The sequence below is a fragment of the Paraburkholderia sp. RL17-380-BIE-A genome, from assembly GCF_046028085.1.
GTDB lineage: Bacteria > Pseudomonadota > Gammaproteobacteria > Burkholderiales > Burkholderiaceae > Paraburkholderia.
Genome location: NZ_JARESQ010000016.1, coordinates 1 through 57,671, shown reverse-complemented (window position 1 = coordinate 57,671; position 57,671 = coordinate 1). Strand labels below are relative to the sequence as shown.

Genomic DNA, 57,671 nt, shown 5'->3' with positions numbered 1-57,671 from the left:
AGGCGGTGCGAATTCTCGAGAAGTGGTTCGCACAGCAATCGCCTTCCCATGCCGGACGCCCCGGAGAAATCGTCGCGCAGCGAATCGCTTTCCGCAATTCGCTGTCGATGTCGTTTCCGCCGAGCGAGATTCACGGCGCGCAGTCTTACGACGCTGCGGGCGCGGCGCTGAAACAGAAAACGCAACGTACCGCCGCGCTCGAAGACGGCTCGCTCGACAAAGTGGATATCACGCCGGCGTTTTTCGGTCTGCTCGGCGGGCAGGGCGCGTTGCCGCTGCATTACACCGAGCAGATCGTGGCGCGCGAGCAGATCAAGCGCGATCGTGCCGCGCGTGAGTTCTTCGACGTGTTTTCGAATCGCGCGACGGCGCTGTTCTACGCGGCGTGGAAAAAATACCGTCTGCCGTTTCATTACGAGCTGGACCGCGACGAACGTTATTTGCCGTTGCTGCTCGCGCTGGCCGGCGTCGCCGACGACGACACGCGCAACAGTCTGCAAAGTGGCGAGGGCGCACTGTTCGACGAAGCCATTGCCGGTTACGCGTTGGCCGCGCGGCATCGTCCGGTGTCGGCGGCTTATTTGCAACGCACGCTGTCGGAGTACTTCAAAGTGCAGGTGCGCGTCGAGCAGTTCGTCGGCAAATGGTACGACGTGCCGCACGATCAGTTGACGCTGCTCGGCAGCGTGAACGCGACGCTCGGCGCGACCGCGCTGGCGGGCGAGCGCGTCTGGCAGCGCGACATGCGTGCGCGGCTCGTGATCGGACCGCTCGGCAAAGCCGACTACGAAGCGTTTCTACCTGGCGCCGATCGCGCGGTGGCGCTCGAACGCATGCTGACGTTGCTGGCCGGCGTCACGCTCGAATACGAGGTGTCTTTGGTATTGCGCCGTGCGGCCGTCGGCCCGAGCGTGTTGAGCAAGGGCGCGCGCCTCGGCTGGGACGCGTTCCTGTGCACGAAAGAGGCCGACCGTGATCGCGCGGATGCCCGTTACGAATTGCACGTGATTCACTGACTATAACGACAGAACCTGGACCCGGATCGCACGACATGAGCACGTCCCTCAACACCCTGATCGCCAAACTGAATCCGACCTGCCGGCAGGCGGCGTTGCTGGCGGCGAACAATTGTCTCGCGCGTGGTCACTACGAGGTCGACCTCGAGCATCTGTTGCTGGCACTGCTGGACGAACCGGCCAGCGACGTCGCGCTGGTTCTGCGCGCAAGCAAAATCGACGCGCACGCGTTGCGTGCGGATCTGGATCGCGAATTGCAGCGGTTGAAAACCGGCAACACGCGCACGCCGGTGTTTTCCAGGCATCTGATCGAATGGCTCGAACAGGCTTGGCTGATTGCATCGCTCGATTCGCAGATCGGACGCATCCGTTCCGGGCATCTGCTGCTGGCGCTGCTGAGCGCGCCGGATCTCGCTCAATTCGCCGAGCGCATGTCGCCGCTGCTGCGCGACGTACGCGTGACCGATCTGAAGCACAAATTCGATGAGCTGACCGCCGGCTCGCGCGAAGTGGAGCGCAGCAACGGCACGCAAGGCGCGGAAGGGGACGCAGCCGCAGCCGCGACCGCGGCCAGCGATGCCGCACCGGGCGCGCCATCGAAAACACCCGCGCTCGATACGTACACCAGCAACCTCACGCAGCGAGCGCGCGAAGGCAAGATCGATCCGGTAATCGGCCGTGAAGGCGAAATTCGCCAGACTATCGACATATTGATGCGCCGCCGCCAGAACAACCCGATCATGACGGGCGAAGCAGGTGTCGGCAAAACGGCGGTGGTCGAGGGGCTGGCACTGCGCATTGCCGCCGACGACGTGCCCGCGCCGCTAAAAGGCGTGGCGCTGCATGTGCTCGACATGGGACTGCTGCAAGCCGGGGCGAGCGTGAAGGGCGAGTTCGAGAACCGCCTGAAGAACGTGATCGACGAGGTGAAGAAGAGCCCGCATCCGATCATTCTGTTTATCGACGAAGCGCACACCATCATTGGCGCGGGTGGTCAGGCCGGGCAGAACGACGCCGCTAATCTGCTGAAGCCGGCGTTGGCGCGAGGTGAATTGCGCACCATTGCGGCCACCACGTGGAGCGAGTACAAGAAATACTTCGAGAAAGACGCGGCGCTCGCGCGGCGCTTCCAGGTCGTGAAGATCGAGGAGCCGGGCGAGGCGCTCGCCGCGGCCATGTTGCGCGGCATGGCGGGGTTGATGGAAAAACACTTCAACGTGCGCGTGCTCGACGATGCGATCACCGAAGCGGTGCGTTTGTCGCATCGCTACATTAGCGGCCGGCAACTGCCGGACAAGGCGATCAGTGTGCTCGACACGGCTTGCGCAAAAGTGGCGCTCGCGCACAGCTCCACGCCGGCTGCAATCGACGACACGAAGAAGCGCCTCGAACGTATCGACGCTGAAATCGCCGCACTGGAACGCGAAGTAGCGAGCGGCGCATTGCACCACGAGCGTCTCGCTGAATTGCGCGCCCTCCGTGAGGAAGACCTCAAGGACCTCGCCGAAGACGAAGCGCGCTACGACAGGGAGCGCGCTCTGGTAACGGAAATCGTCGGGCTGCGCGCGGACCTCGACGCGGCGCGCGTCGCCAGCGCGGACCCCGAACAAGCCGGCAAGGTGCAGCAGGCGCGCGAAACGCTCGCCACGCGTGTGGCCGAATTGCACTCCTTGCAAGGCGGCCAGCCAATGGTGCCGTTGCAGGTCGACGCTCATGTGGTCGCCGAGATCGTCGCGTCATGGACGGGTATTCCGCTCGGCCGCATGGTCAAGGATGAAATCCAGACCGTGCTGAACCTGCAACCGTTGCTGGCCGCGCGCGTGATCGGCCAGGATCATGCGCTCGAAGCGATCGCGCAGCGCGTGCGTACCGCGAGTGCGAATCTCGAAGATCCGAACAAGCCGCGCGGCGTATTCATGTTCGTCGGGCCGTCGGGCGTCGGCAAGACCGAAACCGCACTCGCGCTGGCGGACGTGCTGTACGGCGGCGAACGCAAGATGATCACGATCAACATGAGCGAGTATCAGGAAGCGCATAGCGTGTCCGGCCTGAAAGGCTCGCCGCCGGGCTATGTCGGTTACGGCGAGGGCGGTGTATTGACCGAGGCGGTGCGCCGCAATCCGTACTCCGTGGTACTGCTCGACGAAGTCGAAAAGGCGCATCCGGACGTGCTCGAAATGTTCTTCCAGGTGTTCGACAAGGGCACCATGGACGACGCCGAAGGCCGCGAAATCGATTTCCGCAACACGCTGATCATTCTGACTTCGAATGTCGGTTCGCAGGCCGTGATGCAGGCCTGCCTGAACAAGAGCGAGGAAGAACTGCCCGACGCCGGCGAACTCGCCGAGACGTTGCGCCCGCAACTGTACAAGGCGTTCAAGCCGGCGTTTCTCGGCCGCATGAAGGTGGTGCCGTACTATCCGATTACCGATGACGTGCTCGCCGAAATCATCGACCTGAAGCTCGAACGGATTCGCCGCCGCATTGAATCGAATCACAAGGCCGTGTTCGAGTGGGACGAGTCGCTGGTCGATGCGGTGCTCGCGCGGTGCACCGAGGTGGATTCAGGCGCACGCAATGTCGACCACATTCTGAACGGTACGTTGCTGCCCGAAGTTGCGCAGCGCGTGTTGGAACGCGTGGCCAACGGCGCTTCGCTCGAACGCATCGCCGTGCGGGCGAGCGAAGCGGGCGAATTCGACTACACGGTGGTATGAGCGGGCGCGCCGAATCGCGCGTCAATCTGTTTAATGCCGTACCGGATACTTATTGCTTTCTTTCATGCCGATTAATCTGAACACGTTGCTGGCTCCGCTCAGCGAAATCTCGCCTTGTGGCGAAGATCTGCTTTTCTCAGCGGATTTCGATGCGATTCAGCACGCACGCCGTTTCGAAGACCCGTCGCTGGATCAGGGCGAGTGGGTCACGGAAATCAAAGAGGCGGATTGGTCGTTTGTCATCGAGCGCTCGAGTAGTCTGCTACAAACGCAGACCAAGGATCTTCGCCTGGCAGTCTGGCTGACCGAGGCGCTCGCAATCGACGAAGGCATGAACGGTCTCTCGCAAGGCTACGGGTTGTTGACGGGACTTTGCGAGCGCTACTGGGACCACGTCCATCCGCTGCCGGACGGCGACGACACCGAGTATCGCCTTGGCAACGTCGCGTGGCTCGTCGGCCGCACCGGCGATCTGCTACGCGCCATGCCGATTACGTCGTCGCAGGGCAATACGTACAGCACGATCGATTGGGATGTCGCCACGCATGTTGCGCAGGCCGTCAAGCGCGATCCGGATCATGCCGACGACATTGCGCGTGGCAAACCGTCGATCGAGCAGATCGAGGCGTCGAAGCGCGCCACATCAACGGCGTTCTACGCCGCGCTGCTCGTCGATCTGAAAGCGTTTGAAGCGGCTATGCTGGCGCTCGAACAGGAGCTGGACCGGCATGCCGGCGATTCCGCGCCGAGTTTCCGTCAGGCAAAAGACGCGTATGAAAGCGTCTACCGGTTGGTGGAACGCTTCGCCCGCGAAGTGGGCGTGAACGCCGAAGCGGCGCCACCCGCGAAAGGACCTGCGCCGAACGAGTACGAACGGGCCGAGCCCGCCTTCAAGACTTCACCGCAACGTGAGGAACCTGTGTTGACGACCATGCCGGCCAGCCCGATTGCAGGAATTCAAAGCCGTGCGCAGGCCGTCGCGCAACTGCGCGCGGTGGCCAGGTTCTTTCGCGCTACGGAGCCGCATAACCCTGCGGCGTATTTCGCCGACAAGGCAGCGGAGGCGGCGGATATGCCGTTGCATCAATGGCTTTCGAGCGTGGTGAAAGACGACGGATCGCTCGCGCATATTCGCGAGTTGCTCGGTGTGAAGCCGGAAGAGAACAGCTAGATTAGAATCTCGATGCGGCAAATGAAAAAGCCTGGCTTCGGTTCCCTATCGAAGCCAGGCTTTCTTTTATGCGCGCCGCGCAAACACCCAATCAAGACCCCGCACGAAACTCGATGCGGCGATTCCGTGCCCGTCCGTCAGTCGTGTCATTCGATGCAATCGGCTGATCCGGGCCGACGCCGGTCGTCGTCATCTGTTGCGGCGGGATGCCCTTCGCGACCAGATAGCCTTTGACCGCATCCGCGCGCGCCTGGCTCAGCGCGATATTCGACGTGCGATTACCCGAGTTGTCGGTGTGCCCGATGATCGCAACCGTTTTGGTCGTCATTTTCCCCATGGCGGCGGCCATCTGATCGAGAATCGCGCGGCCTTGGGGCGTGAGCGTGGCGCTGCCGGTTTCGAATTCGATCGTGCGGTTCGCGAGCGTCTGATCGAGCAGGCCTTGCTCGGATGCGCTCACGCGCAGGCCGTTCTTGATCGTATAGGTCGGGTTCAGCGCATTCGCCATGTCGCTCGCGAGTTGCTGGCGCTGCGATTCGTTGTGCACTTCGCCTTTCACGTCGATCTGCGTGCCGTCGATTTTCAACTGGCCTTTGCTGATCTGCTTCAATTGCGGACCGATCAGCTTTTGCACGTTGGCGGACCAGTTCGGCGGCGTCGCCACGTCGGCGACTTCGATCTGGTCGACCACGTTGGCCGCGCCGTATGTGTCGCGCAGGCGGGCGAGCACGGCCGCCTTGGTCGCTTCGTCCGGCACCTTGCCGCCAACCACCACCTGGCCCGGCGTCGCGTTGGCGGGCGGCGGCGCCGCGCTGATCGCGCCGGTGCCCGCGCCGGTCGTGCCGCTGGCGAGCCCGGCCGTGGTCACTGCGGGTCCCGCATTACCCACCGGCGCCGACGCAGCCGGCGGCAAAATCGTGGTGTGAATCGAAATACCGCTGTTGTCGACCGGCGTGACGCGAGCGGGGCCGTCGTTGTCGGCATGCGCGAGGGCGCTGAGCAGAAGGCCCGCAAGCAGCACGGACGTGCGCGTGGAGAGGGTCAGCATCGTGTCACGCTCCCGTGAATGCTTCGCGGAACGTGTCGATGCTGACGCGCAGCGACAGTTGCGGTTGGTCGAGGTAACTGACGAGCTTGCTGATGCCATGATCGTTCTGTGCGTGTTCGTCGATCCACTCGGGGTCGTCGATATCGATGTTATGTGCCGCATACGACTGCGGATCGACCACGCTGTGCAGCGTTTTGGCCGACGCGCCATTAAAGCCGATGATGAGCCGCTCGCGCTCGGCAATCGTGCCGATGAAAATCGCCAGTTCGAAATCCGCCTGCGCGACGAACGGCGCGATCAGTTCGAGCCAGAACGCGGCCACGAGACTGCGGTAGAACGGATCGTTCGGCAGCGGCAAGGTCAGCCCGCGTTCGAGATGCGACGAACCGCTTTGCATCACCGGACGCAGCAGCGAGCCGAGCGCGAGCATCGCGCCGCGCAAACGCACCGGATGGCCGCTCGCGAGCAGCATCTGTTCGAGGCCCGCGAGCGTTTGATGCTCGACGAAATCGTTGAAGGTGCCGTCGTGCGGATTGCCGGGGCCGCCGCCGATCTCGATCGGCACCTGCATGTCGCCGAGTGCCTGCAGCGCGCCCGGCGGTTCGCTCGCGCCAAGCAGCGGCTTCATCTGCGCCGCGACGCGCGACCACAGCCGCGCGAAGGCAAGCGGGCTGTGCGCGAGAAACGTCAGCGGCTTTTCGACTTCGAGCGCGGTCGCGGCAAGAAACGGAAAACGCCGCGAGGATTGATCGTGGCTGGCCATCATATGCCCGGCAATCGCCAGTTTGCTGCGGGAACCGAGGAACGCGAAGTGCATCGGCTTGGCGTTTTCGTAGACGATCTTCCAGCGTGGATCGTCGCTCAGCAGTTCCATGGCTTCCGCGATCCAGCGGTCGAGCGTGGCGAGCAGCTGCGGATTATGGGCGCTCTTCACAAAGTCGCCGCGCGACGGGATCTTGCCGAAGTAGGCGATTTGCGCCTGCACGGTTTGCGTCATTGCGCACCCCCTGTATTCGAAACCGCGGCGGCGGCCGTAGCCGGACGCGCCGCTTGCGAGGCCGGCGCGATCGCGGGCGCGGCGCCCGGTGCACCCGCGGCGGTCGCGTTGACCGAATTCGCCGCCGCGCTCACATCCGCCACCGAGGAGGGCAGCCGCAAGCCGCGCAGGCTCTGCTGTTGCGGCGCATCGCTCGTGCCGCTCGAAGCCTGCGACGTGCTGATGATGCGCATGCTGACCGCCACCGTCACGCTGCCTTGCGTCCACGACAGATCGAACGTGCCGTCCGGACGACGCTTGCGTTGCGCCGAATTGATCAGCTTTTCCAGGCCGTAGCGGCCCGGTTCGTTGACCAGTTGCAGCGTGCGGCCGTCGAAGGTCGTGGCGTTCAGCGTCGCGCCCGGCGAACCCGAAGGATTCGGCCACACGAAGTTGGTCCACTGCGGCGGCGTGTTCCGGTAGCGCATCTGCTGGCCGTCGATTGCAAGCGTGTATTCCGTCGTGCCGCTGCTCGGCTGCGGCAGGATCTGGAACACGGTCTGCGGTTCGGAGGAACTCTGGCCCGACGCACCGGCCGCGCCGCCGGCAAGCGGTGCCACCCAGCGCGCGAAGCCGTTGGTGAAGTCGGGCGTGAGCGCGAGGCCCATATCGCCCCACGTGCGCGCCGTCAGCGTGTCGCCACGGCGCACCGCGAGCGGCCCGAGCGTGGTGCCGACGAACTTGGCAATCGCGCCGTCCGGACCGAACACCTGGGCTATTTCGCCCGCGCCGGCTTCGACCTTCGCGTCGCTCGCAAACGGATACTTGTTGGCTAGCGAACCCTGGAAGCTCTGATAAACCTGCGCATTCCACACCTTGTTGACTTCGACGCTGGCCGGCTGGATCACCACCGCATACGCCGCCATCAACGGACGCACGAGCAGCGGGCGCAGCGCTTTGCGTTGCGAGTCGGTGAGACCGGTGAGCATCTGTTCGTCGACGTATTTCAGCGAATCGGCAAGCTCGGAGCCGCTGCCGTCGAGCGTCTGCTGCATCAGTTGACGCGCGCCCGGTCCCGGATCGCCCTGATTCTTGATCACGTTAAAGCGTGTGCGGACCTTCGACAGCGTGTCCATATAGCCCTTGAGCATCGAGCCGTTGTCGCCGCTTACCACGATGCGGCCCAGCGCCGAGAACTCCTGGCCGATCGGACCCATTGGCATCTCGACCGGATTGCCGTTGATATCGATATTCGCGTTGATCTGGCCGGTCGGCGCCCGCGAGAACCAGTTCTTGAACCAGCTCGTCACGCCGGTTTGCGCGCGCTTCAGGTTCGCGTTGAAGAGCGAGGGGTTGTCCCACGAAGTCTGGTCGTACGCGGTTTCGAGCACCTTGCGGATCGGCGAATCCTGTGGGTCGCCGAGACGGTTCATCGCATCCACGGCCTGACCGAAACTGCCGAAGCTCTGCACCGCAATGCCTTGCATGAACTTTTGCCAGTGCATGGCGTACTCGGTCTTGTACATCGTGACGAGCGCTTTCTGGATCTGCTCGGGACTGCCTTCCAGCGTCAGGTCGTCGTGGGCTGACGTGTTGAGCACCCAGTCCTTGGCCTGCAGTTCCTTGGTGGCCGCGTCGCGAATGGCGGGCTGCACGTACTGGAACCACGCTTCTCGCGTGAAGGTGCCGGGAATCGCGTAACTGCCCGCCACCAGCGCCGTATTGCTTTCGCCGACAATGCGCGCGATCGTCATCGGCGCGAAACGGGTCGATGCGCGTGCCTTGATTTCCTCATAAACCCGTTGACGGGCCGGCATGCCGCGCACCACGCGGCGCAGGTTCTCGCGCGTCTGGTCGACGAGACCGAGGTTCTGGTCGATCATCGGCCAGTCGTCGTCGGACACGCGCGAAAGGTAGAAGGTGATCATGCGTTCGGCGCTGCGGATCATCTCGTCACGCGGCATGTTGCCGCGATTCGTTTCGAGCCAGCCGCGCCAGAAGCGGGCAACCTGGTCGGTGAGGTGAGCCGTTTCCACATGACGCTTGTCGCTCAGCATCAGGTAGGTCTTGAGCGCGTTGTACGCATCTTCGACGTTGGTCGGCGAGGCGTCGCTATAAAGTCCACCCTGGCTGTTCGCGCTCATGGCCGAATGCGTGGAGACCGGAATCGCGGCGGCGTCCGGTGCGCGGTTCAACGGCGCGAGTTGGTCGGGGTGTGCGTTGACGTCCTTCAGGAAAGAAGCGAGATTCTGCGAGACCGGATCGAGCAGGATCTGGCGCACGCCGTTGTAGTACTCGGTGAGCAGACGCTGTTCGAGCCGGTCGCCCTGATAGAGGCCGAGCGATACCGCAAGCGGCTTGTCGCGGCGGAACTGCTCGAGCTGGTCGATGCGGTCCTCGAGCACGTCCATGGCCTGCAGCCGCGATTGCAGATCATTGCGGTTCTGCTGCAGGCGCACTACGTTGTCGAGGTCGGCCTGCACGTTCGCCGTGAGTTGCTGGTTGTTGACCGTCGACCAGGTCCAGCCGCCGAGCGCCAGTGCGAGCACCGCGACGAAGCCGAAGAAGGTCGCATAACGCATGCGCGTTTTCGCGGGGCTGGCGAATTGCCTGACCGTTTGCCGGTCGGCGAAGATCACCTTGGAGAACAGGTCGCGCAGAAAGAAGCCGTTCTTCGAAAACGCGCTATGCGGCTTGGGCAGGCTATCGGCGCTCAGGCCGAAACGGTTCGCGATGCGTGTGGCCGCGGCGCTATTGGTCTCGCCTTCCTGCAATGCACTGGTGAAGTAGAAGCCGCGGAAAATGGGCTTGTACTGGAACGGGTTGGTCTCGAACAGCGTGGCGAGAAACGCGCGCAACGCAGGTTTGATGGTGGAAAATTCGAGCGGAAAGCTCAGCTGACCCGGCGAGAGCTTATTGCCGCGATTGATCGACATCTGCGCGACGCTGATTTCTTTCAGGCCGTCGTACAGCTCCTCGAAGTGCTCGTCGAAGAGACCCACCACGTCGCGCTTTTCGTCCGGCTCGTAGGGCAGGGTGGCGCCCCACACGCGGTCGTATTCGTGGCGGTCGCTGCCGCTGAAGAATTCGGTGAAGCCGGTAATCAGGTCGGCCTTGGTGAACATGACATACACCGGCGCGAAGACTTCGAGCTTCTCGGTCAATTCCTGCACGCGTTGGCGCAGATTCTTGGCGAGATTGATCGCGAATTCAGGCTTGCTGTTGGTCAGCTCCGCAATGCTCGCCGTGACGATAATGCCGTTGATCGGCGCCTTCGGGCGGAAACGTTTGAGCAGGCCGAGGAAACCGAGCCATTCGGTGCGGTCTTCCTCGTGCACGGAATAGCGCCCCGCGGTGTCGAGCAGAATGCCCTCGGTCGTGAAGAACCAGTCGCAATTACGCGTGCCGCCAATGCCGTGAATTACCGCGTTGTTCTTGTCGGCAAACGGAAATTGCAAACCCGAATTCAACACCGCGCTGCTCTTGCCCGCGGCGGGGTTGCCGATCACGATGTACCACGGCAACTCGTACAGCGCCGAGCCGCCGGAGACCTGGCCGATCTTCGAGGTCTTGATGGTCTTCACCGCCTCGACGAGGCGCGTGCGCAGCACGTCGAGTTCGGCCTGGCGTGCGGGGGTGGGCGCGGGGCCGGCTTCAGTCTGCTTTTCCGCCTGCTGCTCGAGCATTTCGCCGAGCTTGCGGTTCGCGCGCCGCGCGCGCAGACGGCGTACCACCCACACCAGCAGCCACAGCGCGACCACGACGCCGAGCGCGATGGCTGGCCACATCAGGTCGATCTGCAAGGTATCCGCGCCGATGAATAGAACAGCAGCGAGCGCGAGCAAGCCGATGATCGAGAGCGTGCGTGTGTGGGTCAACACGTTGAGAATGCGTCGCATAAGCCGTTCAGGTCTGGGTGATGAATGTCGTGGCGCGTGCTGTGGCGCACGGCATGGTGCGCGTATGGCGTTTGAAATAAATCGAGTGCATGTTCAGGCGAAAGCGAATACGGCAAGATTGTTAAATCCGCGAAAAAAAGCCGCAGAGAATGTGATCGGCGCAATGCCATTATGCATGCGGCATTGCCGCTTTTCGCCAGAAAATCTGATTGAACGCCCCATTGTCAACCTCTTATTCCACGCTTTATCCTAATGACCGCGCCCGAGGACGAAGCCGGGTTTGTGATATTCGACGTGCCCGAGATCCATCATTTTCCAGCGCCCACCCCACGTCAGACCGACCTGTTCCGCTGTCTGTCCGTATAGCTGATAACCTCGCATGGCCCAGGGATCTTTTTCTGAAATGACGAGTTTGCCGTCGCGCAAAAATGCATTGTCCGCGGCAAGCCCGTATTGGTGGTAGCTTTGAAACGCTGCGGCATTAGTGACGTTGCCCCCCATTTGCGCCAGCCGGTTTTGCCGCTCCGGACTGCGATAACCTTCCAGTAAGGCCATTTCATACCCGTATTGCTCGTGCATGATTTTGTAAACGAGCAATAAACGTGTTCTGAAATCGGCATCGAGCAAATTCCAGTCGCGGCTCGCGTCTTTAAGCGCGGGCCGGATCTGCTCGACTTCCTGCGTGGCAAATACCTCCGGTGGCAGCGGCGGCGGGGGCACGAGCTGTTCGCCGTTCAATAACGCGGCAATTTTCTCGTCCGGTACCCGCGCAGTGTCATCGAATTGGAATAATTGCCGGCCGCGTAAAGCCAATGCCACCAATGGAGGCGTCGCAAGAATACCTGTGGTGGTAAAAATCAGCAAGCGCCGCTTTACCAGTAACTTTTGCATATCGATTGCGGTCGATTGCGAAATTTTTGCCGAGCGCACTAATTGGCCGCGTGCGCGAGATGCACTTCGCGATGCTCCGCGCATAAAGCGACCATGAATAGTGAGAGCCGCGTCCAATAAAGAGGCGCGTACTGCCGGCAATAGCAGCATTGCGGCGATCACGACGGCGAGCGCGAAATAGGCGAAAAGTACTACGGCAATCAAAGGCGACCCCGGAAATTGGAAAGAATTGTATTTTGTAATGCTTGCTCTTAGAATCAGGCCTGCTCTGAGAGGAGCCGGAGCGTATTATCACGGCGAAATAATCCAGGATTCAATGAGACAGTGAATGAGTGCGCCGGAAAGTTCGAATTCCAAAGCCCCGCCTAGCCTGTTATCCGATAAGGCTAAAGGCGCTGATGGCAATGGTTCGCGAATTCTTGCGAACCTCGAAGGCCGCGTTGCGCCGCCTACGGAAAAACCACGCCGGTCGAAAGCGGTGCTCGCGCTGGTCGCCTTGCTCGTGATCGCAGCCGGCGGCTGGGGAGCGTGGCATATGCAGCGGCGCGTGCAGAGCGAGTCGCTGGCGGAGGTCACGCCTGCCAGCGTCGAGAAGGCTGCCGCGCCCGCGGTTGCTGCAAGCAACGTGCCGCAGGTTGTCGCGAAAGCAGAGGTGCCGGCCGCGGCGTCGTCGCAAGCGGCGACCATCGTTGCCGACGACAGCGATAGCAAGGCCGCTGCGGCATCCGCCACGGCGCCCGCCAGTGGTGACGCCAGCCGCCTGTCGCGCGCGCTCGCCGACGGTGCGGAACCGAGCAGCGCACCTGCACCGGTTGCATCCGCAACGGCTGCTTCAGCGGTCACGGTGCCGGCGGCGAAGCACGGCAAAAACGCGACGGCTGTAGCCACCAAGGAGAAGCACGAGAGCGCGGCGCACGGCAAGAAGGAAAGCATGGCGGCGGTGAACCGTCACGCGAGCGCGCCGACTGCGGTCGCGCAGTCGAAGAAAGCGCGCGCGACCAGCAATGCTTCGAAGGATGATTCGGATGCCGATCTATTGGCGGCTCTCGTCGCCCGGACCAAACCGGCGGACACCAAGCCCGCGGCACAGGACACGGCGACCAAGGTCAGTGCAAGCGCTGCCGGCAACGCCAAACTGGCTGAACGCGTGAAAGAGTGCGGCAAGCGTGGCTTCTTCGAAGACCAGTTGTGCCGCTGGCGCGTATGCGACGGTCACTGGGGTAAGGATCCGGCCTGTCCGGCTTCGGCGCAGCAGGCACGCCAGCCTTGACGCATTCTTTATTTGCCGCGAAAACCGTGGTGGATGGGGGAAGTAAGGGAGCTTTGGCGGCGAGGATGGCAACGCTGCCGGCTATACGCTTTGCGCGCCTGTGCGATTGCAGAAGACGAGCCTTAATCGCTTTTATGGTCGGGATTTTTTGGTTTCATGTCGATCTGCTGGCGCGAACGACGCCAATCACACTACAGAACCAACGGAATTGTCGCGCGGACTGCGCGCCCGCATTGAACCCGCTTCAGGCGGGATGCAGGCCGCGCAGTAACTGACGGACACGCGACAGATCCTGATCGACGTGCTCTGCTTTCTCGAACAACTCCGCCAGCCAGTCGACGAACGCGCGCACGCGTGGCGAGACGCGGCGATTCTTCACATACGCGACCGAGACCGGCATCGGCACCGGCTTCCATTGCGGCAGGACTTCGCGCAAAAGTCCAGAATCCAGATAGGGTTGCGCGGCGATGCGGGCGGGCTGAATCAAGCCGAGGCCTTGCAAGCCGCAGGTGAGATAGGCCTGTTCGTCGCTGACTTTGACGAAGCCTTTTACCTTGACATTTTGCGCTTCGCCGTCCACTTCAAAATCGAAATCCACTTCGCGTCCGTTGTGCGGCGACATGCAATTGACGGCCGTATGTCCGTGCAAATCGTCGAGGTCCGTGGGTGTGCCATGACGGGTCAGGTAGGCCGGACTCGCACAGGTCACGTGTTCGAGCGTGCCGAGTTGGCGCGCGACCAGATTCGAATCCGGCAATTCGCCTAGCTGGATGCTGCAGTCGATTGCTTCGGAGATCAGATCGACGGTGCGGTTGCTGATGCCGATAGCGAGATCGAGGTTCGGGTAGCGCGTGTGGAAGTCGTCCAGGGCCGGCAGGACGATCGTGCTGGCCACCGCGCCGGGCATTTCGATACGCAGGCGCCCGGTCAGGTTATCCGTGGCGTGCCGGATGCTGGCTTCCATTTCGTCGATGTCGGCGAGGATTTGCGCGCAGCGCTCGTAGTAGGCCGCGCCTTCGGGTGTAATGCTCAGGCGCCGCGTGGTGCGGGCGAGGAGAACTGTGCCTAGCAGCGCTTCCAGATTCTGGACGATGGTGGTCGCCGTGGCGCGGGGAATGTTGAGGGATTCCGCTGCGCGGGTGAAGCTGTTGGTGTCCACGATTCGGATGAATGTGCGCATTGCGGTTATTCGGTCGATCACGGGTTGTGCTCCAGTCTGGGGTTGGGGGTTGGCTGCGGGGCGGTTTTTGTTTGTGATCTTTGGGCTTTGGCCTTTCCTTGAATTCTTCGTGGTCTATTGGCGTTGCCCCTGTGCGGGGCGGCACTTACTTTCTTTGCCGCCGCAAAGAAAGTAAGCAAAGAAAGCGGCTTTACACCGCTAGCTCATAAGCGGGTCCCCTGGCTTGGAGGGGGGAGTGGCGCATCTGGAATCCGCGTTCTCGCACATTCCGCCCCGGTGACAAGGCAGTCATGCTTCCGGCGGCGCTGCGCGCGCCGCAGCGGTCTTCATTGAACAGTGGCCTTTTTAGGGTGTCGCCGAGGCGAAGCAGACGGCCCCCACGGCGTTAGTCCTACTGACGGGTTCCCGCGCATACCCGTCCGCGACGCACGCAGTGCGGAGTGGGAGCGGATGATGGCTTTGTCACTGGAGTGGAATGTGCGAGGGCACGGATTCCAGATGAACCACTGCCGTGGCTGTGCGGGGGACCCGCTTAAAAATTAGCGGTGTGAAGCCGCTTTCTTTGCTTACTTTCTTTGCGGCGGCAAAGAAAGTAAGTGCCGCCCCGCACAGGGGCAACGCCAATAGACCACCACGAATTCAAGGAAAGGCCAAAGCCAAAAAAAACAACCCAACCCCGACCGCGCCGCAGGCAAAAAAAACAACACCCCCGCAGCGCGGCCCACCCAAAATTTACTTCCGCAAGGAATCCAGATCAATCACAAACCGATACTTGACATCGCTCTTCAGCATCCGTTCATAAGCCTCATTAATCCCCTGCATAGGAATCACCTCGATATCCGAAGTAATCCCATGCTCACCGCAGAAATCCAGCATTTCCTGCGTCTCGGCAATGCCGCCAATCAACGACCCAGCCAACCGGCGACGCTTGAAAATCAGATTGAACACCTGCGGCGACGGATGATCGTGCTCCGGCGCGCCGACCAGCGTCATGGTTCCATCACGCTTGAGCAGATTCAAAAACGGATTCAGATCATGTTGCGCAGCCACGGTGTTCAGAATGAAATCGAAGCTGTTCAAATGCGCTTCCATCTCTTCGGCATTCTTCGAAATCACCACCTCATGCGCACCCAGCCGCTTCGCGTCTTCGATCTTCGAGGGCGACGTGGTGAACAACACGACATGCGCACCCATCGCGCGCGCCAGCTTCACGCCCATATGACCCAGGCCGCCAAGGCCGACAATGCCGACCTTCTTGCCGGGACCGGCGCCCCACGTGCGCAGCGGCGAATAGGTGGTGATGCCCGCGCACAGCAACGGCGCCACGCCGGCAGGGTCGAGATTGTCCGGCACGCTCAAGGTGAACGCTTCGTCCACGACCAGTTGCGTGGAATAGCCGCCGTAAGTGATCTGACCGTCGACCCGGTCGACTCCGTTATACGTGCCGACAAAACCGTTCTCGCAATACTGCTCGAGACCTTCCTCGCAACTCGCACACGTGCGGCACGAATCGACCAGACAGCCGACGCCGACCAGATCGCCCACCTTGTGCTTCGTCACGTCCGCACCGACCGCGGTCACGCGGCCGACGATTTCATGGCCCGGCACCACCGGAAATACGGTGTTCTTCCATTCATTGCGCGCCTGATGCAAATCGGAATGGCACACGCCGCAAAACAGCACATCCATTTGCACATCAAGGGGGCGAAGTTCGCGGCGCTGGATTTCGAACGGGGCGAGCGGCGCGGTAGCGTCGGTCGCTGCATAGGCATAAGTCGTGCTCATGGGTAGCTCCAGCAAAGAGGGTGAAGTCGCAAGGCGCCGGCGATGGGCGACGCATGTCGCCGATGAGGCCAACCTCGTCATGAACCGGGATCACGGCGCGGGCGGTGGCTGGCAAATTCGTCAAACAGGCAATGGCCAATCGAGCCCGGCGCAGCGCGGAAATAGATGATCCGGCAGGGTTCCCATGATAGGAGCGGGCGAGGAGCCCGGGAATACCTGAATGTCTTGAAGGTTTGCCTAAAACTCCTGGCGAGCAGCGCGATAGGTCGTTTGGTGCTAAATTTCAAGCATTATTCTCTTGCACGTCACTATACCGTCATGTCAACCCGTTCCGCTGAACCCGTCCCGCTCGATCCCGCCCAGCAGCGTGTGGTCGAATTATTCGACGTGCTCGCGCCCAACCCGGGCTTCACGCGCACGAGTCTCGAAGGCGTCAATCTGATGCGCGCGAATAGTCCCATGCCGCGCATGCCTGTCATGTACGAGCCGAGCATCGTGATCGTCTGCCAGGGACGCAAGCGCGGCTTTCTCGGCGATCAGGTGTTTCAGTACGACGCGCAGCAGTATCTGGTGCTCTCGGTGCCGTTGCCATTCGAATGCGAGACCGAGGCGAGCCCGGATGAGCCTTTTCTCGCCATCTCGGTGCGCGTCGATCTCACCATGGTGGCGGAATTGCTGATGGCGTTGAACGAGACGCAAGGCGCCGCGCAGCACGAACCCGTCGGCATCTATTCGACGCCACTCGACCCGGCGCTGTGCAACGCGGTGCAGCGTCTGATGGACGCGCTGGCTTCGCCGCTCGACGCACGCATTCTCGCGCCCGGCGTGGTGCGGGAGATCTGTTATCGCGTGCTGACCGGCGAGCAGGGCGACGCGATTCGCGCGGCACTCACGCATCAGAATCATTTCGGCCGCATTGCCAAAGCATTGCGGCGGATTCATGCCGATTACCACGGCGTTCTCGATGTCGATACGCTCGCGTCCGAAGCCGGCATGAGCCTCGCCGTGTTTCACGCGCAGTTCAAAGCCGTCACCGCCACTTCGCCGATGCAATACGTGAAGACCACACGTTTGCATCATGCGCGTTTGCTGATGGTGCAGGATGGTTTGAATGCGGGCGCGGCCGCGGCGCGCGTCGGTTATGAAAGCGCGTCGCAATTCAGCCGTGAGTTCAAGCGCCTTTTCGGCCTCAGTCCAGTGGACGAAGTGAAGCGCATGCGCACCTTGTACGATTCGCCGGCACCACGCGTGGTCAAACCGGTGGCGCGCTACGTCACCGCCGTGTGAGCGGGCAAACGGGCCGCGTTACAAACCGCTGAACCAGTTGTAGCCCTGATCTTCCCAATAGCCGCCAGGGTTCGTGTTCGTCACGAAGATCGCCGCGATGTGCTTGGGATTCTTGAAGCCAAGTTTGGTCGGCACGCGCAGCTTCAGTGGATAACCGTATTTGGCCGGCAGCGGCTCATTGCGGAAATCGAGCGTGAGTTGCGTCTGCGGATGCAGGGCCGTCGCCATGTCGAGACTGGAGTAATAGCGGTCCGCGCATTTGAAGCCGACATAGCGTGCGCTCAGATCCGCGCCGATGCGCTCCAGAAACGTGCGAAACGGCACGCCGCGCCATTGTCCGATCGCGCTCCATCCTTCAATGCAGATGTGGCGTGTGATCTGCGAGACCTGCGGCAAGGCGCGCAACTGATCGAGATTCCAACTGCGCTTGTCCGACACGAGCCCTGAGACTTCGAGCTGATAGGTCGAACCGTCGATGTCCGGCGCGTCGAACTCCGGATAGAACGCGTTGAACGGAAACGGATCGGTGATTTCGCGCGCGGAGTAGGTAGGTGCCAGCTTGTTGCGGTCGAACAGCCAGCCCTGCACGCGATCGTTCCAGCGCGACATGGCCCAGAGCACCTTGTCGACCGAATCGCCATCCTGCATGTTGCAGCCGGAAAGCATCGCCAGCGCGCCGATGGAGAGCGACGAGCGCAGAAACAGGCGCCGCTGCAGCCGCTCGATTTGCGGCTGATGATCGGCAAGGACGATGCGGGCTCGGCGTTCGTCGCCGTTGCGTTCAGATGCGCTCATGCCTGGGTTCCTCCATGCGCTGCGTGCCGTGCGCGACCGGTCAGCATTGGCAGCAGCGTGCGCGGCACGAGCAGCACCAGCGCCAGATGCACCACCACGAAACCGACCACACCCGCCTTTGCGATGAAATGCACGCGCCGTGCGAAATCGAAGCCGCCGAATAAGGCTGTGAGCCACGAAAATTGCACCGGCTTCCAGATGGACAGCCCCGACGCGACCAGCAACACGCCAAGCGCCAGTACGATGAGATAAAGCGCGCGCTGCACCGCGTTATATCTGCCGGTATCGTGTGGTAACTTGAATTGCAGCGCGAGGCTTGCGTCATGTATTACGTCGCGGGGATGAACCGGCAACAGCTTGCGCCGGAAATGCCCACCGCCGAGGCCATACGCGAAATACACCAGGCCGTTCGCGCAGAGCAGCCACATCGCCGCGAAGTGCCAGGCGATCGAGCCGCCCAGCCATCCGCCGACAGTCGCCCACGCCGGAAACCTGAACGGGAAGAAGGGCGACGCGTTATAGATCGCCCAGCCGCTCATCACCATGCAGACCATCGCGAACGCGTTGATCCAGTGTGTGATACGGACGACGAGCGGGTGGACGAGCAGGCGCATTTGCGGTTCGGGCATGGAAAGGATCACGAGGCGAACGGGAGCTGGAAAGCCGCGCCATTGAAAAAGCGCGGCTGCTCGAACAAACCGGAAAACGGCAATGCCGTGTTACATCGGCGGCGTTACGCCGTGCTCGCCCGCGGAGATGAAGTTGGCCGCCATCGAGCCGTCGGCTTCCTTGTGCGCGAACAGCACGACCTTCGCGCCCGGCACGAGCAGCGAGCGGTCACCCGGTTCCAGCGCGACGATAGGCACGTCTTGCGGAATCACGATCTTCTTTTCGCCGTCCTTGTACTTCACGGTGATCGTGCGGCCGTTGCTGACCACGAGCGAACCGACCGTACCGTTGGTCATCGAGCTGTTGCCGCCGAGATCCCACGGACGGTGCCCTTCGCCGGCACCGCGCATGCTCGCGGGGAACACGTGGACTTCGAGTGCTTTCAGCGTGCCGTCCGCTTGCGGGATCGCGGCGGTGCCCACGTAGCTGTCCGGCTTGATGTCGTTCACGTCGGCGAGCACGACGCCGCGAATCGGCGTGTCCTTGGCGAGCTTCACGTCGACGTCCTTGCCGTCGCGCGTGTGGACCTTGAGCAGGTCGCCCGACAACGATGTTACCGTGCCGCGCACGCCGGTCGGCGCGGCGTTCTGGGCGTATGCGGCCGGACCGGCGGTGAGGAACGCAGCGGCGGCGAGCGCCGGGGCGACGAAGGTGCGCAACGCACGCGCGGAAACCATCTTCATGAATCTGCTCCAGGTGGTGAACGATGGGGGCAGATTAGACTCGGGACCGGCTCCGGCGAGTGACAGATGGATGACAAAAACGTCATGAATGGCGTGCAAGGGCCACGTAAAATGACCGGCATATCCATGTCCCGCATGTCAGCGAGCCTTCGAGCGAGCCTCCGGGCCGAAGCCCGAATTGGAGCACCGAGCACCATGAGCATTCTCGTCATAGAAGACGATCCGAAAACCGGCGACTACCTGAAGAAGGGTTTGCGCGAGAGCGGCTATGCGGTCGATCTAGCCCGCACCGGCACGGACGGCCTGCACATGGCGCTCGAAAATCCTTACGACCTCGTGGTGCTCGACGTGATGCTGCCTGGTATCGACGGCTGGGAAATCATGCGCGCGCTGCGGGCACGGCGCGATCTGCCGGTGATTTTCCTCACCGCGCGCGACCATGTCAGCGACCGTATTCGCGGTCTCGAACTCGGCGCGGACGATTACCTCGTCAAGCCGTTTTCGTTTACCGAACTGGTGCTGCGAATCCGCACGCTGCTGCGCCGTGGCGTGATCCGCGAGAGCGACGTGTTCGAGATCGCCGACCTGAAGCTCGACGTGCTGCGTCGCAAGGTGACGCGCGAAGGCGTCGAGATTCCGCTCACCAACAAGGAATTCATGCTGTTGCATCTGCTGGTGCGCCGTCAGGGCGAAGCGCTGTCGCGCACGCAGATCGCGTCCGAAGTGTGGGACATGAACTTCGACAGCGACACCAACGTAGTCGACGTGGCCATCAAACGGCTGCGCGCCAAGGTCGATCATCCGTTCGAAAAGAAGCTGATTCATACGGTGCGCAGCATCGGCTACACCTTCGGCGACGGCTCATGAAATTCTGGACCGGGCGCTCGCTCACGGCTCGCACCACCGTGCTGTTCGCGTCGATTGCCTGCGTGGTGATCGGCACGTTGGGCGCGTATTTCTACCGCTCCGCGGAGCTGTCGTTGCAGCGCCGCGCCGACGTGGTGCTGACCGGGCGCGTCGAGCATTTCAGCCGGATTGTGCGCGATCTCTACTCGGTCGGCGAACTGAAGGACCGGCCGTTGCTGTTCGAGACCATGCTCGGCGCGGAACAGGACGTGCTGCTGTTTCGCCGTCCGGGCGAGGCGCCGTTTATCGACGTGAACCCGGGCGGCGTGGCGGTGCCCGCATTGCAGGCCGGCGAGGAGGGCCGTCTGCCGACCTTTGCCGACATTCGCCAGACCCGGCTCGCCGACGGCGTGCCGGTGCATTGGGCGATCGCCACCGCCCGAGCGCGCGAAGACGGCACCGAGGTCGAAGTGATCGCCGGTCACCCAATGACGCAGGAAGTGCGCATGCTGGCCGCTTATCGCAACCGCATCCTGCTGGCCACGCTGATCGGTATGCTGGCCGCGACGCTGCTCGCCTATTGCGTGCTGCGCCGAGCGTTGCGCCCGGTGCGCGAGATTGCCACGCGGGCCGCGCAGATCAGCCCCGCGAGCCTGTCCGTGCGGCTCGACAGCGAGGCGGCGCCGCTCGAATTGCGCCAGCTCACGCACGCGTTCAACGCCATGCTCGACCGTCTCGCCGACGGTTATCAACATCTGTCGCAGTTTTCCGCCGACCTGGCGCACGAAATCCGCACCCCGGTTGGCGCGTTGATCGGGCAGACCCAGGTTACGCTCGCGAGGACACGCGAGCCCGAAGAGTATCAGCAGGTGCTTGAATCGAATCTGGAGGAGCTGAGTCGCCTCAGTCACATCGCGGAAAACATTCTGTTTCTTGCGCATGCGGACCATGCGGCGCTCTCAGTCGAACGTGAGCCGATCGACCTGCGCGAGGAACTCGTCAGGATCGCAGACTATTTCGAAGGTCCCGCCGACGAACGCGGCATGCGCTTCGTGGTCGAGGCAGACGGTGTGGCATGGGTGAATCCCATGCTGTGCCGGCGTGCGATCAATAACCTGGTCGTCAATGCGGTGCGTTACGGCGCGAGCGATACGGTGGTGCGTTTGCGCGGCTCGCAGGACCAAGAGGGCGCCACGGTGGTGGTCGAAAACGACGGCGCGCCCATTCCCGAAGAGCAACTGGGGCGTTTGTTCGACCGCTTTTATCGCGCGGATGCGGCGCGCAGCGCGTTCACCGAATCGAGTGGTCTGGGCCTCGCGATCGTCAAGGCGATCATGCATCTGCACAGCGGCACCGCGTGCGTGGTGTGTCCGGCGCCGGGCGTGGTGCGTTTCGAATTGCGCTTTCCGGGCGTTTGAGCGCCGGCGTTCGCGGCCGGCGCTGTTCGCTCAGACCTTCTTCAGATAAGCGGCCTTCAGCATGAAGTTGCCGGCGTCCATCTTGCAGTCCACTTCATGATCGCCGCCCACGAGGCGAATGCTCTTCACCTTGGTGCCCATTTTCAGCGTGATCGACGAGCCTTTTACTTTCAGGTCCTTGATCAGCACGACCGCATCGCCATCGGCGAGTGGATTGCCGTTGGCATCCTTGACGACGCGTTGGTCGGCGTCGTCGGCGGATGCGGCGGCGTGGATCGGCCATTCATGCGCGCAATCCGGGCAGACGTAATTGTCGCCGTCGGGGTAAGTGTTTTCCATTGCGCATTGCGGGCAGGCGGGAATCGTCGACATGATTGTGTTTCCGGACCGCGGCGGGCCGCGGATAACTTCAGGGTCCGCGAGTATAACGGACGCGTGCCGGGGCGCCGGTGTGCGGCACGCGCAATGCTGCGCTAGCGCAAACCGGCACGTTTAAATACCCGCCTGAAGGGCGCGTGGCGGCGCCAAAGGAGCGGCGGACTATACTTTTCCGATAGCGTGGCGATCCCGCGTGTGCCGCCACGCTAGCAATGCATTTGTAATGCACGCCTATTGCCCGAATCTCACAGCAGGAGTTCTGTCATGGTCAAACTCGCCCTGTACGTTCGTCTTGAAGCCAGGCCAGGCAAGGAAAAAGAGGTCGAAGCGTTCCTGCTCGGCGGCCTGCCGCTCGTCGAGGAGGAGCCGGGCACCATCGCGTGGTTCGCCTTGAAGCTGGGGCCGTCCACATTCGGTATTTTCGATGCCTTCGCGGATGAAGGCGGCCGTGACGCGCACCTGCACGGCAAGGTGGCCGCCGCGTTGATGGCGAAGGCGGGCGAACTGTTCGCCTCGCCACCCAGTATCGAGAAGGTCGACGTGCTGGCGGCCAAACTGCCGGGCTAAACGAGCGGCGGGCCGCGCGTCTGTTTGTCAGCGGCCCGCCGCGTCGCCGGCGCCGGCGGCCGGCTGGTTCGCATAGGTTGCGCGCTTGTCCTCATACATCAGCAGATCGGCGCGCTGCACGCCCGCTTCGAGCCGGTCGCCACGTTGGCAGGTGGCCGCGCCCATCGAGAAGCTCAGCGGCGAGCCGGGATAGAACTGATTGTTCATCTCAACCAGTTGCCTGATTGCATCGACCATTGCGACGCCGCCGCGCTCGTCGGTGTCGGGCATGAGGATCGCGAACTCGTCTCCGCCAATGCGCGCCGCATGAAACGGCGTCTCGGTCGCTTTGGCGAGCACCTCGCCGGCGCGCCGCAGCAACGCGTCGCCTGCCGCGTGGCCGAGTTGATCGTTCACGCGTTTCAAACCGTTCAGGTCGGCCATGATGATCGTGACGGGCCACGGACCCTTGCGTTCGAGCCGGTTCAGTTCGTCCACGTAGAAGGAGCGGTTGCGCAGCTTGGTCAGCACGTCATGCTTGCCGAGGAACTCGAGATAGGCTTCGGCTTTCTTGCGCGCCGTGATGTCCGTGAGCGCCACCAGCACCAGGTCCCAGTTCTTTTCATGGCCGGGCAGCACGGAGAATTGCAGGTGCACGTGCACCTCGCTGCCATCGAGCGAATAGTTGAGCACCTCGCGCTGCTGGAACAGCTTGCCGTCCCACAGATCGATCAACTGCTCACGGAAATGCGGGCGCATGTCGTCGCGGAACACATCAGGCAGATGCGCCAGCAGCGTTTTCTTGTCTTTGGCCGCGAACATGTCGAGCGTGTGCTGGTTCACGTCGAGCACGTGGATTTCCTGCATGCAGCGCTCGACGAACTCGGGATGCACGTCGGTAAACACGCGGAAATCGTTGATGCCGGCCGCGCGCGCTTCGTCGAGCAGACGTTTGACCGCGCTGAAATCCTCCACCCAGAGCGATACCGGCGAATACTCGAACAGGCCGCGCACATACTGCTCGGCGAGCGTCACGCGATGCCGCGCGCCTTCCAGTTCGGTGATGTCCTCGACCGACACCAGCACCCGATCCCAGCGCGCCTCGTGGCCGGGCAGCACGGCGCCCTTGAGCAGCACGTCGAGGCGCCGTCCGCCGAGCGTGTAGTTGACCGTCTGGCTGGTGAACTGCGATTGCCCGGCCCACAGCTGGCATAGCTCTTCCAGATGGGTCTTGAGCATGTCGTCGCGGAACACCGAGGCGAGATTGCCGTTGAGCGCGTCGAAATCGGCAGCCTCGAATTGGGTCAACGTTTTCTGATTGACCTTGATGACGCGGATGCTATGCGCGCACTGCGCGACGCAGCCCGGATTGGCGGCGAAATGCGCGCGCAGATCGGTCACACCGTCGGCCCGCCATGCGTCGAACAATGCGCGCACGCCGCTGAAGTCTTCGAGCCAGAGCGAGACGGGCGCGAGTTCGAACATCTCGGAATCGTCGTTGGCGGGCGCGGGGCCACGCGGCAGGATGTCCAGCATGGAGTTCTCGGAATCGGAAGTGCCGCTATTTTAAAGCCGGTTGGGCGGTTGCTGAAAAGAAAGACCGGTTACGCATCATTTTCGCCTCCGCGATTCAACAAGATAACGGCCGTATTCCAATTGACTTGAGGCGCGCCGGGGCGGCCCGGTCGCTCGCCTGCATGCCTTGACGAGCCTTGCTACACTGGCTCGAGATCTATTCCGTCCATCCACGTTGCCGACGAAAGCGCCGACATGAAGCCATCCCTTCTGGTTCTGATCCATTTGAACGATGCAAGCCGCGCGAGTATCGAAGCGGCGTTCCACGTCATCTACGCACCCGACGCCGCCCAGCGAGCCGCCGCCATCGACGCGCACGGCGAGACGATTCGCGCCGTGCTGACCAACGGCACGACCGGACTCACCGCCGCGGAAATCGACCGCATGCCGCTGTTGCAACTCGTCAGCGCGCTGGGTGCGGGCTATGAAAACCTTGCCGTTGAACACGCCCGCTCACGCGGGATCGTTCTCGTCAACGGCGCGGGGACCAACGATCATTGCGTGGCCGATCATGCGTTCGCCTTGCTGCTCGCGGTCGTGCGCGACGTGCCGCAGCTCGATCAGGCCACGCGCAAGGGCGTCTGGCGCGACAACCTGCCGATGCGCCCGAACGTCTCCGGCAAGCGCCTCGGCATTGTCGGGCTCGGCAACATCGGCGAGAAGGTCGCGCGGCGCGGCGCGGGCTTCGAGATGGAGGTCGGGTATCACAACCGTAAGCCGCGTGAAGGCTCGCCGCATCGGTACTTCGACAGTGTGGAAGACCTCGCGCGCTGGAGCGACTTTTTGATCGTCGCAACGCCGGGCGGTGCGGGCACGCGTCATCTGATCGGCGCGGCGGTGTTCGAGGCGCTCGGGCCGCACGGCTTCGTGGTCAACGTCGCGCGCGGCAGCGTGCTCGACACGGCGGCGCTCGCTCACGCGCTCACGGCGCGGACGATTGCCGGTGCGGCGCTCGACGTCTACGAGGGCGAGCCGGATCCGCCGCAAGCTTTGCTGATGCTGCAGAACGTCGTGTTGACGCCGCACGTGGGCGGCCGCTCGCCGGAAGCAATCACGGCCTCGGTCGACAACTTTCTGAGCAACGCCACGCGGCATTTCGCGGGCGAGGCGGTGTTGACGCCGATCTGACGACCCGCGCTCGCGCATTCATCGCGGGGTCGCCATGTAGTGCCAGTCCGCTGACGAGCGGCAACGCGCCCGCCCGGTTTGCACGCCGGCGCGGCCGCCTTTTCTCGCTCGGTGCGAGCCGGCGCATCACTGAAAGGCAAACCAAAACTATCGGCGTGGCGGATACTTTCCGTCGAAAATGGCGATTTCCCTTGTGAGGTCGCCGCGCATAGGATGGGCGGTATCGCATCACCACTGCTTCGGCCCGCCCGAAGCCGCGACGGAGATCCCGCATGGAACACCACGCCCGCACGCAGAACGAACGTCTCGACGTCAAGACAACCACCTGCTACATGTGCGCCTGCCGCTGCGGCATTCGAGTGCATCTGCGTGAAGGCGAGGTGCGCTACATCGACGGCAATCCGGAGCATCCGCTCAACCAGGGCGTGATCTGCGCGAAGGGCGCCTCGGGCATCATGAAGCAATACTCGCCCGCGCGCCTCACGCGGCCGTTGATGCGCAAGCCCGGCGCGGAGCGGGGCAGCGCGCAGTTCGAGCCGGTGTCGTGGGAGCAGGCTTTCGAGGTGCTCGAAAAGCGCCTGGGCACGATTCGCGCCACGGACCCGAAGAAATTCGCGCTCTTCACCGGGCGAGACCAGATGCAGGCGCTGACCGGACTGTTCGCCAAACAGTTCGGTACGCCTAATTATGCGGCGCACGGCGGCTTCTGCTCGGCCAACATGGCGGCCGGCATGATCTATACGATCGGCGGCTCGTTCTGGGAATTCGGCGGCCCGGATCTCGACAGCGCCAAACTCTTCTTCATGATCGGCACGGCGGAAGATCATCATTCGAATCCGCTGAAGATCGCGATTTCGAAGTTCAAGCGCGCGGGCGGCCGCTTCATTGCGATCAATCCGATCCGCACTGGCTACGCGGCGATCGCCGACGAATGGGTGCCGATCAAACCCGGCACAGACGGAGCGCTGTTCATGGCGTTTCTACACGAACTGATTGCCGCCGACGCATGGGATCACGAGTTCGTGCGCCGCTATACCAACGCAGCGGAACTCGTCGATCTCGACGAAGCCAGCGAAAACTTCGGCCTGTTCGTGCGCGATCCTGAGCGGCCGGTCGGCAATCCACTGTTTCCGCAGAATCATTTGTGGTGGGATGCGGATGCCGCGCGCGCCGTGCCGCATCACACGGCGGGTGTCACGCCCGCGCTCGACGGCCGCTATACGCTCGACGACGGCACGCCGGTCACGCCGTCGTTCGCGTTGCTGCGCGAACGGGTGGCCGATTGCACGCCCGAGTGGGCCGCCGCCATTACCGGCATTTCGGCGGAGACGATTCGACGCCTTGCCGGTGAAATGATCCAGACTTGCCGCGATCACCGCATTACGTTGCCGATCCGCTGGACCGACGCATGGGGCGAGACGCACGAAACGGTCAGCGGCAACCCGGTGGCCTTTCACGCGATGCGCGGCCTCGCGGCGCACTCCAACGGCTTCCAGTCGATCCGCGCGCTGGCCGTGCTGATGTCGCTGCTCGGCACGATCGACCGGCCCGGCGGTTTTCGTCACAAGTCACCGTTTCCGCGTGCCGTGCCGCCGTCGGCGAAACCGCCGAACAGCCCCGACGCCGTCAAGCCGAATACGCCGCTCGCCACCGGTCCGCTCGGCTGGCCCGCCGCGCCCGAGGACCTGTTCATCGACGACCAGGGCGGCCCGGTGCGCATCGACAAGGCCTTCTCGTGGGAATATCCGCTGGCCGTGCATGGCTTGATGCACAGCGTGATTACCAATGCATGGCGCGGCGACCCGTACCCGATCGATACGCTGATGATTTTCATGGCCAACATGGCGTGGAATTCGTCGATGAACACGATGAAGGTGCGTGAGATGCTCGTCGACAAGCACGACGACGGCGAGTACAAGATTCCTTTTCTGGTGGTGTGCGACGCGTTCCAGTCGGAGATGACGGCCTTCGCCGATCTTATCCTGCCCGACACGACCTATCTGGAACGGCACGACGCGATGTCGATGCTCGACCGGCCGATCTCCGAGTTCGACGGTCCGGTGGATTCGGTGCGCGTGCCGGTCGTGCCGCCCACCGGCGAATGCAAGCCATTCCAGGAAGTGCTGATCGAACTCGCGTCGCGCCTGAAGTTTCCGGCTTTCACGACCGCCGAAGGCGCGCGGCGCTTTCGGGACTATCCCGACTTCGTCATCAACTTCACGACTTCACCGAATTCCGGCGTGGGCTTTTTGAGCGGCTGGCGCGGCAAGGACGGCGACAAGGCGTTGGTCGGCGAGCCCAATCCGCGGCAATGGGAGGAGTACGCGAAGAACAACTGTGTGTTCCATTACCCGCTGCCCGAGACGCTGCAATACATGCGCAACTGCAACGGACCGTATCTCGAGTGGGCGGTCAAAAACGGTTTTCGCAAGTTCAGCGAGCCGATCCTGATCCAGCTTTACTCCGACGTAATGCAAAAGTTCAGGCTCGCCGCGCAGGGCCGCACGAGCGGCAGGCAGCCGCCAGACCACTTACGCGCGCGCGTTGAAAAGTACTTCGATCCGCTGCCGTTCTGGTACGCGCCGCTCGAAAGCGCGGCCACCGACCTCGCGCGTTTTCCGCTCGCCGCCGTGACCCAGCGGCCAATGGCGATGTACCACTCATGGGACTCTCAGAACGCGTGGCTGCGGCAGATTCATGGCGAAAACTATCTCTACATGAATCCGTTGATGGCGGCCGAAAACGGCATCGCCGACGGCAGCTGGATCTACGCCGAATCGCAATGGGGCCGCGTGCGCTGCATGGCGCGCTTCAGCGAGACTGTGGAGCCCGGCACGGTATGGACGTGGAACGCAATCGGCAAGGCAGCGGGCGCATGGAACCTCGGTTCGGGCGCGAACGAATCACAGCGCGGTTTCCTGCTCAATCACCTGATCACCGACGAGTTGCCGGGCCGAGACGACGACGTGGCGCGACGCATGTCGAACTCCGATCCCGTGACGGGCCAGGCCGCATGGTACGACGTGCGCGTGCGCATCTATCCGGCAGAAGCCGACGCGCGTCACACACTGCCGCAGTTCGCGGCGATGCCCGCGGTGCCGGGTGAGAACGGCGTGATCTCACGCATCGTGCAAACCTATTTCGCGGGACGCGGGGAGTTCGCTGCGCGGCTGCGTGGCGCGTCGGGGCGCAAATAGCATAGTCAGCCGCAAGGAGCCTTTGATGACACAGATGGCATTGGTGATCGACCTGAACGTGTGCGTGGGGTGCCATGCTTGCGTGACGAGTTGCAAGGAGTGGAATACCTCGGGTGAGTCGGGCAGCCTCGCCGACCTCAATCCGTACGACGCCGATCCCTCCGGCACTTTCTTCAACCGGGTGCAGAGCTTCGAAGCCGGCAGCTTTCCCAACGCCGAGACGATCCACTTTCCGAAGTCCTGTCTGCACTGCGAGGACCCGCCGTGCGTGCCGGTCTGTCCGACCGGCGCGAGCTATAAGCGCAAGGAAGACGGGCTCGTGCTGGTGGATTTCGACCGCTGTATCGGCTGCAAATATTGCGCGTGGGCGTGCCCGTACGGCGCGCGTGAACTCGACGAAAGCCGCAAGGAGATGACGAAGTGCACGCTGTGCGTCGATCGGATCCACGATGAGAATCTGTCCGAACGTGACCGCCAGCCGGCGTGCGTGCTCGCATGCCCGACCTCCGCGCGGCTGTTCGGCGATATTCACGACCCGGACTCGGTGGTGTCGAAAGCCATCGAGGAGCGCGGCGGCTATCAGTTGATGCCTGAGTGGAACACGCGGCCGGCAAACCATTATTTGCCGCGCGTGCCGACGCAGGCCGCGGGTTGTGGCAGCGATTCGTGCTCGTGCAAATCGTCCGGCTCGATGTCGGAGCCGGTCCAATCGCCGGAATCGCTCGACGCGCAAATCGAGCGCGGTGAGTTGCATCTTGCGTCGATGGCGACGCGCATCTGAAACACCGATAGGACCTCACGATGAACCCCGCATTCTCCGTGGTTTTCCTCACCACCTTGAGCGGCGCGGCGCAGGGCTTGCTGATTGCGCTCGTCGGCGTGGAAACGGCCGCGCATCTCGGCCTGCTCGCGTCGCCCACCGATCCGTTCTATATCACCGGCGCGGCCGTGTCGGTAATATTGGGCGCACTCGGCCTGCTCGCATCGTTCTTCCATCTTGGCCATCCGGAACGTGCATGGCGCGCGATCGCCATGTGGCGAACCTCGTGGCTGTCGCGCGAATGTCTGTGCCTACCGGCGTTTCTCGCTTGCGCCTTTTTCTACGGCGTCGCCCATGCGTTTGCATCACCATGGGCGCTGGCGATAGGCTGGCTCGGTGTGCTGGCGAGCGCGGTGCTGTTCGTCTGTACGGCGATGATCTACGCGTGTTTGCGCTTTCTGCAGGAATGGGCCACGCCGCTCACGCTGGTCAACTTCGCGCTGCTCGGTTGCGCTTCGGGCTTCACGCTGGCGACAGCGTTGAGCGCGTGGCTCGCGCCCGCGCTGACCGCGGGGCTCGCCGTGTGCGCGTGCGGGTTGACGCTCGCCGGTTGCGCGAGCCGCTCGGCATCGCTCATGCGCAATGCGCGCTTGCGGCCGAAGTCGACGGTACAGAGCGCCACCGGTATTCACAATCCGAAGCTGGTGCAGGTGTCGCGTGGCTTTACCGCCGGTGCGTTCAATCTGCGCGAGTTCTTTCACGGCAAATCGGCGCGCACCCTGCGCGGTGTCAAATGGGGTTTTCTGGCGACGGCGTTCGTCGCGCCGGTCGTGTTGATGGCGCTCGGCGCGAGCCTGCATTCGATCGGCGCTTCGCTCGGCTTGCTGGCCGCCGCGTGTTTCGTGCAATACGCGGGGCTGGTCGCGGAACGCTGGTTTTTCTTTGCCGAGGCGAAGCATCCGCAGAATCTGTATTACGCGAGGGTTGGTTGAGGTGCGAGTCGGCGCGCTCTTGTGCGCTTACAAAAAATCTAATAAGACCAACCTTCATCTTTCCAGGTGCTAATGTGCTCTGTTCCAAAGATGACTGAGTAATTGGGAATCTTAAGCGATTGTATGGGAGAGACTGAAAATGATAGTCAATGAGCCCATCCTGTCGTACTCAAAGAGCCGCGACTTCACCTTTAGAACACCATCGAACCCTGGTTCGTCGACCACCATGGTTACGTTGTCTCCCACAAGAGGAAGCAGATGTGCCATCTGCGACCCAGTGGTACGGTAAGTACCAAAGCCGCCCGTGTATTCGTACACATACGTTACCTTCTCGTCCATACCTGTTCCGTTTACGTGTATCGAGTCCGATGCTCGTGACTTCCATATAGGAGGCACGAATTGAGCACTTGGATGCACGCGCGCGCAGTGCTGGCTGATGCATCGTCGACCCAATCGAGCGAACTCAAAAGAAGGGTCCAAGAAAAAAAGCCTGCCGCCCGAAGCGCGGCAGGCGAAATCGAGGGGCGGGGTTGCCTTGGAAAAGCGCCCCCTCGAAAGACCAAAGCACAGTCTAGTCGGTCGATGCGGGCAGCGGATGTGCATGGCGGATTGAGTCAAAATGTTGACTGAGGGGGACATGAGAAAGTGTCTTCCGGGCAGGAACGACCTCGCCGTTCGAGTGTGATAGCGGTCACAGAGCCGCGGACGACTCGCCGTTCCCGGTGACGCATTTATGTCGACACGTATGCTTGTCGACCATTCTTCGCTACCGTTCGCTGCAGCGCGTACCCGTCTCGTTCATGAGAGTGTTCCCATGGTAAGGAGCGTGGTCATTTCGTCGAGTGGCTGGCAGGGAAACTGCATCCGTGGCTCGGTAGTTTTGTTATAGGGAGTCCTGCCAATTCAGCGTGATCCGCATTTGCGAGCCACTATGCGCGATTAGCGACGATTGGCACGACAGGATCGTGGGGTGCGCATGCCACGCTGGTTGCGAGCGGCCGCCACGCATGCGGACTTCAAGTGTTCATCCAATGCTTTGTGAAATTGAAAGCGTCCAATATAAATATTGGTGTTCTCAATAACCTGATTTATTTTTTGCGTTTTTCTGATTATTTTCATAAGACTATTAAATTAATTGCCTTGGCGTGATCGCCTTATGTGTTGTCTAAAGGATTGATCATATCCGCCAACATCTTGGTCGATTCAGCCAGAAAAATACGTCGCAGACCATCCTTATGTAGGATCAATCCGCATAATTAGTCAGACTCAAAGCAAATCGGAGCGGACAACAATTTCCGGGGAAAATCTGATGGGGTGTTTTTCAGTCGCTGACCGCAACAGCCCAATGGTACGTCACGTTTTGCCAGAGAGCGGCACCGCGAAACGTATCGGTATCGTTTTGTTTGGCGGCTTCGCCCTTCCCGAGGCAGCAGCGATCGCGGAGGTATTCCAGTCGGCGAATGCGCTCACCGAAGGGGAACAGTATGGCAAGACGCGTTACGACGTGAGTTTGTTGTCGGCAACGGGAGGCAGGGTCGCGAGTTCTTCATCGGTGTTCGTTTGGACCGAAAGCATAGGAGCTCAGCGCGAGTCAGAGCGCTTTCACGCCTTGTTTATTGCTGGTGGCGAAGGCGTGATCGATGCGCTGCGCGATGAACAGCTGGTTGCGTGGCTTCGGCGGACGCATGGGCGCGGGGAACTGGTATTCCCGATCGGTGAAGGACGAGCGTTGCTCGACGCCGCTGCTTTCGGACACGCAGCCGGTGTCAGGCGTGACGGCGAACGCGAGGGCGAAATCGCGCAGACTGGCGCTGGTAAAGGCTCTTCGAGCGCTTCCGTCAGCCCGTTTCGAACAGCTATTGCGGTGATCGAGGAAGATTTCGGCGCCGAGATTGCGCATCAGATAGCTGACTGGGTCGCGCCATCCGCGGATACCAGGTTTACGGCGATTGTGCGCAAGAGTGCTTCGATTGGCGTGAGCGAGAAGATCAAGGCATCGGCAAAATGGCTGGAAACGAACGGGCAACGCCATATTTCGATCGACGAGGCAGCGCAGATCGCGGGCATGAGCGAGCGTAATTTTCTCAGGCGCTTCAAGATTGAAATGGGTGTGACACCGTCCGATTACTTGCTGTACGTGCGGCTTGATATGAGTTGTCGCCTGCTTGTCGAAACTGATTTGCCAGTCGACAAGGTGGCGCGCCATTGCGGCATTGGATGCGGCGGGCGGCTAGCGAAACTCTTTCGCAAGCATCTAACGACAACGCCCACGGAGTATCGTATGCGCAAGCGGGTTTGATCGCGGAATCGAGTTCCTGTTCACGCCGTCTTCATTGATTGACCATGGTGGAAGTAATTCAAATTGTTTGTTTTTGGAAATTCCCGTGGTTTTCATTATGCCTCGACTTTTCTGGTTAAAGTGACGGGAATCAGATTGCTGACAAAAAGCTCAGTGTTCGTTTGTGAATAATTTGCGCCATGATAGTTCGGCGATATTCATTGCCCACGCACAGCCAGACTCAGCAAATTGGCTTATATTAAAGCGATGTGTGAGGGCCTACTAATTGCCAAAGAAAATCCCTGAATTCAAGCTGTATTAACGGTCGGGAGCCAAAGGAAAGACCGGGGCCACGGCGAACTGATCGAGAGAAAATACATTGAGCAGGGCCGGTTCGGCCAAAATTCGAATCGCTTGCGCCATGCGCGGCTAAGTGACCCACTTCAGCCTTATGCTCCCGCTTCTTTGTTTCGACCCGCGTGAGCGGCAACATCCGCCGAACCACCGGTCCCGGCTTCACGCGTTGACCTTAGCGCATTTTGCCTCGGCGTATTCCGTTGAACGCGCCTCGCCTTGCGTGCCTATCCGTGGGGCCGGGATCAAGCACGCGCGATTTGGCCATATTAATGACACTCGGAGTCCCTCATGCTAAAAGTTACGAAGGCAGTATTTCCGGTAGCGGGTCTTGGCACACGATTTCTCCCTGCCACGAAGGCGAGCCCAAAGGAGATGCTGCCGATTGTCGATAAACCTCTCATTCAATATGCCGTCGAGGAGGCCATGGCCGCCGGCATCACTGAAATGATTTTCGTGACGGGTCGCAGCAAGCGCGCGATCGAAGATCATTTCGACAAGTCGTATGAGGTAGAGGCGGAACTGGAAGCGCGCGGCAAGGACAAACTGCTGCAGTTGGTACGCAGCATCAAGCCCAGCCATGTCGATTGTTTTTACGTACGCCAACCGGAGGCGCTCGGCCTCGGGCACGCGGTGCTGTGCGCGGAGAAGCTGGTTGGCGATAGCCCGTTCGCGGTGATTCTCGCGGACGACCTGCTATACGGCAGTCCCCCTGTGTTGACGCAGATGATCGAGGTGTTCGATCACTACCATAGCTCGGTGATTGGCGTTGAGGAAATCCCGGCGCAGGATACCAAGTCCTACGGAATCGTCGACGGCAAGGAATGGGAAAAGTCGATCATCAAGATGTCGGGCATTGTTGAAAAGCCGGAGCCGAGCGTGGCTCCTTCAAACCTCGGGGTTGTGGGTCGATATGTACTGAAGCCGCGCATTTTCAAACATCTGCGCGCAATCAAGCCGGGAGCCGGTGGCGAACTCCAGTTGACAGATGCAATCGAGTCGCTGCTCGCCGATGAGCAGGTGCTGGCATACAAGTATCGCGGCACACGCTTTGACTGCGGCAGCAAAATCGGCTATCTGAAGGCCACAGTGGAATTCGCGATGCGCCATCCTGAGGTCGGTGCCGAGTTTCGTGAGTACCTCGATGAGTATCTGTCTCTGTCGCCGTTGTGAAATCGTCAGCGTGTCCGGACTCGGTGCTCGCTTGCACGGTAAGAATCCGCACGTGGGCGACCGAATCCGACCCGCCAATTGGATCAGCAGAAGCACGGTCATCCGGACAGCCAGCCATCAGTTTTATGCAGAGCGCCTGTGTACGATTTCCCAAACGGCCCATACGTAGCCGTGGGCGGCCAATTATCTTCAGGGGATGGCTGGATGGCAGGTTTCTTTTCCCGTGCTAGTCGCCATGCGGCTCAGCCTCAGGTGTTACATGGCGTTCGCTCGGTGAAACGCATCGGGATAACTCTTTTCAATGGATTCGCGCTGCCGGAGGCCGCCACGGTAGCGGAAATCTTTCAGTCGGCTAATGCATTCTGTACCTCCATGCGCATTGGTGGCCCGCTCTACGATGTTCATTTGCTCTCGGTAGGCGGTGGAAGAATAGCGAGTTCATCGTCGGTGTTCGTCTGGACCGACAGTATCGAATCACGCGGTCGCGCTGACGATTTTCACGCACTCTTCATTGCCGGCGGCGCCGGCGTTCAAAACATGTTAAGCGAGGAGCGTCTCATTGCATGGCTGCGCTGGCTCGACTTGCGAAGCGAAAGGATTTTTCCAATTGCCGAAGGACAGTTGCTTCTGGATGCCGCCGAATTCCCGAGCAAGTCCCGCAAATTCGGCCTTGGCGAAGACGCTCATACGATTGACCAGCGCGGATTGAAAGTGTCGATTCCACACCGATCCAATACTCCGCTGCGTGGAGCACTTACGATAATTGAAGAAGACCTTGGAGCAGAAGTCGCGCGCGAGATCACAGGAGTGGTCAGATTGCGCTTTGAGGCGCAGTTTACTGCCGCGCCAAACAAAAACGTGCTCGGCGTGGTGAGCGAAAAAATTCAGTCTTCGGTGCAGTGGCTGGAGATGAATTGCGGCAGGGCGATCACGATTGAAGAAGCGGCGCAGTTCGTCGCGATGAGCGAGCGCAATTTCCTGCGTCGCTTCAAGATGGAAATGGGCGTGACGCCGTCAGACTATCTTCTCTACGTTCGTATCGATAGGTGTCGCCACCTTCTGTCGGAAACGGATCTGCCTGTCGACAAGATCGCGCGACGTTGCGGTATGGGCAGCGGCGGCCAACTCTCGAAAGTATTTCGCCGGTATCTTGGCGTGACGCCGACCGAGTACCGTGCGAGCATGCGCGCTTTCAACCCGGCTTGAGGAGGTCGCGCCCAGGTTCGTGAGACCGGCAGTGGGAGAACCAGTAATCGCTCAACGGGAAGGGCGTTCAAGGCGAGAATGGCGGCTCTTGTCAGTACACTTCAGCCATGCTGAAGCGAGTACCCACGGAATCGCGCTCCGACGTGATCGGCGCCGTTTCCAGATCCCACTCAATAGCGATATCCGGGTCGTCCCACTGCAGCGTGCGTTCGTGCTCCGCTAAACCGCGTTCGGTAGTCTTGCCAAGAACCTCCGCCACGTCCGACAGCACCAGAAAACCGTGCGCGAAGCCGGGCGGAATCCATAGCTGATGACAGTTGGCAGCCGAAAGTCGCGCGCTGATATGACGGCCGAAGCTGGGCGACCAACGGCGCAGATCGACGGCGACGTTCACGACTTCTCCATTGACGACGCGCACCAGCTTTCCCTGTGGCCGTTGAATCTGATAGTGCAGACCACACAATACGTTGTGGGGGTAAACGGTATGACGTTCCTGCACAAAACGATAGCCACGCGCTACGTGTTCCTCGAATTCGTCCTGATCGAAGCTGTCGAACGAAATGCCGTTTGCATCGTGAACAATGCGTGGCTCGATCAGTTTGACGTCGCGAATTGCCGTGTGCTTGACCTGGATTGCCATTGTGACGAATAGGATGAAGAATTGCGGACACCCTGCATGGCGTTCTGCGGGAGGTGCTGTTCGTTCTGTGCGATAGCGCCGCGTGTGTACTGTCGATCTCGGCAGCGGGCAGCCACTGGACGGCGCCTTCGGTGCGCCGTTATCCATATCGATTGCCTGCGAAACGGATTGGAGGCCAGTTCTGATGAGCCCCCGGAAACCACATCGCGGGAGTACCTATCTGTTAAGCCGTTAATCTTACAAGTGGCCGTTTATCCTTGATCGCCAAAAGTTTGGTGTGATACGCCATTTGCGTATTTCGGCAAGGGGAGCCGATCGGCATCGTGCGATGCCAGGTTGTGTGATCGGCGAAGTCCCGACCCCTCACCCGCGAATTTCGAAGCTCGGCGGAATCCCTCAATGTTTTGGCGGACCCGATCAGATTGTCCATAGGACTATCCGTCGCGTGATAACAAATCCGGCTGGCGTTAGGCATTTACCCGTAGGCGGTGGAGTGGGTCGGCTTCATCCACTGCATACCCGGGGCGCCATGCTCATTTCCAAAAGCACGCGACCAACTGGGCGCGTCCACTTAAGTCACCAATAATGAACCGTCTGCTCGAATTAGATCTTCAGGCGCGTACGGAACTGCTCGCCTATCTGGTTGCGTTACAACTGGTCGCACGCCAGAAAACCGGCCAGTGGTTGAAGCCTGGCCAACTGATCGAATCCACTCGACTGTGGCTGCGCCTGAATGGCCGTCGCGCCGATTGGCTGCAGCGTGTGACGCTGGCATGCCGTACGCAACGGCTGGCCGAGCAACTCGAGCGAACCTCGCCGGAGCGGTTCGACGCACGCAGTCTGGCGCGCATGTTCTTTTGCGGCGTGAGGCTGGACTGGCGCTCCCAGGTGGTGATCGAAATCTTCGTCGCGTGTGTGGCGAATCTGCCCGGAGAGATCGTCTTTCACAGGCAGGGCGGTTGAAAGGAATGCGAACCCTCGCAACAGAGTAACTCGCTGCACGCCGCATGTGCGACCTAGCTAATTCCACTGACTCGACATGTCCTGGTCAAATTACGCCGACACTCGTTCTTGTACTGAACTTCTAACCTATCTCGTCGTGTCTCAATTGTTGAGGCATCATCTAACCGGAAAATGGCTGACCGCCGAGCACGCAGCCGAATTCACACATTTGTGGATGTATGTGAATGGCCCGCTTGATCTGCTGGCGCGCGTATCGTTGGCCGGCCGTTCGGAAGCACTCGCAGCGAAAATGTTGCGTGAATCGAAGCAGTTGTTCGACGCCAAGGCCCTTGCGGAGGCATTCGTCGATTCAGGGCATCTCGACTATCGGTCTCCCGTGGTAGTCGCCGTTCACCAAGCCTGCAGGCTGCAGGTCACGTCAGCATACAAATGCACCGAACACCAGTTTTGGTGCGACGCGGATTAGGGCATCGGCTATTGCAAGGAATGCGCTAGATCAACGCGAGAAGCGCTGCAGCGGTTCTATCAAATGCATTGACCGTCGCGTCGCTATTGGCAAGCCCGGTCATGTTTTTCCGATTTGCTTCCAGAGACGAAATGAAAGCGCCGGTGAGAATCGCGCGTTGCTCGGCGGGCAAAACATCGAGAAGCGAGCTCTGGAAGCTGAGCAGAGCGAGGATCTGGCCGTGCAGGGAGTCGATAGTCGGTTCTAACATGTGAATCTCTATGCGGTGAAAAGGCGGCGAGCTGGCCGCTGTTGAGATGATGACGCGGTCATGAGCGCGTAGCCAAATCCTTGTGCCACGGTGGGGCAGGACAAGGCGTCCTCTCATACGGGCCTGCTGGCTACCGTACTGTACACACCACTGCGGAGAGCTATGTTCCCTTTGGCGGATTGAGCCACATCTTTGACGGATGCGTTTAGGAAACGGATGTCGGCTCGGCGTTCGTGCGACGAAGGATGATCGTGTTATGCGCAGTGAGCGCGAAGCATATCTGGACTATGAATGAATAAGACGGATACGGCCAAATGTTTGTCATGAAACGGGACGCGCCGGCCGCTAGTCTTCAAGAACCTCAATCGCTGGTTCTAAGTTGGTGAAATATATGGTAATTGTCCTTTCGATTCTCGCAAATCTCTGCTTCGGTGGGGCGATCGCCTACCTGCTTTTCAGCGTGTTTTCCGCGTTGAAGGTTGGGCGCCGGCACTTCCAGACATTGATATTTCTTGAGTTTCAGCCGCATCGGGCGCGTGGGAACTGGGAAGCATCGCGGGCGAGGCTCATGATCCGCTTGCGGCTATGGGCAATTCTCGGCGTGTTGATTGGAATTGGGTCTCTGACCGCGGCTCTATCGTTCCCTTAAAGGCCGTCGCTGAGAGGTCTTTCTGCGGCCTTCTCTTGTCTGCAGTCGCCAATAGAATTGGCGCCGGACGGCCAGAATGTGGGCCATGACCTGCATGGATAACTCGCTAAAACGCACCGGCCACCGAGGAATCTTGCGATCCATAAGATGGCGCCAGAGGAAATTTTGAAGTGCGGAAAAAGCGATTGCTTCCGGGATTTGCAGCTTCCTCTTGCCAATACATGGATGCATTCGTGAGATCGGGATGGTGCCTGATTCAGGGCATGGCAAGCGAATGGGCTAAAACGCCAACATGTTGGCGTTTTCCGTCAGTCGCTCAAAGTCAGAAGATGGCCTATGTATGATGCACTGCAACTGAGGTCGGGGTACTTGTAGAAAGTGAGCGGTTGGGGCGACACCCGAAATGCGAAAGGGAAATCTCGATTTTCTTGCTGATAACACGACCACTAACAGCGTTATCAGTGAAAGAGAAATGAGCATTGACCGATTGGATTGGGGCAGGTCGTTAGCCGGACGATCGCGAACGGATGCAAAAGCAGGTTCTGCCTTCAAGTTGAACTCGCTCGCGCGATAGGCGGGCGGAAGCCGGAAGTGGCTGGAGACGCCACGAACACCACATCGGTAAGCCCACCGCCGACGCTGTCGTGACGATGGGCAAGTCCCTTTTTTTGGAACCACGAACTACCCCCGTTGCTGGATCACGATGACCAGTACACGAAGGGTATGGCATCGCATTGTTTGATCTGCTGTCTAAATGCTCGCGTAACCGAGTGCTTGAGTGTTGACTGGAATCAGCGGTTGAGTGACAAGAAGTGACTGATGCAAAGAAAAAAATGCTCTGTGAATCTGTTCAAGCCGGAACTACGAATAGGACTGCATATGCTGAACACCTCAACGGATGAACCTGTTGTGCGCGCTGGTGACAGCAGGTCGGTTCCGACGGAACAGGAGTTCTCCGCGGCGTCCGTCCGGCTTGTTCCGGTGGTGCTCGCAGGTGGCGCCGGTTCACGGCTGTGGCCCATTTCGCGTGAGCAGTATCCGAAGCAGCTAATTGACGTACTCGGTTCGGAATCGCTGCTGCAAGCTACCGTGCAGCGGATGAAAGGTTTCGGCGCGCACGGGCGATTGGTGGGTGCTCCGATTGTTATCTGTGGAGAGGAGCACCGTTTCGTGACGGCGGAACAGTTGCGTGAACGGGGTGTCGAGGCGCGCATCGTGGTGGAACCGGCTCGTCGCGATACTGCACCTGCACTGACGTTGGCGACCACGACTGCGTGCGCGGATGGGGATGATGCGATTGTGCTGGTCATGCCGGCGGACCACGCGATCGTCGACGTCGCTGCTTTCCAGGTGGCAGTCGCTCAAGCCGCAGAGCACGCCGAGCGCGGTGCGATCGTGGCACTGGGCGTGCCGCCCACGCGTGCCGAGACGGGCTTCGGCTATATCAAGCTTGGCGACGAGATTAGTGGCGAGGCGCATCGCATCGAGCGTTTCGTCGAAAAACCCGCAGCGGAGATCGCTGCCCAATACGTGGCGTCGGGTCAGTACTGGTGGAACAGCGGCATCTTTGTTTTGCGCGCGAGTGTATGGCTTGCGACGCTCAAACGCCTCCAACCGGCAATGTATGACGCGTGTCTTCAAGCGCAGGCGCAGGGTTCCAGCGACGCTTCGTTCTTCAGGCCGGGCGCTGAAGCATTCAAGTCGTGCCCGGCCGACTCGATCGACTACGCGGTGATGGAACACCTCGGGGCGCAACAAGGCATGGCGGAAGGTGTCGTAGTGCCGCTCAGCGCGGGCTGGTCCGACCTCGGTTCGTGGGATGCGGTCTGGGATGCACTAGAGAAAGACGGTGACGGAAATGCTTCCCATGGTCGGGTCGTTTTCGAGGGGGCCACGTCCAGCTTCGCTCGTTCGGAGAAGCGTCTGATCGCATGCGTTGGCGTGAGCAACGTGGTGGTGGTTGAAACGGACGACGCCGTGCTGGTGGTCGACCGTTCCCGTGTTCAGGAAGTGAAGAGCGTGGTCAGCCGGATGCGGGCATTGCAGGCCCCTGAAGCCGAGGTTCATCGCAAGGTTCGACGCCCGTGGGGTTATTACGATTCGGTCGATCATGGCGAGCGCTTCCAGGTCAAGCGGATCCTGGTCAATCCCGGCGGTCGCCTGTCGCTGCAACTGCATCACCACCGCGCCGAGCATTGGATCGTGGTGAGTGGCACTGCTTTGGTCACGCGTGGGGACGAAGAATTTCTGTTGAGCGAGAACCAGTCGACTTTCATTCCATTGGGCGTGACGCATCGACTCGAGAACCCGGGGAAGCTGCCGCTCGAATTGATCGAAGTTCAGTCCGGGCCGTATCTCGGTGAAGACGACATTGTTCGTTTTGATGATACATACGGGCGGGCGTGACGCTTCGGTTACGCACGCTGTCCACCTTCTGGCGGGGAGATCACAACATGCTCGGATTACAGGGGTTATTGGCGCGGCTTGTCGACGTGATTCTGATCGTGGCGGGCGCACTTCTGGCGTCGCACATTCGCTTTGAAGATCTCGTTCAGACTCGGGTGGATGGCGCATTCATTACGTTCTCGGTCGCGCTTGCTCTGGTGTCGTTCCCTGCATTCGGCCTTTATGAATCGTGGCGCGGTCGCTCTTTGTGGCGGCTGACCGGGCAGGTCTCGTTGGCCTGGCTGCTGGTCCAGGCAGGTGGGCTCGTTCTGATGTTCTCCGTTCATCGCACGGATATGATCTCGCGGCTCTGGTTCATCTATTGGACCGCGACGAGCGCGGCTGGCTTGATTGGGTCGCGGTTGGTGCTGCATTCGGTGCTGCGTAGCATGCGCCACGCTGGTATGAACTTGCGCAACGTCGCTGTGGTAGGTGGCGGGTCTCATTGCAAGGATGTTGTGAGTAAGGTGCAGGCGATTCCTGCAAGTGGATTTCGCATGTCGGCCCTATTCGAGGTCGGCGCAAGCGAAGTCTTCGCACCCAAGAGCATTCCGGTATTCAAGAACTTCGACGAGTTCTCCGAACACGTTAGAAAAAACGCGATTAAGGAGATCTGGCTGGCTTTGCCGTTGTCGGAAGCCCAGACCATGCTCCGTTTCGTCAACGAATTTCGTGGTGATCTGGTGAACATCCGTTTCATTCCGGATGTGCGCAGCATGGCATTGTTCGACGCCGGCGTGGTGGATCTGATCGGCTCGCCGGCGATCAGCCTGGTTGCGTCGCCGCTGCCCGCTCGGGCAATGGTACAGAAAGAGATCTTCGACCGGTTGTTCGCGGCGCTGGCGCTACTCGCGCTGACACCCTTGTTGCTGATCATCGCGATCGCGGTGAAGTGCTCGTCGCGCGGTCCGGTCTTCTTTACGCAATACCGGAAGGGGGCTGATGGACAGGTGTTTCGCATCTATAAGTTCCGGTCCATGCGTGCTCATGCTGAGAAAGCGGGCGTCGTCACTCAGGCCACCAAGGGCGATCCGCGCATCACGCGAGTAGGTGCGCTTCTGCGCCGGACTAGTCTCGATGAGCTGCCGCAATTCTTCAACGTGCTGCGCGGCGAAATGTCGGTGGTCGGGCCAAGGCCGCATGCGATCGAACATGACGAGATGTATAAAAAGGTTGTTGACGGCTATATCCATCGCTATCGGATTAAACCTGGTATCACTGGTTGGGCGCAGGTAAATGGGTTCAGGGGGGAGACCGACCGACTCGAGAAAATGCAGAAACGAGTCGAGCATGATCTCTACTACCTGCAGAACTGGTCGTTTGGTTTGGACATGCGGATCGTGATTGCGACGATGGTAAAGGGGCTGGCGAGCAGTAACGCCTATTAACACGTCAGCCACTCGAACGAATTTTATCTACTTCAGTGCGTGGTCTTCGCAGCGGCATGGAAACACAAGCCTGCCGGCGTGTACGGCAGTCCTGGCGAGGTTTCGGTGACGATTCCACGGAAATCCGCTGGTCAATCAGACCGCAACCCGAAAGACGGCAACACCAATTTTCATACACGATTCGCAGGGAGATCGTGCGAATTTTTTTGCAGTTGACGCTGCCGCCGAATTCGAAATCAATGAAAAAGAATTTGAAGGATTATCTGATGGCATTATTTTGGAAGTGGGTCAGTCGCTGTAAAGAAACTGATTGCCGTCGCGGTTATCAATTGCTGTCCGGACTGGCTGCAAGCGTCATTCTGTCGGCGTGCTCGGTCGCCCCCGGAATGCGAATGACAACACCTCCAACGTTGCCGCTGACAAGTGGCGACGCACAGACTCCGCCGGTCGACCTCCAGGTTCCGATAGTCGACATCAATACCGCATTGATCAGGAAGATGCGTGACGAAGTGGGGCAACCCACCGCGGTCGAAAGCAATAAGCTGTTTTCGAACACGTCCGGCTATACGCTCGGAGTCGGTGACGTACTGCAGATTACGGTTTGGGATCATCCTGAACTCGCAGTCGCGCAAGGCATGCAGCAGACCCAGACAAACGTGCAGCGCAGTACCGATCCCGCAGCTGGCTTCATTATTGAAAGAGACGGTACTGTCCGCTTTCCGTACGCAGGGAAGATCGCTGTCCGTGGTCTTCAGGTAGGCGAAGCTCAGGATCGAATTGCCGCGGCGTTGAAGCGCGTTTTCGAGAATCCGCAGGTCACTGTCAGGGTGGCGTCCTACCGTGCAAAAGAGGTCTACGTAGACGGTCAGGTCAGAAGTCCCGGTGTCGTGTCCATAACCGACATCCCGATGACGCTCTACGAGGCGATTACTCGAGCAGGCGGGCTCGCTGATAGCGCTGACCAGAGCCGCTTGATACTGGTGCGCGACGGTGTCTCCTATCAATTGGATCTCGCGAAGATGCTCGCTCGCGGAGAGAACCCTTCGAAAATCGTGCTGCAGAACGGGGACCTGTTGCGAGTGGTCTCGCGAGACGAAAGCGGCGTCTACGTCATGGGCGAAGTGAATAAGCCGTCTACCGCCTATCCGCTGAGAACCGGCGCGTTGACACTGAGTGAAGCGCTGGCTCAGGCGGGAAGTATCAACTCGAATTCTGCCGACGCCGCTCAGCTCTACGTGATACGCAGTTCGCAGGGCACTAATCCCGAAGTCTTCCATCTGGATGCCCGATCACCCGTTTCAATGATTCTGGCGAACGAATTCCAGTTGCAACCCAAGGACGTGGTGTATGTGGATGGCAGCGGACTTGTCCGATTCAGCCGTGTCCTTAGCCTGCTCCTGCCAGCGATCAACGCAGGTCTAACCGCAGCAATTGTGACGAAATGAGCGTCCATTCCATTCTGATTGTCTGTGAGGGAAATATCTGCCGAAGCCCTATGGCCGAAGCGCTGGCCATCGATCTGTTTCCAAGGCTTCATATCAGCTCAGCTGGTTTAAACGCGCTGATTGGGAAAAAGGCCGATCCTTTTGCCAGATCGGTCGTGACGGAGCGAGGGCTCTGTCTGGATACGCACGTGGCCCGGCAACTCGGCTGGTCGATGGTGAAGGCCGCGGACATGATTCTGGTGATGTCCGCAGAGCAGAAGAAGAGGGTCGAAGACACGTACAGATTCGCAACAGGGCGAACCTATCGAGTGGGGCACTTTCAGAAATTCGACGTGGCTGATCCTTACCAGAAAAGCAAAGCCGAATTTGAAGAAGCGTTTGCGTCGATCGAAGCCGGCCTGAAGCATTGGTCTTACGTGCTGGAAGAACTGAACGTATAAATATAGGTAACAAATGGCTGCTAATCTACCCGCGTCGCTTGACGCCACGAGTGCCAATGAAGACGTTTCGTTTGCTGATTACCTTTCGCTGATATACGAAGGGCGGTGGCTCATTGCGGGAATCATGGCGTTTGTCGTCGCGCTCAGTGTCATCTACGCTTTCGGCGCGCGCCCCATCTACGAAGCCAATATTCTGATTCAGGTCGAAGATTCCGACCTCTCCGAAAAGAATCTGCTTGGAGATCTTGCTCCCTTATTGGACGCCAAATCGGCAACCACCGCCGAGATCGAACTTCTGCGGTCGCGGCTTGTGGTCGGGTCCGCGGTTTCGAGCCTGAAGCTTTTTATCGAGGCTACGCCCCGGCACTTTCCGATCATTGGCGGATGGGTGAGCAATCGCTACGAGAGCCGGATGTCAGCGACTGGCCCAGCAGAGATAGCGCCCGCATTTCTTGGCCTGAGTCGTTTTGCGTGGGGTGGTGAGAGCATTCAAGTCGATCAATTCGACGTTCCAAGAACGTATTGGAAGAAGAAGTTCACGCTGGTGGCTACCGGTCGTGACTCGTATGTATTGAAGAGCTCAGGCGACGTGGTGCTCGAAGGGAAGCTGAACCGCGTCGCGAAAGGCCGGATCGACGACGGCGAAGTTACGCTGCTCATCTCCAGGCTGACCGCGCGTCCAGAAACCGAGTTCATTATCAAGCGCAGTTCCGAACTTCAGGCGGTGGAAGACCTTCAGGACGATCTCAAGATTGAGGAAAAGGGCAAGCAATCCGGCATCCTCAGTGTTACCTTGAATGGACCCAATCCAAAGAAGACGAAGAGTATATTGGATGCGGTGGCCAGCGAATACGTAACGCAAAACGTCGCGTTGAAATCAGCGGAAGCACAACAAACCATCGAGTTTCTCGATCGTCAACTCCCGCAGTTGAAAAGCCAGCTTGACGACGCGGAAGCCAAGTACAACCGCTTCAGAAATGAGAAGGGAACCGTCAATCTGAGCGAGGAAGCGAAGCTCATATTGCAGCAATCGGTCGATTCGAATACAGCGCTTCTCGAACTGCAGCAAAGGCGTCTCGAGTTGAGGCAGCGCTTCACCGAAGAACATCCGAGTGTCGTCGCGCTTGATAAGCAGATTGCGGCTGCAAAAGGTCAGACAGAATCTCTTGGCGGCAGAATCTCCGGGTTGCCCAACCTGGAGCAGGGCGCATTGCGTCTCATGCGCGACGTCGCTGTAGATACGGACCTGTACACGGGTCTTCTGAATAGCGCGCAGCAGCTTCGTGTCCTGAAGGCAGGCAAAGTCGGTAACGTGCGTGTGGTTGATTTTGCGCAGGATTCAGAAGAACCGATCAAGCCGAAGAAGGCTTTGGTGATCGCAATGGGCGTTGTGTTGGGCGCGATTTTCGGCGTGACAACCGCCTTTGTGCGGAAGGCGTTTTTTGGTGGCGTCGAGAGTGGTGACGCGATTGAGCGCGCCACTGGCCTGCCCATCTATGCAACGATTCCGCACAGCGACGAACAACGCGCGCTGGACGATGCGGTTCGTCAGCGCGTAAAAGGCTTTCATATCCTTGCGCACCAGAATCCTGCCGATACGGCAGTCGAAAGTCTGCGCAGCCTGAGAACGGCAATTCAGTTTGCCATGCTTGAGGCCGAGAATAACGTTGCGATGGTCACGAGTCCCAGCCCCAGTGTGGGTAAGTCGTTCATTGTCGCCAACCTCGCGACGATACTTGCCTCGTCCGGTAAAAAGGTGCTGCTAATAGATTGTGATTTGCGGCGAGGCCACGTGCACGATTGCTTCGGTTTGGCACGGGAGCCGGGCGTGAGTGACTTCATATTGGGTGAGATCAGTCTCGAGAAGGTTATTCAGCGGGACGTTCTTCCCGGTCTGGATTTCATTTCGACCGGGACCGTACCGCCGAATCCCTCCGAGCTGCTGACAAACGCGAGATTCTCGGAATTGCTGGAGAAACTGCGCACTTCGTACGACGTAGTGATCGTGGATAGTCCACCGGTCCTCGCCGTGACCGATGCGGCAATTATCGGCAAACATGCCGGGACAACACTTCTGGCCTTGCGCTATGCGCAGCACCCACTGCACGAGATCGTTGAGTCCGTTCGGCGATTGCAGCACGGTGGCGTTGCACTGAAAGGTGCATTGCTCAATGATCTGCCGCGAACCGCTCTCGGCTACGGGCGCAGGTATGGGCGGTATTACGCGTACGAATATGGGCAGCTAACGAAATGAACGAACGCTTGGCAAACAGGAAGCGTCGTCTCGACGGACAATGTGATCCATCGATCCCGTTGACGAACGACCATCACGTGGCAGTGATCCTGGTGAATTATAAAAACGCCAAGGATACATTGCGCTGTATCGAATCGATTGGGCAACTGGACTATGGCTCCTACTCCATCGTCGTTGTAGACAATTGTTCGGGTGACGGCTCCTACGAGAAGTTCCTGGAGCTTGGGCCGTCGGTCAGGGTTATACGCTCGGATTCCAACGACGGCTTCGCTGCCGCATGTAACCTGGCGATGAATGCGTTGCAGGATTCGGCCGTCAGATACTTCTGGTTGCTGAACAACGACACAATCGTTCGCAAAGACACGCTTTCAGAGCTGGTCAAGATCGCTCAACAAAGTGATGCCATAGGCGCCGTCGGATCGAGGATCGTCGATCTACACGATGTCGAGAAGACGATCTGTGCCGGCGGAGGCGTAATCAGCCGTATTACCGGTCGATCCATGCACATCGAGAATTTCACGGCCGAGACAAAGTTGGACTACCTGTGTGGGGCAAGTTGTCTGATTCGCCGGGACGCGTACCTGGATATCGGGCCACTCTCGGAGAAGTACTTTCTTTACTGGGAAGACGCCGATTACAGCTTCCGGCTGGCAAAGAGGAACTGGTTGATTTCCTTTGCCGAGAAGTCAATCGTCATGCATGCGGAGTCGAACACGGTTGGTAAGGGGAGTCCTCGATTCGACTACTTCTTTTCTCGCGGTTCGGTCATTTTCCTTAGAAGCCATTTCAGGTATCACTGGGTCATTCCACTGCTTGTCTCCTTGTCGGGCAGGCTTGCTCGCCGTGTTATCAAGGGCAATTACGCAGGGGCCGTGGCAATTGCGACCGGAGTAGCACATGGCCTGTCCGGTCAACTTCGGCGTCCCGGCTGACGAACCGCTATGGCAACCATTGGAACCTATACGGCACCACGACGGCCGCTCCCGCTAAGTTTGCTGTTGGCGTTGAGCGCGCTCTTTGCCGCGCTCGGCGCTCAGATCTTTCCCGTTTTCGGAATCATCTGTTTGGCGACGATCGCGTGTTCGCTATTGGAGGCGACAAAGAAGAATCTCGCCGGGCCGGCGTTCGTCATGCTCATTGTGTTCAGCCTTTACGTGTTGCCGCGCGCCGCCTTGGTTCTGCTAGGTGCGATCGACAAATTCTCGGGTTTCGACTTGAGTGACGACAACCAATGGATCATTGGAACGGTTCTGTTTGTCTATGCGTTTCTATCCGGAACCAAGCTCAGTGGGACCGATGGCGTTGCACTTGGTGCACCGGCAAAGGGTTCAAAGCTGGCAGTCGTGATCAGTCTGTTCATGATTGCCTGTTCCATTCTGTTCTTTTTCAGCTACTTGAAGGCTGTGGGTGGAGTGCAAGGCCTGATTGCGAATTACAACGCGGAAACCTATTTCGCGGCAACTCAGGACGAGGTGGGATCTGCAAGCAAGAATGGGTCGATCTACACGCTGATTTCGGGATTTGCTATCGTCAGTGCGGCGCTGTTTGCGCTTCGCAAATCGCGCAAAATGGTTATTTCTTATTCCATTTTGTGCGGCATCTCATTGGTGATGGCGGTCTGCTTCATCAAGCGCGAGTATGCGTTTGACGTATTGATGGCGATTATCGTCACGCTGGTTGCAAGAAAGTCCGTGGTTAGACTGCAAAAGCTCGCCCTGATCGGTTTTGCGGCCGCGGGAATGCTCTTCCTGCTGTTTCTCGTCAGATCCGGATTTCAGCCGGGCGATGCCGCTGCGGTTCCGTTGGCGCTACTCGACACCTCCGAATTCTGGGTGCTCGATCAGATTATCAACGTGTACCAGAATGGCATCGGACTGACCGATTACGACTATGGCTGGCTTCATGTCATGGCGCTCGTCTCGCCTTTCATGCCGTTCGATTCATATGTCCCCCTGGACCACATTCTGGTTGAGCGATCAATGGGAATTTCCGGCTGGGGAATTCCGCCGACAATTTTTGGTTACGCCTTTCTGGTATTTGGCTGGATTGGTCTGATTCCGTATGGTATTGCGCTTGGATACCTGATCGGCCGTGTTGACCGTTGGTTGAAAAATCGAACCCGAAAGAGTTGGAGTTTCCTGAGCGCATACATGATTTTCATCATGTATTGCTGGTTTCTATTTAGAAACGGTGACCCTGTATTGGCGGTGTTTTATACCAATCGGTACTTGTTCCTGGTGATTTTCGTTGCCTTGATTGAATGGGTGTTTAACCGTGGTTCGAGGCGAATGGCTACCGCGAACTCAATGAGAGTGCGGATATGACGCGACACTTCAATTCACTATTCCGTCAGGCGCTGGGATCGAACGTCGCGATATTGGGGCTGAATTTCGGCAATGTAGCCCTTACGTCGCTGTTCGCCGGTCTAAATACGCGCGGCGCGGTGACGGCGATTATGACGTATCCGCCCTTATTAGCTTCGATATGCTGTTTTGGGCTTCATCTGGGGTTCGTTTATCTGACGCAACGGTTCCCTGAACGCGCGGAAAGTCTCTTTAAATGTTTGATTGTCTGCGCCATTTTCTCCCTTGGCGCAGGCACGCTCGTCAGCTTGACAATTGCACCGTATATCGCAAGCAAAATTTCGGCCGATAGGACGCTGGTGACGATTTGGACCATCGTTCTGACCGATTCTACGATCGTCTACGCGCTGTTTTCGGGTGCCTGTCAAACCGAAAAGCTGTTCCATGTATTTAGTGTCTCGCGATTGATGTCGCCAGCGGTGACCGCGGTGGGAATTCTCGTTTTCGGTCTGTTCTCGGTGGTGGAAACGCAAGCTTATCTGGCTGCCTACGCCGCTGGATCACTAGCAAGCAGTGCATTCACGATCGTCGTGTGCATCAAGGAATATAAAAATAGAGGCGTGTTGGGACGGAAGGATGTACGCGAACTCGGCCGTCTCGCCTCGCTGTACTGGATTGGCGATGTAATGAACATCCTGGTTTGGCAGGTGGACAAGATCGCGTTAATCGCACTGTCCATGCCGATGCGGGAGGTAGGCATCTATACGATCGTCGCAGCAATTGCGCGGGGCGTAGGCCAAATTCCGATTTCGTTGAGTCAGGTGCTGCTGGCAAAGGCGATTGGGAAATCAAGAAATGCAGTGGTGGAACAAACTGCCGTCAATTTCCGATATATCACGGTTTTGTCGGTGCTGATGGCGGCGTGCCTGACACCGGTCATGCTGTCCTCGTTCTTTATCACGAACGTGGAGATTTCCCGATTCCTCAAGGTCCTGTGCATTCTCTCAATTGATTCCTGTGTAGCGGGTGGAAGCCTGATTGTTTCTCAGGCGTTCAGTGCGGTTGGCGAACCGCACAAGGGGGCGGTTCGCCAACTGGTGGGTGGCTTGTCTGCGATTGTATTTGCCTATCTGCTCGGGTTGCAGTTCGGTGTAGTCGGCGTTGCGACCGGGATTCTGATGTCCTCCGTTCTAAAACTCACTGTAGCGTGGGTCATGTTCAAGGGCGCTTTTGAAACGCGATCTGAAAATTGGATGCCTTCACGCACCGATTGGGGCGGGGCATTAGGTTTTTTAAAACGGGGAGGCTAAATGAATTCACTAAAAAACAAACTGACGTCGTTGCTGGAAATCATTCCGCAAGGCGAGCACATAATATTTGCCGACTATCCCGTTTATTTCAACATCGGGGATCTGCTGATATTTCAGGGGAGTGAAAATTTCTTTCGTGATAACAATATCATCATCGATGACCGATTCAGTCTGAAGGAAAAGTCGCAGCTTTCCAGAAATACGGTTGGCGACAGGGCGATCGTATTGCAGGGGGGAGGTAACTTCGGTGACCTTTATCCGTGGCATCAGTCATTTCGTGAGCAGATCGTAAGTCAATTTCCCGACAATAAGATTGTTCTCCTGCCGCAGACGATCCATTTTTCTGATTTGGCGAAGGCCAAGGAATCGGCAGCAATTTTCAAGAGACATAGAAATCTACACATCTGTGTTAGAGACGAAAAAAGCTACAAATTTGCCGCGGATTTTCTGAGCGACAAAGTCTATTTACTGCCAGACATGGCGCATTGGCTCTACGGATCATCACCGTTCAAACCGGCAATGCGCGATGCAGCGAACGGTACGCTCTGGTTGATTCGTGGAGACAAAGAGCAGCCGCAGGCTTCGCAAGTTTCGGAACTGCCGGTCCCTGGGCGGGACTTTCAAGGAGATTGGAACGATTTGCAGAAGTTTTCGGCGCCGTTTCTCGAACAGTGGTCGACCAAATTTCATCGCTTAGCGGGAATGGCTCCGGTCAGGGTGGTTCGTCCATGGAAAATGTACCTGCCGGTGGTGCGCTCAATTATCGAGGCGAATGTGAATTTCTTCTCGAAATACGAGCGCGTTGTGACATCGAGATTGCATGGGCACATTCTCGGTGCCTTGCTGGACAAAGAAATTGTTCTGATTGATAACTCGTATGGCAAAAACTCGGGCTATTACGAGTGCTGGACGAAGGCACTTCCGAATGTGGTCCTCTCTGCCAGCGGAGTGTGAGCCGTGCGCACAGCATTTGTATTGCTTTGGGCTGAGATTTCCGTTGAGAACTGGAAGAAGTCATTCGACGAAGGCCTCAGGCCGGACAGAACGCCCTATGGATATCATTATCTGGAGGAGTCTGGATTCGACGTGCTTTATTCGAAGTCGTTTAACGAAAACCCCCTTTCCCGTATTTTCAGAAAAATTGTATCCAGGATATTTCGTGCCGATCTCGTACATGCGCTGAGAAATATCAGGGGAATGGCAAAAGCGGACTACATCTTTACCCATACGGATAAAGAGACGTTCTCTGTTCTGCTGTTGAGAACAGTTTTCCCGTGGCTGATCAAAGCGAGGACCGTGTGCCAGATTATCTGGACCCCAGACGTGCTGAAACAGCAGAGTAAGTTCGGCGCAAGGATTCTCGGAGCTGTGTTGAGGAAGGCGGATCTGGTCATCACGTTGTCCAGCCAGAACCAGGACTGGTTGAACCAGCTCGACAGCCGGATCAACGCGAGATCGGTGAAATTCGGCATTTGTCGCGACAGCTTTTTGACTGAGGAGCTTCCGGCTATTCGGGACGATTCGGCAGTGAGAGTCCTTGCGATCGGTAATGACGAACATCGAGACTGGAACACGTTTTGTGCGGCTCTCTCCGAAGTGAGTGACATCCGCGTACGAGTGCTTAGCCGTACCTTCAAGAAATCGGTTGCGTCATATCCGGATGAATGGGAAATAGAGTCCGCAAATTCGCTCGGTGAGGTAAAGGACGCGTATGCATGGGCGGACCTCGTCGTGGTGCCGCTGAAAAGCAACATGCACGCGTCCGGCATTACCTGCGTACTGGAAGCGGCATTTCTGGGCGTGCCTGTCATCGCGGCAAATACCGGAGGACTGACTGACTATTTCGAAGATGGCGAAGTGATGTACTACGAGACGGGTAGCGCCGAATCGCTTGGTTCGCAAGTCAGGAGATTTGCCACGGATGTCTCGGCGCGACGGAGTTATCAGCGTGCGGCGTTTGAGCGTGCGCGCAAGGAAACGCTGACCTCGAAAAACTACATTGCCCAGCAGGTGAGTTTGATTCTGGCTCGAGATGCAATCGGGGGGACCTGATGAAAATAGTGCACGTATGCGAGACGCTGAAGGGCGGTATCGAATCCTATTTGGCGGAGATTATTCCGTTCCAGGTGGGTCTTTACGGAGCGGACAATGTCCACATCATCGTCCCCCGCGACGGAGCGGGCGGGCGAAGCGAGTTTCACGAAGCCGTTGTCTGGGAATTCAGGAGAAAAGGGCGTTCTTTCTCTACGATGCTGAATCTCTGCGTGGCGATTCTCAAGCTCGTCAAGACACAGGCGCCGGACGTTATCCATTTGCACAGCTCTTTTGCCGGCGCCATTGGTCGCGTTGTGTTGATGGCTTTACGCAAGGAGACGAAGGTTGTCTATTGTCCGCACGGTTGGTCCTATCTGCGCCAGGGTGCAGAACGTACGAACTGGCTGTGGAAAAAGATCGAAACGATGCTGGCGGTAGCGTGCCACAAGATCGTTTGCATTTCCGAGCACGAGTACAACGCCGCACTCAACGCCGGCTTGCCAGAACATAAGCTGGAACTGATCGTAAGCGGAATTTCGGATGTCGTGTCGGACGCACCGCGGAATCGGGTCATCTCACGCGAAGGCCGCGCGATACGCCTGTTATTCGTCGGCAGGCTGGATTACCAGAAGGGTATCGATCTATTGTTCAATGCGCTTCGGTCGGCTGCGCGAAACGATATCGAGTTGACGATAGTCGGGGAGGCTGTTGTCAATTCCGGTTGGTGGGCGCAGGTTCGCGGATCGTGTCCTGAGAATGTGCAAATCATTGGCTGGCAGGAACGGGATGCGCTGCAGCTTTTTTATGAGCTCGCCGACGCTCTCGTGGTGCCTTCACGTTGGGAAGGTTTTGGCCTCGTTGCTGTCGAAGCACTCCGATCGGGCACGCCGGTGATATGCAACGTGGCGGGAGCGTTGCCGGATATCGTGGAACACAGGATTAGCGGTTATCACCTCGATTTTGAAAATACAGAGAAGGCGGTGGCTTTCTTCGCTGAGCTGAAGCTTGAACACCTGGCCCACTTGAGGGATGCAGCGCGTGAGCGCTATACCAGCGTTTTTAAATCCCAGGCGATGAACGAAAAGATGCTGCAGATGTATCAAGCCGTCATTCCGCACGCAGAGGCGGTGGGCACCGCGGGGTTTATGGAGTAGGTGGCCCCGATTTATCGAGGACAATATGATTCATGTCGACTATGTGGTTGGTCACGATCCCGCAATTGATCGTGACGGTATCGGGGACTATGCGGAACAAGTGGCAGCAGCTCTGGGCCGACGCGCAACGCTCGGCTCGAAGATTGGCTTTGTTCATTCGAGATTCAAACCGGCGAGTATATTTAAATGGTTTGGATTTCTTCGATTCTTTAACCGATCGAACATTGTACATATCCAGTATCCGGTTGAGGGGTGGGGGACATCGGTCATGCCTGGCGTCGTGCCAGTCATGGGTCGTCTCTTTTTTCGATCGAGCCGCCTGGCTATCACGTTGCACGAATGGCGAAGCATGCACGTGTTGCGCCGTGCAAGCGTCTATTTGACGATTCTTCTGGCAGACGTCCTGATCTTTGCCTCTGAACGGGAACGAAAAGCATTTTTAAGTTCACGGATTGCAAAGTATACGAGGAGCGCTCAACAACAGGTGGTCATTCCGATCGCCGTGAATGTTGATATTCCAGAGCTTGAAACAGCGGATATTCTGGCGGCACGTGAAAGCGCACTGTCGCGGCTGGGCCTCGGAAGAAGCAGGCTCGGCCACGGCGAGTCCGCTCGCCAGTTGGTGCTAGGCTTTTTCGGATTCGTCTATGAATGGAAACAGCCGGAAAAAATGCTCCATATTGTCAAAGCGCTGCTGAACAAAGGTTGCGCAGTGAATCTGGTTATGTGCGGCGATTTTCCGGATGGGCACGACGAGAAACGTGAAAATTTTCGCAAGAAAATCGCGGAGTATCGGCTCGAAGGCAATGTCGAATTGTGCGGCTATGTCGAGCGGGCGGATGAACTGGCGTTACGGCTTTCTGCGTGTGACGTAGTTCTTCAGCTGTTCTCTGATGGTCTTTCGGCAAGACGAGGAAGTTTCTGGTACTCGGCCGAGCTGGGCACGCAGGTTCTTTCCACGTTTCCGGGCGCGCAGGACGAGTTCGAGCAGTGTGGAACAGGTTATGAGCCTTCGAATGACGAGCGTGTGTTGCTGGTTCCCGCAGACGATGATCCTGCCAACATAGCGGCGAGGATTCTGGACTGGACGCGACCATGGAGTCCACCGGTGAGAAGGACGATTGCGCCTACCTGGGACGAGATAGCGGCCCAACACGAGGGGGTGTATGCCGCAATGATGCCCGCGTCGCAACCGCTGACTGACGAACTGGTGGAGGAGGCCGTTCAGCCGGCGAAGACGTTCGGTTCGCGGTCGACGGAGAGCCGATGAAACCGGTCGATCGCCTGGAGAAAAGACGCTCCGTTGTGAAAGTTATCCTGACCGGGGTGTATTGTCTGTTGCCCTCTTTGGCGCGACCGGCAGAAAGCGATGCATCTGCTTCTTCCGGCATTGCAAGGCCAGACGGTACAAAGAGCAGCGTGCGTATCGACGAGCTGGGTGCGAAGGGCAACGGCGTTGACGACGATACGGAATATTTCACGCGTGCCATGCGGTCCGGCGTCACGGTCGTGGCAGGAAAGGGAAAGGTCTATCGCGTCAGGCCGCTCGTATTCGTTGATTTAAAAAACGCAGCATTGGATCTGAACGGTTCAACCCTGCTGGTAGACCGTCCTACCCCGACAGGTCCTTCGCCGTCGGGGCTCACCTTCAAATCTTCGTCCAGCTTAGGTGGATGTCAGAATCTGAAATTGAGTCATGGAAAAATCGCTTATGTATCGGCGCCCTCTGCAAGAATCGACAACAATTTCTCGATTTATGTGGAGGGCGCTCGGGGCCTGGAGATTTCCGGAATTGAGATCGATGGAAGCTGGTCGGCGGGGATCTGGGTGCAAAAATCGACCCATGTTTATATCCACGATAATTATGTCCATCACACCAAAGCAGACGGCATAACCTGTCAGGGTTGCGGAGACGATATACGCATTATTTCCAACCGCGTGAGCTTGCCGGGCGACGACTGTGTCGCCGTAACGTGGTTCACGGGAAATAATGAATCCTACGTCGGAAATAGCGCGGGTGAGAAATATAGCTCGAACGTCAGAATAGCGAATAATATTTGCGAGGATGGTGCTGCTCGGGGAATTTTTCTTGGGGGCGTGTCGGGAGGCGAGGTCTGTTTCAACAGGATATCGAGAACCGACGCCATTGGCATTCTACTGGCCAGAGATACAGTGGACCGGTCTTCCGAGTTTTTCTATGCTAACGGTGTGAATAACTCGAATCTGAACGTGGATATCCACCATAACGCGTTGAATCAATGCGCTATCGCGTCCAATAGCAGATATGCGGAGGTAGGTGGGATCTGGATCTCCGAGCGGAATCGCGGTATCAGGGTAATGAATAATATTTTGTATAAATGCAATAATATTCACTTCTACTGTGCTGGGAATGCGGAGATTTACCAGAATAAAAGTTTTTCTCCCCAATGGGTCGCGGGTGGACGGGTGAGAAAAGAACAGATGCTGGGGCGGGGCAGCCACATCGTAACGGGCGCCAATTCGGCAAGCAAGGGATGGAATTTTGGCCGAATTGACGAGAACCAGTTGATTGGCGATTGCTATTACGCAATCTGGATTGGCCCGGGAAGTCTTTCCAGGCAATGGCAGGTTGCCAGAAACCGGATTTTTGTTTCGACTGACACGACTCAGTCCGCAAGTTTGCTGTCCACTGAAGCGGGGCAGAAAAACGCGGCGAGGATTACTGCCTGGATTCGCTCCGACAATCCGGGGAGGGTTTCTGTGCAAGACAACGTGGTTCAGGATCTCCGCGATGCGCCCACTCTTGATCCGTAAGTTGGTTTCCGGCGTCGGCGCGTGCAAGACCGAGTTCTGATCTTGCGCTCAGTCCCGGCCGTGAGCGTCTTCGGCCGCGCAGCGCGGAGCCGAGGCATTCTCGTGGTTAGCCGATCGCTCCAACTGCTGGTCGGATCCGTTCGGCGTTCTCAGACCATGCTCGATCCGATCTGCCGACGCACTCCTCGTGCGCGCCTCCTGCAGCGACCGCACGTAATCGTCCATTGGACCGTCCTGCTGAGGGCGACGCTTACGGCGTCCCCACAGGCGACCTACGCTGCCACAGACCTTGCTGATCACGACGGCAATGCAAACGGCCATGGCAAGGAACACCAGGGCGAGACTTTCGCCAATGTTCCGTAAGCGTGTCAGTGTTCGCGAATCTCGCACGATGGCTCCAAGGCAGGCAGCGCCTTAGTCTACCAGTTCGGAACGGCGGGCTTCGACGAGCCTTGAGCAAGCATTTACGCGCGCGATCGGTACGCCTCGCGAAGGGCAGTCCTGCCGGCGGGGACCACGATTAGCGTCGCAAGCCGTATTAGCGGAGGTGGAATGAGCAGCGTATTTGTTCGGAAAGCGCTTTGTCAGTTGGCGTCCGCGCCGCCGAGCATGCTTTTGTAAGACTTCATTGCGGGGCTTAGCCTGAAGCGCTTATTGCCGGACGGCGCATCAGTGTCGCCATGCGTTGAAGTCATTTCGGAATAGGACGTAAGGTTACTCGTGTCCGCCGAACTGCCTTGGGATAGAAGCGACGATTGAAGTGCGCGCTTCTTTGACATTTGAAACTTCAATTGACGCCCTTTTTTGTTTTTGTCGCCAAGTGCAAGATCGTCGCCGCTTTCCGATGCGGATTCAAGCATCATGTTGGTGAGGTAATCCGGCTCATCTATCAAATCCTTCCCTACGGTCGCTTCCTTGGTCAGGCTGGGTGGCGCGTAAGGCGAATTGTTGGCGTCCTTCTTGTCGTCGAGGTCCCGACGACGTTGGTGGTCCGCATAGCGACGCCTGTAATGCCCCAATTTCGACGTGTTCGAGTCCTCCGGCACAGGCAAACCGTTCGATGAGTAAGAGGTCAATGTGGCCGGATCAACCGACGTATAGTCCAGGTCGCTCGCATTGCCGGTGGAATAAGTCGACTGAGCGGTTTGCCGGCTCGATGCGGTGTGATATTGAGCGAAGCCGGACGTGGACATTGCAAAAAGACACAGCAAACAGGCGCGCAAAGGTCTCACTGCCGCTCCTGACAGGTCGAAGAATTTCGTTTCGGTTTGCGATGTAACGCGCTTGCGATTAACTTGATTGCCACGCCACCTGCTCCGTAAGAAGGCTTTGCAGATACTTGCCGTAAGCATTCTTGGCGAGCGGTTTGGCGAGAGCCTGCAATTGTTCGCCGTCGATCCATTGCCGCCGGTACGCAATCTCTTCGGGACACGCGACCACCAGTCCCTGACGTTTCTGCAGCGTGGCGATGAAGGTCGCCGCTTCGATCAACGAGTCGTGCGTGCCCGTATCGAGCCAGGCGTAGCCGCGGCCCATGATCTCGACATTGAGCGCTGCGTTGGCGAGATAACGCGAGTTGACGTCGGTGATTTCAAGCTCGCCACGCGGCGACGGCTTGATGTCCGCGGCAATGTCGCACACCTGCTTGTCGTAGAAATAGAGACCCGTGACCGCATAGTTCGAGCGCGGTTTCGCGGGCTTCTCCTCGATCGAAAGCGCACGGAACTCGCGGTCGAACTCGACCACGCCATACCGTTCCGGGTCGTGCACGTGGTACGCAAAGACAGTGGCGCCTTCGGTTTTGTCGTTGGCGTTTTCCAGCTGCTTCGCCAGATCGTGACCGTAGAAAATGTTGTCGCCGAGAATCAGCGCCGACGGATCGTTACCCACGAAATCCCG

The 57,671-nt window shown here is 59.1% G+C and carries 45 protein-coding genes (1 of these 45 running past the window's edge); 30 read left to right on the top strand and 15 right to left on the bottom strand.

Annotated features, from left to right (window positions below):
• The 3 genes from tssG to tssA form a co-directional block, all read left to right on the top strand.
• Positions 1 to 1,016, top strand: partial view of a type VI secretion system baseplate subunit TssG gene (tssG, locus tag P0D68_RS25230; protein ID WP_408301327.1) — the 3' portion only. The gene continues 79 nt to the left of window position 1, outside the view; only the last 1,016 of its 1,095 coding nucleotides appear in the window; its start codon lies beyond the left edge, outside the window; the stop codon is at positions 1,014 to 1,016.
• Between the two features lie 35 nt (positions 1,017 to 1,051).
• A complete protein-coding gene (gene tssH / locus P0D68_RS25225; RefSeq protein ID WP_408301325.1) occupies positions 1,052 to 3,733 on the top strand; it encodes a type VI secretion system ATPase TssH in 2,682 nt (893 codons plus the stop codon).
• Positions 3,734 to 3,797: 64 nt separating this feature from the next.
• On the top strand, positions 3,798 to 4,904 hold the full coding sequence (tssA, locus tag P0D68_RS25220) for a type VI secretion system protein TssA (protein WP_408301323.1): 1,107 nt from the start codon (positions 3,798 to 3,800) through the stop codon (positions 4,902 to 4,904).
• A gap of 91 nt (positions 4,905 to 4,995) precedes the next feature.
• Here the strand turns inward: tssA and P0D68_RS25215 are convergent, their stop codons facing one another.
• The 4 genes from P0D68_RS25215 to P0D68_RS25200 all read right to left on the bottom strand — a co-directional run bounded on the left by P0D68_RS25215 (position 4,996) and on the right by P0D68_RS25200 (position 11,922).
• The gene (locus P0D68_RS25215; protein ID WP_408187379.1) at positions 4,996 to 5,952 is read right to left on the bottom strand and encodes an OmpA family protein; all 957 of its coding nucleotides are present in this window, start codon (positions 5,950 to 5,952) and stop codon (positions 4,996 to 4,998) included.
• 4 nt (positions 5,953 to 5,956) lie between these two features.
• Positions 5,957 to 6,949: a type VI secretion system-associated protein TagF gene (gene tagF / locus P0D68_RS25210; RefSeq protein ID WP_091801911.1), complete on the bottom strand. Its 993-nt coding sequence runs from the start codon at positions 6,947 to 6,949 to the stop codon at positions 5,957 to 5,959.
• Complete coding sequence (gene tssM, locus P0D68_RS25205) at positions 6,946 to 10,827, bottom strand: type VI secretion system membrane subunit TssM (protein ID WP_408301321.1); 3,882 nt, start codon at positions 10,825 to 10,827, stop codon at positions 6,946 to 6,948. The genes tagF and tssM overlap by 4 nt, the downstream gene beginning before the upstream one ends.
• A 249-nt stretch (positions 10,828 to 11,076) precedes the next feature.
• The gene (locus tag P0D68_RS25200) at positions 11,077 to 11,922 is read right to left on the bottom strand and encodes a M15 family metallopeptidase (RefSeq protein ID WP_408301319.1); all 846 of its coding nucleotides are present in this window, start codon (positions 11,920 to 11,922) and stop codon (positions 11,077 to 11,079) included.
• Positions 11,923 to 12,046: 124 nt separating this feature from the next.
• On the opposite strand from P0D68_RS25200, the gene P0D68_RS25195 reads away from it, so the two are divergent.
• Complete coding sequence (locus P0D68_RS25195) at positions 12,047 to 12,988, top strand: hypothetical protein (protein ID WP_408301317.1); 942 nt, start codon at positions 12,047 to 12,049, stop codon at positions 12,986 to 12,988.
• Between the two features lie 244 nt (positions 12,989 to 13,232).
• Here the strand turns inward: P0D68_RS25195 and P0D68_RS25190 are convergent, their stop codons facing one another.
• Together P0D68_RS25190 and P0D68_RS25185 are read right to left on the bottom strand one after the other, a co-directional pair.
• Positions 13,233 to 14,189: a LysR family transcriptional regulator gene (locus P0D68_RS25190; protein ID WP_408301315.1), complete on the bottom strand. Its 957-nt coding sequence runs from the start codon at positions 14,187 to 14,189 to the stop codon at positions 13,233 to 13,235.
• A 711-nt stretch (positions 14,190 to 14,900) separates the two neighbouring features.
• Complete coding sequence (locus P0D68_RS25185) at positions 14,901 to 15,953, bottom strand: NAD(P)-dependent alcohol dehydrogenase (protein WP_408301313.1); 1,053 nt, start codon at positions 15,951 to 15,953, stop codon at positions 14,901 to 14,903.
• A 318-nt stretch (positions 15,954 to 16,271) separates the two neighbouring features.
• Between P0D68_RS25185 and P0D68_RS25180 the strand changes: the two genes are divergently transcribed.
• Positions 16,272 to 17,240, top strand: coding sequence for an AraC family transcriptional regulator (locus tag P0D68_RS25180; protein WP_408186939.1), 969 nt, complete (start codon positions 16,272 to 16,274; stop codon positions 17,238 to 17,240).
• An 18-nt stretch (positions 17,241 to 17,258) separates the two neighbouring features.
• Here the strand turns inward: P0D68_RS25180 and P0D68_RS25175 are convergent, their stop codons facing one another.
• From P0D68_RS25175 to P0D68_RS25165, 3 genes are all read right to left on the bottom strand, one after another.
• Positions 17,259 to 18,035 (bottom strand): molybdopterin-dependent oxidoreductase, encoded by a 777-nt coding sequence (locus tag P0D68_RS25175; protein WP_091801887.1) that lies wholly within the window; start codon positions 18,033 to 18,035, stop codon positions 17,259 to 17,261.
• A complete protein-coding gene (locus P0D68_RS25170) occupies positions 18,032 to 18,664 on the bottom strand; it encodes a cytochrome b/b6 domain-containing protein (RefSeq protein WP_408468764.1) in 633 nt (210 codons plus the stop codon). Before P0D68_RS25170 ends, P0D68_RS25175 begins: the two co-directional genes overlap by 4 nt.
• 90 nt (positions 18,665 to 18,754) lie before the next feature.
• Positions 18,755 to 19,387 carry a hypothetical protein gene (locus P0D68_RS25165; protein WP_408186941.1) on the bottom strand — a complete coding sequence of 211 codons (633 nt, stop codon included), beginning with the start codon at positions 19,385 to 19,387 and terminating at the stop codon, positions 18,755 to 18,757.
• Between the two features lie 195 nt (positions 19,388 to 19,582).
• On the opposite strand from P0D68_RS25165, the gene P0D68_RS25160 reads away from it, so the two are divergent.
• Together P0D68_RS25160 and P0D68_RS25155 are read left to right on the top strand one after the other, a co-directional pair.
• Complete coding sequence (locus tag P0D68_RS25160) at positions 19,583 to 20,254, top strand: heavy metal response regulator transcription factor (RefSeq protein ID WP_091801881.1); 672 nt, start codon at positions 19,583 to 19,585, stop codon at positions 20,252 to 20,254.
• Positions 20,251 to 21,651 carry a heavy metal sensor histidine kinase gene (locus P0D68_RS25155; RefSeq protein WP_408301309.1) on the top strand — a complete coding sequence of 467 codons (1,401 nt, stop codon included), beginning with the start codon at positions 20,251 to 20,253 and terminating at the stop codon, positions 21,649 to 21,651. Before P0D68_RS25160 ends, P0D68_RS25155 begins: the two co-directional genes overlap by 4 nt.
• Before the next feature lie 30 nt (positions 21,652 to 21,681).
• On the opposite strand, the gene P0D68_RS25150 is transcribed toward P0D68_RS25155, so the two are convergent.
• On the bottom strand, positions 21,682 to 22,023 hold the full coding sequence (locus tag P0D68_RS25150) for a zinc ribbon domain-containing protein YjdM (RefSeq protein WP_091801875.1): 342 nt from the start codon (positions 22,021 to 22,023) through the stop codon (positions 21,682 to 21,684).
• Between the two features lie 270 nt (positions 22,024 to 22,293).
• Between P0D68_RS25150 and P0D68_RS25145 the strand changes: the two genes are divergently transcribed.
• Positions 22,294 to 22,596 carry a putative quinol monooxygenase gene (locus P0D68_RS25145; protein ID WP_091801873.1) on the top strand — a complete coding sequence of 101 codons (303 nt, stop codon included), beginning with the start codon at positions 22,294 to 22,296 and terminating at the stop codon, positions 22,594 to 22,596.
• A gap of 27 nt (positions 22,597 to 22,623) precedes the next feature.
• Here the strand turns inward: P0D68_RS25145 and P0D68_RS25140 are convergent, their stop codons facing one another.
• Positions 22,624 to 24,111, bottom strand: coding sequence for a sensor domain-containing diguanylate cyclase (locus P0D68_RS25140; protein ID WP_408186942.1), 1,488 nt, complete (start codon positions 24,109 to 24,111; stop codon positions 22,624 to 22,626).
• A gap of 234 nt (positions 24,112 to 24,345) precedes the next feature.
• Between P0D68_RS25140 and P0D68_RS25135 the strand changes: the two genes are divergently transcribed.
• From P0D68_RS25135 to P0D68_RS25105, 7 genes are all read left to right on the top strand, one after another.
• Positions 24,346 to 25,278, top strand: coding sequence for a 2-hydroxyacid dehydrogenase (locus tag P0D68_RS25135; RefSeq protein ID WP_408301306.1), 933 nt, complete (start codon positions 24,346 to 24,348; stop codon positions 25,276 to 25,278).
• Between the two features lie 272 nt (positions 25,279 to 25,550).
• On the top strand, positions 25,551 to 28,475 hold the full coding sequence (locus tag P0D68_RS25130) for a molybdopterin-dependent oxidoreductase (RefSeq protein ID WP_408301304.1): 2,925 nt from the start codon (positions 25,551 to 25,553) through the stop codon (positions 28,473 to 28,475).
• A 25-nt stretch (positions 28,476 to 28,500) separates the two neighbouring features.
• The gene (locus P0D68_RS25125) at positions 28,501 to 29,256 is read left to right on the top strand and encodes a 4Fe-4S dicluster domain-containing protein (RefSeq protein WP_408186945.1); all 756 of its coding nucleotides are present in this window, start codon (positions 28,501 to 28,503) and stop codon (positions 29,254 to 29,256) included.
• Positions 29,257 to 29,276: 20 nt separating this feature from the next.
• Entirely contained in the window at positions 29,277 to 30,227 is a 951-nt protein-coding gene (locus P0D68_RS25120; RefSeq protein ID WP_408301302.1) for a dimethyl sulfoxide reductase anchor subunit family protein, read from the top strand.
• Between the two features lie 1,309 nt (positions 30,228 to 31,536).
• Complete coding sequence (locus P0D68_RS25115) at positions 31,537 to 32,526, top strand: GlxA family transcriptional regulator (RefSeq protein ID WP_408301300.1); 990 nt, start codon at positions 31,537 to 31,539, stop codon at positions 32,524 to 32,526.
• Positions 32,527 to 33,150: 624 nt separating this feature from the next.
• Positions 33,151 to 34,032, top strand: a complete 882-nt coding sequence (gene galU, locus P0D68_RS25110) for a UTP--glucose-1-phosphate uridylyltransferase GalU (RefSeq protein ID WP_091801853.1) — start codon at positions 33,151 to 33,153, stop codon at positions 34,030 to 34,032.
• Positions 34,033 to 34,236: 204 nt separating this feature from the next.
• Positions 34,237 to 35,238 (top strand): GlxA family transcriptional regulator, encoded by a 1,002-nt coding sequence (locus P0D68_RS25105; RefSeq protein ID WP_408301298.1) that lies wholly within the window; start codon positions 34,237 to 34,239, stop codon positions 35,236 to 35,238.
• Positions 35,239 to 35,329: 91 nt separating this feature from the next.
• Here P0D68_RS25105 and rfbC read toward each other — a convergent pair whose 3' ends face one another.
• Positions 35,330 to 35,878 (bottom strand): dTDP-4-dehydrorhamnose 3,5-epimerase, encoded by a 549-nt coding sequence (rfbC, locus tag P0D68_RS25100; protein WP_408301477.1) that lies wholly within the window; start codon positions 35,876 to 35,878, stop codon positions 35,330 to 35,332.
• A 585-nt stretch (positions 35,879 to 36,463) separates the two neighbouring features.
• Here rfbC and P0D68_RS25095 point away from each other — a divergent pair.
• Positions 36,464 to 36,841: a hypothetical protein gene (locus P0D68_RS25095; RefSeq protein WP_091801846.1), complete on the top strand. Its 378-nt coding sequence runs from the start codon at positions 36,464 to 36,466 to the stop codon at positions 36,839 to 36,841.
• 76 nt (positions 36,842 to 36,917) lie between these two features.
• Positions 36,918 to 37,307, top strand: a complete 390-nt coding sequence (locus tag P0D68_RS25090) for a hypothetical protein (RefSeq protein ID WP_408301296.1) — start codon at positions 36,918 to 36,920, stop codon at positions 37,305 to 37,307.
• A gap of 25 nt (positions 37,308 to 37,332) precedes the next feature.
• On the opposite strand, the gene P0D68_RS25085 is transcribed toward P0D68_RS25090, so the two are convergent.
• A complete protein-coding gene (locus P0D68_RS25085; RefSeq protein WP_408468763.1) occupies positions 37,333 to 37,674 on the bottom strand; it encodes a hypothetical protein in 342 nt (113 codons plus the stop codon).
• Between the two features lie 1,411 nt (positions 37,675 to 39,085).
• Between P0D68_RS25085 and P0D68_RS25080 the strand changes: the two genes are divergently transcribed.
• The 13 genes from P0D68_RS25080 to P0D68_RS25020 are packed head-to-tail and all read left to right on the top strand — an operon-like array spanning position 39,086 to position 55,772.
• The gene (locus tag P0D68_RS25080; RefSeq protein WP_408301475.1) at positions 39,086 to 40,612 is read left to right on the top strand and encodes a mannose-1-phosphate guanylyltransferase/mannose-6-phosphate isomerase; all 1,527 of its coding nucleotides are present in this window, start codon (positions 39,086 to 39,088) and stop codon (positions 40,610 to 40,612) included.
• 47 nt (positions 40,613 to 40,659) lie between these two features.
• Positions 40,660 to 42,039 (top strand): undecaprenyl-phosphate glucose phosphotransferase, encoded by a 1,380-nt coding sequence (locus tag P0D68_RS25075; protein WP_091801834.1) that lies wholly within the window; start codon positions 40,660 to 40,662, stop codon positions 42,037 to 42,039.
• A gap of 56 nt (positions 42,040 to 42,095) precedes the next feature.
• The gene (locus P0D68_RS25070) at positions 42,096 to 43,484 is read left to right on the top strand and encodes a polysaccharide biosynthesis/export family protein (RefSeq protein ID WP_459252019.1); all 1,389 of its coding nucleotides are present in this window, start codon (positions 42,096 to 42,098) and stop codon (positions 43,482 to 43,484) included.
• Complete coding sequence (locus tag P0D68_RS25065) at positions 43,481 to 43,924, top strand: low molecular weight protein-tyrosine-phosphatase (RefSeq protein WP_091801831.1); 444 nt, start codon at positions 43,481 to 43,483, stop codon at positions 43,922 to 43,924. Before P0D68_RS25070 ends, P0D68_RS25065 begins: the two co-directional genes overlap by 4 nt.
• Before the next feature lie 13 nt (positions 43,925 to 43,937).
• Complete coding sequence (locus P0D68_RS25060) at positions 43,938 to 46,178, top strand: polysaccharide biosynthesis tyrosine autokinase (RefSeq protein WP_408301292.1); 2,241 nt, start codon at positions 43,938 to 43,940, stop codon at positions 46,176 to 46,178.
• Positions 46,175 to 47,110: a glycosyltransferase family 2 protein gene (locus P0D68_RS25055; RefSeq protein ID WP_408301291.1), complete on the top strand. Its 936-nt coding sequence runs from the start codon at positions 46,175 to 46,177 to the stop codon at positions 47,108 to 47,110. Before P0D68_RS25060 ends, P0D68_RS25055 begins: the two co-directional genes overlap by 4 nt.
• A 9-nt stretch (positions 47,111 to 47,119) precedes the next feature.
• Positions 47,120 to 48,502, top strand: coding sequence for an O-antigen polymerase (locus P0D68_RS25050; protein ID WP_408301289.1), 1,383 nt, complete (start codon positions 47,120 to 47,122; stop codon positions 48,500 to 48,502).
• Positions 48,499 to 49,791: an MATE family efflux transporter gene (locus P0D68_RS25045; protein WP_408301287.1), complete on the top strand. Its 1,293-nt coding sequence runs from the start codon at positions 48,499 to 48,501 to the stop codon at positions 49,789 to 49,791. Before P0D68_RS25050 ends, P0D68_RS25045 begins: the two co-directional genes overlap by 4 nt.
• Positions 49,792 to 50,745 (top strand): polysaccharide pyruvyl transferase family protein, encoded by a 954-nt coding sequence (locus tag P0D68_RS25040; RefSeq protein WP_408301285.1) that lies wholly within the window; start codon positions 49,792 to 49,794, stop codon positions 50,743 to 50,745.
• A 3-nt stretch (positions 50,746 to 50,748) separates the two neighbouring features.
• Positions 50,749 to 51,843 carry a glycosyltransferase gene (locus P0D68_RS25035; RefSeq protein ID WP_091801816.1) on the top strand — a complete coding sequence of 365 codons (1,095 nt, stop codon included), beginning with the start codon at positions 50,749 to 50,751 and terminating at the stop codon, positions 51,841 to 51,843.
• A complete protein-coding gene (locus P0D68_RS25030) occupies positions 51,843 to 52,979 on the top strand; it encodes a glycosyltransferase (protein WP_408301283.1) in 1,137 nt (378 codons plus the stop codon). The genes P0D68_RS25035 and P0D68_RS25030 overlap by 1 nt, the downstream gene beginning before the upstream one ends.
• 25 nt (positions 52,980 to 53,004) lie before the next feature.
• A complete protein-coding gene (locus P0D68_RS25025; protein WP_408301281.1) occupies positions 53,005 to 54,249 on the top strand; it encodes a glycosyltransferase family protein in 1,245 nt (414 codons plus the stop codon).
• The gene (locus P0D68_RS25020) at positions 54,246 to 55,772 is read left to right on the top strand and encodes a right-handed parallel beta-helix repeat-containing protein (RefSeq protein ID WP_408301279.1); all 1,527 of its coding nucleotides are present in this window, start codon (positions 54,246 to 54,248) and stop codon (positions 55,770 to 55,772) included. The genes P0D68_RS25025 and P0D68_RS25020 overlap by 4 nt, the downstream gene beginning before the upstream one ends.
• Positions 55,773 to 56,356: 584 nt before the next feature.
• Here P0D68_RS25020 and P0D68_RS25015 read toward each other — a convergent pair.
• Both P0D68_RS25015 and P0D68_RS25010 read right to left on the bottom strand, forming a co-directional pair.
• Entirely contained in the window at positions 56,357 to 57,004 is a 648-nt protein-coding gene (locus tag P0D68_RS25015; RefSeq protein WP_408468762.1) for a dTDP-4-dehydrorhamnose 3,5-epimerase, read from the bottom strand.
• A gap of 58 nt (positions 57,005 to 57,062) precedes the next feature.
• The coding region (locus P0D68_RS25010; protein ID WP_408301275.1) for a sugar phosphate nucleotidyltransferase at positions 57,063 to 57,671 on the bottom strand (609 nt) is incomplete at its 5' end.

Coding starts and splice junctions, on each gene's coding strand:
- P0D68_RS25070 (WP_459252019.1), top strand. CDS start 42,096: ATGGAAACACAAGCCTGCCGGCGTGTACGGCAGTCCTGGCGAGGTTTC.
- P0D68_RS25215 (WP_408187379.1), bottom strand. CDS start 5,952: ATGCTGACCCTCTCCACGCGCACGTCCGTGCTGCTTGCGGGCCTTCTG.
- P0D68_RS25195 (WP_408301317.1), top strand. CDS start 12,047: ATGAGTGCGCCGGAAAGTTCGAATTCCAAAGCCCCGCCTAGCCTGTTA.
- P0D68_RS25080 (WP_408301475.1), top strand. CDS start 39,086: ATGCTGAACACCTCAACGGATGAACCTGTTGTGCGCGCTGGTGACAGC.
- P0D68_RS25115 (WP_408301300.1), top strand. CDS start 31,537: ATGGGGTGTTTTTCAGTCGCTGACCGCAACAGCCCAATGGTACGTCAC.
- tagF (WP_091801911.1), bottom strand. CDS start 6,949: ATGACGCAAACCGTGCAGGCGCAAATCGCCTACTTCGGCAAGATCCCG.
- P0D68_RS25025 (WP_408301281.1), top strand. CDS start 53,005: ATGATTCATGTCGACTATGTGGTTGGTCACGATCCCGCAATTGATCGT.
- galU (WP_091801853.1), top strand. CDS start 33,151: ATGCTAAAAGTTACGAAGGCAGTATTTCCGGTAGCGGGTCTTGGCACA.
- P0D68_RS25040 (WP_408301285.1), top strand. CDS start 49,792: ATGAATTCACTAAAAAACAAACTGACGTCGTTGCTGGAAATCATTCCG.
- P0D68_RS25185 (WP_408301313.1), bottom strand. CDS start 15,953: ATGAGCACGACTTATGCCTATGCAGCGACCGACGCTACCGCGCCGCTC.
- P0D68_RS25060 (WP_408301292.1), top strand. CDS start 43,938: ATGGCTGCTAATCTACCCGCGTCGCTTGACGCCACGAGTGCCAATGAA.
- P0D68_RS25135 (WP_408301306.1), top strand. CDS start 24,346: ATGAAGCCATCCCTTCTGGTTCTGATCCATTTGAACGATGCAAGCCGC.
- P0D68_RS25075 (WP_091801834.1), top strand. CDS start 40,660: ATGCTCGGATTACAGGGGTTATTGGCGCGGCTTGTCGACGTGATTCTG.
- rfbC (WP_408301477.1), bottom strand. CDS start 35,878: ATGGCAATCCAGGTCAAGCACACGGCAATTCGCGACGTCAAACTGATC.
- tssH (WP_408301325.1), top strand. CDS start 1,052: ATGAGCACGTCCCTCAACACCCTGATCGCCAAACTGAATCCGACCTGC.
- P0D68_RS25125 (WP_408186945.1), top strand. CDS start 28,501: ATGACACAGATGGCATTGGTGATCGACCTGAACGTGTGCGTGGGGTGC.
- P0D68_RS25105 (WP_408301298.1), top strand. CDS start 34,237: ATGGCAGGTTTCTTTTCCCGTGCTAGTCGCCATGCGGCTCAGCCTCAG.
- P0D68_RS25065 (WP_091801831.1), top strand. CDS start 43,481: ATGAGCGTCCATTCCATTCTGATTGTCTGTGAGGGAAATATCTGCCGA.
- P0D68_RS25145 (WP_091801873.1), top strand. CDS start 22,294: ATGGTCAAACTCGCCCTGTACGTTCGTCTTGAAGCCAGGCCAGGCAAG.
- tssM (WP_408301321.1), bottom strand. CDS start 10,827: ATGCGACGCATTCTCAACGTGTTGACCCACACACGCACGCTCTCGATC.
- P0D68_RS25050 (WP_408301289.1), top strand. CDS start 47,120: ATGGCAACCATTGGAACCTATACGGCACCACGACGGCCGCTCCCGCTA.
- P0D68_RS25140 (WP_408186942.1), bottom strand. CDS start 24,111: ATGCTGGACATCCTGCCGCGTGGCCCCGCGCCCGCCAACGACGATTCC.
- P0D68_RS25120 (WP_408301302.1), top strand. CDS start 29,277: ATGAACCCCGCATTCTCCGTGGTTTTCCTCACCACCTTGAGCGGCGCG.
- P0D68_RS25175 (WP_091801887.1), bottom strand. CDS start 18,035: ATGAGCGCATCTGAACGCAACGGCGACGAACGCCGAGCCCGCATCGTC.
- P0D68_RS25090 (WP_408301296.1), top strand. CDS start 36,918: ATGTCCTGGTCAAATTACGCCGACACTCGTTCTTGTACTGAACTTCTA.
- P0D68_RS25055 (WP_408301291.1), top strand. CDS start 46,175: ATGAACGAACGCTTGGCAAACAGGAAGCGTCGTCTCGACGGACAATGT.
- P0D68_RS25030 (WP_408301283.1), top strand. CDS start 51,843: ATGAAAATAGTGCACGTATGCGAGACGCTGAAGGGCGGTATCGAATCC.
- P0D68_RS25095 (WP_091801846.1), top strand. CDS start 36,464: ATGAACCGTCTGCTCGAATTAGATCTTCAGGCGCGTACGGAACTGCTC.
- P0D68_RS25155 (WP_408301309.1), top strand. CDS start 20,251: ATGAAATTCTGGACCGGGCGCTCGCTCACGGCTCGCACCACCGTGCTG.
- P0D68_RS25020 (WP_408301279.1), top strand. CDS start 54,246: ATGAAACCGGTCGATCGCCTGGAGAAAAGACGCTCCGTTGTGAAAGTT.
- P0D68_RS25165 (WP_408186941.1), bottom strand. CDS start 19,387: ATGAAGATGGTTTCCGCGCGTGCGTTGCGCACCTTCGTCGCCCCGGCG.
- P0D68_RS25130 (WP_408301304.1), top strand. CDS start 25,551: ATGGAACACCACGCCCGCACGCAGAACGAACGTCTCGACGTCAAGACA.
- P0D68_RS25160 (WP_091801881.1), top strand. CDS start 19,583: ATGAGCATTCTCGTCATAGAAGACGATCCGAAAACCGGCGACTACCTG.
- P0D68_RS25045 (WP_408301287.1), top strand. CDS start 48,499: ATGACGCGACACTTCAATTCACTATTCCGTCAGGCGCTGGGATCGAAC.
- tssA (WP_408301323.1), top strand. CDS start 3,798: ATGCCGATTAATCTGAACACGTTGCTGGCTCCGCTCAGCGAAATCTCG.
- P0D68_RS25150 (WP_091801875.1), bottom strand. CDS start 22,023: ATGTCGACGATTCCCGCCTGCCCGCAATGCGCAATGGAAAACACTTAC.
- P0D68_RS25085 (WP_408468763.1), bottom strand. CDS start 37,674: ATGAGAGGACGCCTTGTCCTGCCCCACCGTGGCACAAGGATTTGGCTA.
- P0D68_RS25180 (WP_408186939.1), top strand. CDS start 16,272: ATGTCAACCCGTTCCGCTGAACCCGTCCCGCTCGATCCCGCCCAGCAG.
- P0D68_RS25170 (WP_408468764.1), bottom strand. CDS start 18,664: ATGCCCGAACCGCAAATGCGCCTGCTCGTCCACCCGCTCGTCGTCCGT.